Origin of the sequence: Pseudarthrobacter humi (assembly GCF_024294965.1) — a bacterium.
In the GTDB taxonomy this organism is placed as follows: Bacteria; Actinomycetota; Actinomycetes; order Actinomycetales; family Micrococcaceae; genus Arthrobacter; species Arthrobacter humi.
The window spans coordinates 55,278-112,287 of the sequence record NZ_JANCLV010000010.1 but is presented as its reverse complement, the minus strand read 5'-3'; the positions used below and the strand labels follow the sequence as shown (position 1 = coordinate 112,287).

Genomic DNA, 57,010 nt, shown 5'->3' with positions numbered 1-57,010 from the left:
CAAGATCTTCATCATCGATGAGGCCCACATGGTCACCTCGGCCGGGTTCAACGCCCTGCTGAAGATCGTTGAAGAGCCACCGGAGCACATCAAGTTCATCTTCGCCACCACGGAGCCGGACAAGGTCATCGGCACCATCCGCTCCCGCACCCACCACTACCCTTTCCGGCTTGTCCCGCCGGAGCCGCTGATGGCGTACCTGGAGCTGCTCTGCAAGCAGGAAAACGTTCCCGTGGCTCCCGGCGTCCTGTCGCTGGTGGTCCGGGCCGGCGGCGGCTCCGTCCGCGATTCCCTGTCCGTGCTGGACCAGCTGATGGCCGGCGCCGGACCCAACGGCCTCGACTACGAACTGGCGGTGGCCCTCCTCGGCTACACCCACGCATCGTTGCTGGATGACGTGGTGGAAGCTGTGGCCGCCTCAGATGCCGCCACCGTTTTCCGGGCTGTGGACCGCGTGGTGCAGACCGGCCACGATCCCCGCCGCTTCGTCGAGGACCTGCTGGAACGCTTCCGCGACCTCATCATCGTCCAGGCCATGCCCGAAAGCGCCCAGGTCATCCTCCGCGGCATGCCTGCGGACCAGATCGCCCGGCTCCAGAACCAGGCGCACAATCTCGGGGCTTCCGAACTCTCCCGCGCCGCTGACGTCACCAATACTGCGCTGACCGAGATGACCGGCGCCACGTCTCCGCGCCTGCATCTTGAGCTTCTCTGCGCCCGCATCCTGCTCCCCAGTTCGGAACAGACGGAACGCGGCATCGCTGCGCGGATCGACCGCGTGGAGCGGCGCCTGAATTACGCCGGGAACGACGTCGGCGCTCCCGCTCCGTCTGGTGCTGCGGTTTCGGCTGGACCCGCTGCGGTTTCCGCGGTGCCGGCAGCGGCAACGCCGGCTCCTGCTGCACCTGTTTCCGTACCAGCAGCTTCCTCGCCAGCTCCTGCTGCACCCGTTTCCGTACAACCAGTTTCTGCACCAGCCGTTTCTGCGGCGCCCGCTGCGGCACTTCCGAATGCTGCGGTTCCGGCCGCAGCACAGCAAGTTGCTGCGGCGCCGGTTGCTGCGCAGCAGCCTTCAGGGCCAGCGGATGCAGGTCCCGGGTCGGCCCGGCCAGCGGCATCCGGAGCCGAACAGACCAGGCCGTCGCTGACGCCGCCCAGGGTCAGCACCCACGACTGGCCGGTTGACGAGTCCACAGGCCAGGGGCCCGCTCCCACACCGCAGGCATCCGGTCAGACCAGCCGACCGTCCGGGGCAGACGCCCCCCGCGCAGTTTCCCCGGCCACCCCGCCGGCAAGCACTGGGGCCGCCGGGACAGGCGACGTCGAAGTCCTGCGCCGTGCCTGGCCGGAAGTTCTGCAGACACTCTCCAAGATCAAGCGCAGCACGTGGGCCCTGGTTGAGCCGAACGCCCAGGTGGGTGCCTTTGACGGCCAGGTCCTGACACTGTCGTTCAGCACCACCGGGTTGGCCGGCGCCTTCGGCCGGGCTGATCACGCTGAAAACCTGCGGCAGGCGATCCACAAAACAGTGGGCATCGACTGCCAGATCACCGCAGTCGCCGGTGGCGCCAACAGGGCAGCGAGCGCTGAGCCAAACCCAAAAGCTCCCGCTAGTCCGGAAGCCAGCCCGGACGCTCCGGCCAGTTCAGCCGATGTCGCGTGGGGCCTGGCCCCTGCCAGCACCGTTTCCACACCTGCGGTCCTGGCCACCGCGCCGGCAGCTTCGCCAGCCCCCTCCCCCGCGACGCGTGCGCCCGAACCGGCCGTGCCTCCTGCCACTGCTGCACCTGCACCGACTGCAGGCGCGGCAGCTATTGCAGAAACTGTCCACACCGGCGACGTCAGCGCGCCGGCAACCACTGAGGCCGCCGAGCTACCAACCGCCCAGCTACCAACCGCCCAGGGACAGCCGGTACCAGCTGAGCCGGATGCCACCGCCGGTTCGTATGCCTACTCCGATGACGACTGGGGTCCCCCGCGCGACGAAGATGCTCCGCCGCTGGACGAGGAACCACCCATGGACTGGGATCCCTCGGCTGCGGCTACCCCACGCCTGTCGCATTCACAGCCTGAGCCTTCAGCGGCCACACCCGCCAAGCGGCCTGCTCGAGGTGCTTCAAAGGCTGCAGCAGCAAAGACCTCCCCAGCTAGCGGGTCCTCCGGTGCGGCATCGGCCGCTCCTTCACAACCCGATCCGGCACTGGATCCGTGGGGCCGGGCCGTCGAGCAGGCGCCGGGCGTATGGGTGGTTGGCACCGAGCCCAATGTTGGCAAAAGCCTGAACACGTCCGTCCCGGAAGAGGACACGGAAACCGCTCCTGCGCCCAGCTACGAGCCCGCCACCGCCCAGGTCCCCAAGACGTCAGCTGTCGTGACCCAGTCCGATGCCGACGCCAGCTGGGGCTTGCCGCCCGTAGCCCCCACCGCAACCACCGAAATCCCCGCACGATATGCAGCTGCACAACATTCAGCTGCACCGCAGAGCCCCGCGCCGGAGACCCCCGCACTACAAGGCCCCGCACCAGAAACCGCGGAGCCCCACAACCCGGCGCCGGGCAGCCAAGCCCCGGCAACTCCGGGGGCCCCTGCAGTCCCGCCGGGGGAAGCCGCGGTTCCCGAACCGGCTGAAGTCCGTGAGTACGCTATGGCATCGACTGCTCCGGCTGCCGCACCCCTACAGCCGGCACCGGCTACGTCCGAGTCCGCTGCTGCCGCCAGGCAGAGTCTTTACCAGCGCCTGTCCAACAGCCCCGAGGCCGAAGCCGGGCGTGCCAAGGCGCCGGCCAGGGCTGCCGCCGCCACTTATGTCCAGGACATACCGAGCGCGGACGATGAAACCATCGAGGAATCCGGCGTCTTTGGACGCGCCGCCGTCGAGCGTATTCTGGGCGGGAAGCTGATCGAGGAGCGGTCCCCGGACGGAAGCCCCATCGTTGCGACGCTCTAGGCACCTGGCGCACGTACTCCCGCAACTCCATTCACCATCCAAGCCAAGCCAAGCCAAAAGAGGAAAACGTGTACGAAGGTGCAGTCCAGGAGCTGATTGACGAGCTCGGACGGCTTCCCGGTGTCGGTCCCAAATCCGCCCAGCGGCTTGCCTTCCACATCCTCGAAGCGGACCCGCAGGACATGAAGCGACTCGTGGAAGCCATCACCATGGTGAAGGAACGCGTGAAGTTCTGCACGGTATGCGGCAACGTCACCGAGCAGGAATTGTGCAACATCTGCCGCGATCCCCGGCGCGACCCGTCAGTCATTTGTGTGGTGGAGGAGTCCAAGGACGTCCTCGCCGTGGAGCGCACCCGGTCCTTCCGCGGCCGCTATCACGTGCTGGGCGGAGCCATCAACCCCATCGCCGGCGTTGGGCCCGAGCAGCTGCGGATCCGGGAACTCCTGACCCGGCTGAACGACGGCGCCATCCAGGAGGTCATCATCGCCACCGACCCCAACCTCGAAGGCGAAGCAACGGCCACGTACCTGGCCAGGATGCTGAAGACAATCGGCATCGTGGTAACCAGGCTGGCCTCCGGCCTGCCCGTGGGCGGTGACCTTGAGTACGCGGACGAGGTCACGCTCGGGCGTGCTTTCGAAGGCCGCCGCAACGCCCTGACCTGAGCGGACCCGCCCCTGACTGGTCAGGCCGACAGGCCGTCGGCGGGCACACCGGCTTAGGCGATGCGGGTTCCGCGTGCCAGCCTGTGTGCCGGAGTGCGCAGCGAACGCCAGCCCAGCCACATCAGCAGCCCGGCAAGCAGCAGCTGCAGGCCGAGCCCCAGCGGCCACAAGGGAGTGGACTGTGCCAGGTACTGCGGCTTGGCCTCCCCGTTGGCGCAGGGGTAGGTGCCCTCCGGACCGGCCATGGCGTAGCGTGCACCCTGGCTGATGGATTCGATGGCCCCCACCGGTGACGACATTCCAGGGCCACTGTTGACGCGGACCGTGTAGGGGATGGCATCGGCCACCACCACATAAGGGTTCATGGCCAGCATCCACGCCACCCTTTCGGTGCGAACCGCTGGCTGGGCGCGCAGCAGTCCAGAGCAGGTGTACTCCGGTTCCTGCGGCGCTGTTTGGTCGGGTACCGGCAGCAGCGGTTCGTAGTTGCGGTACTGCGCCTGGTTGGCCATGATGGTGCCCTGCGAGAGCCCGGCGCCCAGGCCGAAGGCAATCAGGGAACCGAAAACCAGCCCGGCCACGGCAAGGTACGTGACGACAATCGAGAACAGCGGGCGCCCTGCCAGCGCGGAAATTCCGACGCCGATGGCACAGACCACACCCACCTCAACCGCGAGCATCAGCATGGCCACAATGACATGGCCCGGCGTCATGCCGCCGAGGGCCACTCCGATGACCAGGAACGGCGTACTGGCAATCAGGAAGGCCAGGGCGGCGGCCCACGCGGCGAAGAACTTGCCCCACAGGATCTGTCCGGGACGGAGCAGGGTCACCTGAAGGATGGCCAGGGTCCCGCCGGCGCGGTCGCCGTTGACGGCATTGGCAGACAGTGCGGGCGCCACCAACAATGCGAAGAGGAGGACAAAAGCCAGGACCACTTCGAAGATCATGGACCCCGGCCCGGAATCGGGCGGCAAAAAGTTGGAATAGGCCCGTTGGGCTTCGCGTTGGGCGTTCCAGCTGGCCCACGTCAGCCAGGTCACCAGGCCCGTCAGGATGAACCAGATGGCCAGCATGATGTACCAGCCGCGGGACCGGAGACGCTGCTTGATTTCCAGGACCACCACATCCCGGATGCCCGCAAGGTAGCTGGCACCAAAGCCGGAAGCCGGCGGGCGCTGCGTTGGTTCTGTCAGCTGGCTCATCGCCGCTCCCCCTCAAGGTTCATGTAAGTCTCTTCCAGGGCACCCGAGGCGGGGGCAAAGGAGCTGACCCCGACGCCGGCCAGCACCAGGTCGCGCAGGAGGCGGGCGGCGTCGTCGTCGTTCAGCAACACCAGGCTGACGGCCGGCCGTCGGCCGTCCTCAACCCGGAACGCCAGGCCCAAGTCCGTGAGTTTGGCGGCGAGCGCTGCGTCGTCGGTTGCCGAGATGGCGTAACGCCTGCCGGAGGCGGCAGCCGCGTCCGTGGTCTGGTGCCGGACCGTCTTCCCTCGGTTGACGAACACCGCTGCGTCCGCAATTTCGTCCAGCTCGCTGAGCACGTGGGAGGAGACAACAACGGACCTCCCCTCCGCCGCAAGCTGCCGCAGCATCACCCGCAGCTCCACCCGCGATCCCGGGTCCAGGCCCGACGCCGGCTCATCGAGCAGCAGCACGGACGGGTCGTGGATCAGTGCGCGGGCCAGGCTGAGGCGCTGCTGCTGCCCCCGGGACAGGACACGGGCCGGCTGGTCTGCAAGGCCGCTCAGGCGGACCCGGTCCAGCATCTCGGTGACGCGCTGCGGGATTCCGGCCTTGGGCAGCCGGTAGAAACGGGCTATCTGGGTGAGGATCTCACGGGCGGTCAGGGACTCCCACACGCCCAGGGTGTCCGGCATCCAGCCAATCCTTTTGCGCACTTCCGCGCGGTGGTGCTGCGGATCCAGCCCATCCACGGTGACAGTGCCGGAATCCGGCGCCAGCAGTGAAGCCAGCATGAGCAACAGCGTGGTTTTTCCGGCCCCGTTGGGACCGATCAGCGCGGTGACTTTTCCCGCCGGAGCATGGAAATCCATGTGCTCGACGGCGTGCACCTGCCCGAAGCTGCGGCTCACGGCGGTGGCGCTGATGCCGTCCTTATGCGGGCTTTCCGGCTGGGCCGGAATGCCTATTCTGTCCCAGTTTTCTGTCATTTCCCGAGCACCTGTCCCCCAAGCCGTTCATGCATACTGACTATATGAGCGTACGCCTGAGCCGACGGGCGCAGTATCCGCCGGAAGGCTGAGATTTGGACACAATTCCGCGTCCGGCCACAGGCGGCGATAAACTGGGCTGACACGTCACGCCGTCCAGCCGCAAGGCCGTGCCTGACCTCCAGAACTCCGATTGATCCAGTGAAGGTACGCGCATGAGTACGCCCACTTCCGAAGTGCACACGGCAACGCAGCCACAGGAGCTGCCCGAAGGCGCTGCGGTGACCAAACAGCTGATTGTGCAGAAGTTCGGCGGCTCCTCCGTGTCGGATGCCGAGGGCGTCAAGCGCGTCGCCAAGCGCGTGGTCGACGCGCAGCGGGCCGGCAACGAAGTGGTGGTGGTCGTGTCGGCCATGGGCGACACCACCGACGAACTGCTGGACCTCGCCGCCCAGGTGACAGACTCCGCCCCCGCCCGCGAGATGGACATGCTCCTCTCCGCCGGTGAGAGGATCTCCATGGCCCTGCTGGCCATGGCCATCAACAAGTTCGGCGCCTCGGCGCAGTCCTTCACCGGCTCCCAGGCCGGCATGATCACGGACGGCATCCACGGCAAGGCGCGCATTATCGACGTCGATCCGCACCGCATCCGCACGGCCCTGGACAAGGGGCACATCGCGATCGTCGCCGGCTTCCAGGGCATGAGCCGTAGCACCAACGAGATCACCACCCTGGGCCGCGGCGGCTCGGACACCACCGCCGTCGCGCTTGCGGCCGCACTCGACGCCGATGTCTGCGAGATCTACACGGACGTTGACGGCATCTATACCGCGGACCCCCGCGTGGTGCCTTCCGCCCAGAAAATCGACACCATCTCCAGCGAGGAAATGCTGGAACTCGCGGCGTCCGGTGCGAAGATCCTGCACCTGCGCTGCGTTGAATACGCGCGCCGGTTCGGCGTGCCGTTGCATGTCCGGTCCTCATTCAGCCAGAACGAAGGCACCTGGGTCATCCCCAGCGCCGAAGACAAGATCACCACTCAAGAGGGAGTTGCCTTGGAGCAGCCAATCATCTCCGGCGTTGCACACGACCGTTCCGAAGCCAAGGTCACTGTGGTGGGTGTACCGGACATCCCCGGCAAGGCGGCCGCGATCTTCCAGGTCATTGCCGACGCCCACTCGAACATCGACATGATCGTGCAGAACGTTTCCACGCACGGCACTGGCCGGACGGATATTTCCTTCACGCTCCCCATCGTCGAAGGCGCGGAGGCCCTGGCGGCGCTCAAGGCCGCGCAGCCGGATATCGGGTTCGAGAACATCGAATACAACGAACAGATCGGCAAACTGTCCCTGATCGGGGCCGGCATGCGGTCACACCCGGGCGTCTCAGCGACGTTCTTCAAGGCCCTGTCCGACGCCGGGATCAACATAAACATGATCTCCACCTCGGAAATCCGGATCTCCGTGGTGACGCACGCTGATCTCCTCGATGACGCCGTCCGGGCAATCCATAAGGCCTTCGACCTGGACAGCGAAGACGAGGCAACTGTCTACGGCGGCACCGGGCGCTAGCCCAAGCCGCCCCCTACAAGCAACGCGGGGTCACTTCCGGCCCGATAAACGAAGGTTATTCGGCCGGAAGTGACCCCGCGTTGCTTTTGTTTCAGCCCTGTTTGTCCAGTTCTTCGCGGCGCACGGCGTAGTGATGACCTTCGGAATCGGTTTCCACCACGAAGTGGGAAAGATCCTCGTCAGAGGCCTGCTCGAACTCATCATGCTTGTGGACCACGGGCGAATCCGTGTCCAGGCGCGTTGCCGGCCCGAAGACAAAGCGGAGCCTGTCAGTCGCGTGCATAAAACCGGTGAGCGCATGTCCCATTGTTTCCACCCCCTTCCCGCGTTGCGGGCGAAAGAGCCACCGCCTCCTTGTGGAGTCAGTGCCCTTATTTTACGCCCGCCGCGCGAAAATTGGTCTGGTGAGGTTGGGCATGGTGGAGAGGCCGGGGAGGGTCAGCGGAGGGACTGGTCGTCCGGGTTCCTGGGCACAACATAGGTGCTGCCGTCCGGGCGGGTGACCGTTTCCCATTGCTGGGTTTCCCGCTCGCGCTGAACCAGGAGTGCCCGGTTCTCTTCGGTCATGTCATGCACCAGGGAACTGCGGTTGGCCGGGCCGAAAATCGCCCTGAGCTTGCCGGTTGCGCGCATGAACCGCTGGGATGCGTTGCCCTTGTCGGCTGACTTGCCTTTGCCCATGAAAGTGACCCCTTCGATAGAACCCAATTACCCGCTCCAGTGTACGCTAACAATTAGTGCACTAACTATTGGAGGAAATCTTATGACGGTACGGGCCGGCGCTGCGCGGCAGCAGGACGATGACCTCCTATTGGAGCAACAGCTCTGTTTTGCCCTCACTGTGGCATCCAGAAGCGTGGTGGGCGCCTACAAGCCCGTCCTGGAAAAGCTCGGACTCACCCACCCGCAGTACCTTGTGATGCTGTGCCTGTGGGAATCAGCACCCCGCACACTGCGCAGCATCAGTGAAGCCCTGGCGCAGGCCCCGGCCACCATCTCACCGCTACTTCGGCGGCTGGAGGAGGCCGGCTTTGTCACCCGCCAGCGGGCGGACGGAAACGAACGCACCCTTGCCGTGGGCCTGACCCCGGCCGGCGCCGCGCTGCGTCAGCAGGCTGTTGCCGTCCCGGGCACCATGATGGAACGCCTGGGGCTGACCCGTGAGCAGGTGGGCGCGCTGCACAAATCCATGATGGGGCTCATCGCCGCCACCGCCGGATCCAGCGGGCAACCCGTCGGGGAGTAAATGCGGCAAGGCGTAAAATGGCAGCAACCTAGGAGGGTCCATGCGTTTGCGAACAGTACGGCCATTGTTGGCGGTCCTCGTCATTGCCGGGCTCGCCGCCTGTACGGGCACGCCTGACGGGACCGGGACTCCATCCGCCAGCCCTACAACCAGTTCTTCGGCCAGCCCGGGCACCTCCGGGTCTCCCGCTCCGGACACCGAGACCACCGTCCCTGCGCCGTCACCTTCCGCACCCCCGGCCCCGACGGCAGGCCCCGGCGCCGGCAACGCCGAGCTTGCCATTATGGTCAGGCCTTCTCCCACCGAAGCTGCAGTGAACTACACGCTGGTCTGCCGCGGCGGCCTCCCCACAGCTGAGAGCAAGCACCCCAGGCCGGAGGCTGCGTGCGCTGCCCTCAAGAACAACGCTGCGCTCCTCAGCCCGGCCCCCAAGAGCAAGGACGTGGCCTGCACCGAACAATACGGCGGCCCGCAGACCGCCAAGGTCACCGGGATTGTGGACGATACTCCCGTGGATGCCACCTTCGCGCGCACCAACGGCTGCGAAATCGGTGCCTGGAACGCAGCCCAGGACGTCCTGGGTGCCAGCGGTGGAGCAACGTAGCCTGCTGACGGCCGATGTCTGGCGTGCCCGCGAAGAAGCGCACGCCCAACGCGTCCGCCGTTACTCGGATCCCTACCTTGCGCGCCGCTCGGCAGGTCGGAAGCACCCGGTGGAGGACTTTCTTTTCACTTACTACACCCAGAAGCCAGGCCAGCTGCTGCGCTGGCACCCGGGAGCCGGCGTCGTACTGACCGCTGAAGCGGCGTCCGCCCGCATGGGCTGGAAGCACTACAAAACGCTCGACGACGGCGAACTCGCCTCCCTGGGGCTGCCGCCGGGAACCCCGGCCGTGACTTTTGACCGCGCCCGGTTCCTGGCCGACCGGCACGAGGCGGTGGCCTTCGCGGACATCATCCTTCGCGGCACCGCTGCCCGGCCTGCGCAGTTCGGCTGCTTCGGGCTGCACGAATGGGCAATGGTCTACCGACAGGACAAATTCGACCTGCGCCATGAATACCTGCAGCTGAGGCTGGGTTCGGCCGGCACGGACAAAGTGGTGGAGGACAACCGGATCCGGTGCTCACACTTCGACGCCTTCCGCTTTTACACGCCCGACGCTACTGCACTGAACGAACTGGCGCCCAGCCGCGAAAACCAGCGGCACATGGAACAGCCGGGCTGCCTGCACGCCAACATGGACCTCTACAAGTGGGCGTACAAACTGCTGCCCGCGCTTCCCAGCGAACTGGTGATGGATTGCTTCGAACTGTCCTGGCGGATCCGGGCCATGGACATGCAGGCCTCCCCCTACGACCTCGCGGAGTGGGGTTACCCGCCGATTGAGATCGAAACCGCGGAAGGCAAAGCGGCCTACGTTGGGCATCAGCGCGCCTTCGCCGGTGAGGCTGCTGCGCTCCGCGGGCGCCTGGCGCAGGCCCTGGCACCGCTTCGAATTGCGGGGACGGTATGAAGGACCTCGAGCTGACCATCAGGGTCACGGAACACCCCGGCTCCCCCGAGTACGAGTTCCGGCTGATAGTCCGCGATGGCTTCCCTGCTGACAGTTGCACCGTGCCCGATCCCGCAGCAGCGTTGTCAGCGATGGAACGCTTCGGTGAGGACATCTTCTTTCCCAAACCGGGCCCCCCGAAACTCTGCACGCAGCAATACGGCGGGCCGCAGGTGGCCGTTGTGACCGGCTCCATCAACGGCCGCCCCGTCAGTGTGACTTTCCGGCGAACCGATGGCTGTGAAATCTCCCGCTGGCGCGCCATGGCTCCCCTGTTCGGCGGGACAACTGGTTCCCGCGGCGAAACCTGACCATAGGCGGCAGCCTCCGCAAAACGGGAACGCCGCCGGAACCAAGCGGTCCGGCGGCGTTCCCATCCTGTTGCTGAAGGGCTAGAGATCCATGTTGCGGTTTCCGGAGAACTCCGGGACCTCCTGTTTCTTCTTTTCCTTTTTGACCCTGTCCTTCTGGTCGTTGGCAGGGTCACCGGCAGTTTCATCCGCAGGGACCACCAAAGCACTGCCTGGTGTGACCACCACAGAGACGAAGGTGGGCGCGCTGGAACCGGCGAACGTCACCCGGCCGATATACGAGCCTTCAGCGAGATCCTTCCACTGGAGCTTCAGAATGCCCGACTGGCCGTTCCCGAGCCGCAGCGGATTGGGGGTCACCGTGGCATTTCCCACGTTGGCTCCCAGCACCGCAGCGTCCACGGACGCCTTCGTGGGCTGCCCATTGGGGCTTGCGTAGAGGTTCACAAAAATCGTGTACACGCCCGGAGCCGGGTTCGGAACCGAAATTGATTCACTGGCAGAGGCCGTCTGGGCCAGCAGGGCCTGGCCCGCCGGGTTGAAGACCACCATGTCGAAGTCGGCGGCCTCGTCCGAGGAAAAGACGGAGAACTTTGCCAACGGCGATCCTGCCGGAACGGTGACCTCCTTGGCGAAGTTGGACGCGTCCGTTTCCAGGGCCAGCGGCCCTGGCACCAGTTCGATGGCCGAGGAGTCAGCCTTGGACAGGCCGTCCAAAGTAATCTTCACGGGCGCGTTGGTGCCCGAAACCACCGGAATGTCGCCCTGCCCCTGGCCCCCTTCCGAGGCAAACGCCAGATTTGCCGGTGCCACCACCGACTGCGGGCGGACGGCCACCGGCGATGCCACGTTCTTGCCGGCACCCTGCCAGACGAGGTTGCCCATGGCAAACTGCCCCAAGGCAGCGCTGGTGTTCTCAAACTTGACCTGGAAGGTGCGTTTCTCGCCAGCCGCGTTGAAGCTAAGGATCGACGGCGTGACCGTCACCTTGACGCCAGGAACGCTGGCCTTGGCCCGGTAAACGCCTGGGGTCAGCGCGGTGACAGTCCGCGTGACCTCTGTCTTGCCGGTGAGTGCCCCCAGCGCGAACGAGGCAACATTCATATCCCGCGGTGCGGTTGTTCCGAGACCCGGGATGCCCAGGTCCAGGCCCGTTCCCTGGATGAACTTCAGGTAGTCGTCCTCGGAGTTGTCGTAGACCAGGCCGGGATCCAGAACCCGCGCAATGTCCACCTGGCCGGCGCCGGTGGCGAACACATCGCCGTTCCGGCTGCCGTCTGCGTTCTTGATATCAGCGGCCGTGGTCATCATGGCTGACTTGACGGTGGCCGGAGACCATGTGGGGTTCTTGGCCAGAATCAAGGCTCCAAATCCGGCCACGTGCGGCGCGGCCATTGACGTCCCGGACATCATGCCGAACTGGTCGCCGCCGGAACCGATGGGCGACACGCCTGCCAGCACAGCCACACCCGGGGCCGCCACGTCAGGCTTGAGCAGGTCCGAGCCGGTCGCGAGCAGCGGGCCCCGGGAAGAGAAGCCGGCGATCTGCGGCTGCGGCGCGGGCGGAAGTCCCGTGGTGTCCGTGTTCACCAGGGAGACCTTGATGTCGGGGTTGGCGATGATCTTGTCCTTGATCTGCTGCGTGGCCGGCGGGTTCACGTGCACTGTCGGGACTGCGTGGCGGTCAAGGTCCTCGGAGGAGGTGGTTATGTTGACCAGGATCATGCCGATGCCGCCGGCGCGCTGCACCTCGGCGCTCTTGGCTACGCGGTCCACCACCCCGCGGTCGCAGACAACAATCTTCCCTGTTACCTTGGCCGGATCCAGAGCATTGGGTGCGCACAGCTCCGGGTTTGCTGCGCCGGCGGCTGCGGCAGTTGCCGCCAGCACAACGTTGCTCGCAGGAACGGGAGCGGACATAAGACTGGCGCCGCGGTACTTGCTGCCGTCCTCAAATTCGACGGTTCCCTGCAATTCCGTGGAAAAGGAGCTCGCGGCCACCGTGGTCAGCCACGGAGCGCCGTGGTTCACGGTGCTTGCCGCGGGGCCGGAGTTTCCGGCGGATGCGGCAACAAAGATTCCGGCGGACGCCGCGGAAAGGAAAGCCAGGGAAACCGGGTCCGTGGTGGTTGACGTGCTGCCGGAGATGGAGTAGTTCAGCACATCCACACCGTCCAGGATTGCTTGATTGATCGCGGCCACGGAGGCGGAGCTGTAGCACCCGCCCGTGGCCGGGTTGTCGTCCTCCCAGCACACCTTGTAGACGGAGATCTTTGCCGCCGGCGCCACGCCGCCGGTGATGCCCATATCGGTTGCACCAAGGTTGGCCCGGACGTTCGCGTTGCCCGCGGCTGTGCTGGCAGTGTGCGTCCCGTGGCTTCCCACATCCACAGGCGAAATCAGTTCTTCGGGCGCGCGGCTCTCCGGCGGCACGTACGCCATGTAGTCGTCAGCGAAGTAGCGGGCACTCAGGACTTTGGAGTTGCAGGCACTGCCGTCAAACGCCGCCCCGGTTCCCTGGCCCCTCTGGCACTCTCCGACGAAGGTGTCGCCGTCGGACTTGAGCATGGCGATGTTGCCGTCCGCAGTGCGGTACGGGGCGCCCACCTGGGCCTGGCCGGCGAGTGGTTGCACGGCTTCCCCGGCGAAGAACGGGTTGGAGGGGGTGTAGCCGGAGTCAATAACGCCAACTACGACGCCTTTGCCGGCATTCTCCTGCCCGCCGAAGGCAGTCTTCCAGAGGCCGTTTTCACCGCTGAGCCCAAGGAAGTCTGTGGTGGAGTAATCCGGCGCGTTCTCCGTGTCCGGCGCCACGATGAGGACGGCCGGGTCCTTGGCGAGCCTAGCGGCCTGGTCGGCGGTCAAATCGGCCGAGAACCCGTTGATGGCAGCCGTGTACTGGCGCTTGATCCGGACGCTTTCGGACCCGGCCACAGCGTTCTGCCTGCCCTCAAGGTGCGCCTGGTACTGCTGGACTTCGGGCCGGTCGGCGTCGAGCTTGCGGCCGTTCTGGGGTTTCGTCGCTGCGAGTCCGGGAGTCCCGCCGTCGTAGGTGGCCGCCGGCTTCTCGGCCAGGACCACAATATAGCGGCCGGCGGGGTAGTCGCCGGGGTTGATCTTCTTTGAGGCAACTGCCGTTTTTGCTTCAGCGGACGCCGCGGTAGCGGGGCTCATCGCCATCGAAGAAAGGAGCAGCGGCAAGGCCACGGCCAATGCCGCTGCTTTCCGGAGTCCCCCGCCCCGAATGGGGCTATTTCCAGTTGATTTCACGAGCGACTACACCTTTCACGAGGAACGGCCGGCCACGTTGCCGGTCTGGAACAGCTGGGAACGGCACACGACATTACAGATTTTGTAATGCTATGACCAGCTGTTACAAACAGTACAGACTGAGAGCTGAATATGACATAGGACACATCAGGTGCATACGTCAATCATGCAGCTACCATGCGGGGCCGGGAAGGCACAAAGGAAAGACCCCACGCGGGCCGGACTCTGGAAAAGTCCAGTCCGCGCGGAGGTCTTCTTTGGTGCTAGGAAATCACCTGGCTCAACCCTTGGGCGTCACCTGCAGGCGGTCGAAGGAGACCTGCTTGCCGTCCTTGTCCAGCACCACCACGTCGTCGCGGCCGCTCTGTACGCCTGAGGGCAGGATGAACTCCACCGTGTTGTCCGTGGTGGGGAAAATCCAACCGATCCGGTAGCTCTTCTTGTTCAGGTACACGTAGTACCACTGGCCGTAGTCGAGACCCTTCAGGGTCACCTTCTGGCCGTTGCGGTACTTGTCCTGCGTGCCGAGGTCGAACGGAGCCGCCTGTTCCTCGAGGTCCTGGACGGCGAGGACGGGGACAGCCTCGGGCTGCGACGGCTGGAGAGCCAGCACCAGCGCGCCGCCGGTCACCGTGGCGGTGACTTCCTTGGCGCCGTTGGTGGCAGTTGCCGCGACCGAGACCGCGTCGAGCCGGCCCGCCGCGATGTCGGCTGCGGTCAGGACGTGCTCGCGCGTTGCCGTCACGGTCCCGCCCACGGCCAGGGCGTCCTGGCTGATGGAGGCGTCCGGGGCACTGAGCCCGGTCAGTGCGACATTGCCGGCGTTGCCTAGGGTGTAGGCGTATGAGACGGTATCGCCTTCGCTGGCGAAACGGTCACCGTCGGCGTCGCTCCACTCAGCCGAAACGGTGCCTTCCAGCTTGGCGTCCCGGACCTTCAGGTCCACTTCGCCGCCGTCGACCGCATAGACCTTGCTGCTCTGGCCTGCGGAACTGACTTCCCAGGTGGTCTTCGGAACGAAGTAGCCCTGCTCCGCCTCGGCAGCGGTCACGGTGTGGCGCGGCGTGGCGCAGGTGTAGCCCTGGCCGGCGGGCAGCACGCCGTAGCGGCAGTTGCCCGGGCCTTCGGGAACGAACGGGCTGAAGTTACCGGCGGTGGGGACCACTTTTTCAACGAGCGGGCCCGTGTTGTTCACGCTGAAGGTGTACGGAAAAGCATCGCCGGCGGCGTACGGTGCGGTGGCGAGGTCACGGCCGGAATCCGCACGGGCGCCGGTGATGCTGGCGGAAACCAGACCATCGCGCAGTGCCACCGCGGCGCCGGTGAACGGAACCGTCTTGGTGAGCGACGGCGTCGCGCTGGCCGTGACGGAGAAGCTCGCCTCGGGGACGAAATAGCCGCGGGCAATGTCCTCGGCCGTCAGCGTGTGCTTGGCCGTGGTGCAGCTGTAGTTTGCACCCGCGGCCAGGTTGTTGAACCGGCAGTTCGGAACACTGGGCGCGCCGGGGGCCGGCGGCAGGAAGCCGGTCTCAAAGTTGCCGGATGTGGGCACTGAATTCGCCGTGACGTTGGCGGTGCTCTTGACGTTGAACGTGTAGCCCAGAACGTCACCAGCCTGGTAGGGGCTGGCGATGACGTCGCGGGCCGGGACCGTTCCGGTGATGGTGAGGCCCACCTGCTGAGCTGCCGGGACGGTGGCAGTGAACGTGGACTGCGAAACCCGGCCATCCGCCGTCGTGAACGCGGCGTTGAGGTTCTGCGGACCGTTGGCGTTCGCCGGTGCGGTCAGGTCCACGCTAACGGTCACCGAGGCGCCGGGCGCGACGTCGGGCACGGGCACCGTGGTGGCGGTCCAGCCGTCGGGGGTGTAGACCGTGGCGTTGGCGCCGGAAAGTGTGGTGGCCTCCTGGTTGGTCACGGTGACCGCTACCTGCTTGGTGGCGCCGGCGGTTGTGGTGAGTGCCGGTACGGACAGCGGGGCGCAGGCGTAGTTCAGCCACGCGTCGTCGAACTTCGCGAACTGGATGTTGTCCGTGTAGTTGCCTTCGTACAGGACACCGAACGTGCCGTCCTTGAGCCGGGACACGGTGGAGTAGGCGGAGAAACCGGAGCGGATGGTGCGTACCCCGGGCCAGGTGGCGCCGTCGTCGCAGGAGATACGGGCAGAGACGTTCTCGCGGCCGGTCTTGGAGTTGGAATTGGTGAAGATGAGCTTCTTGGCGTCCGCTGAGCCCTGAGCCGCGGCCGGGAACATGCGGGCGATGGAACCGTTGTTTGCCGGGTCCGGCAGTTCGGTGTCCTGGGTGACCGGACCATAGGTGGCGCCGCCGTCAGTGGAGATGGCCACCTTGCGGTAGCCCTGGTTGGCGTTGTCGCGCGAGTTCAGCAGTACGCGGCCGTCGGAAAGTTCCACGGTCTTGTTCTCGTCCATGCGGTCGCCCACGTTGGCGCCCTTGTGCCAGCTCACGCCGTGATCGTCCGAGTAGACGCTGTAGGCCTGGACCTTGTTGGTGCCGTCGGCCTGGCGCACATCGCCGGCGTACTGCTGGATCAGGCGGCCCTTGTACTGGCCGTACTTGAGCTGGATGCCTTCGCCGGAGGACGCGAAGTTGGAGCGGATATCGCCGGCCACCGGACTGGTCTTGCTGGTGCCCGGCTTGGTGACGCTGGTGATGAGCCTTGGCTGCGTCCACGTGACGCCGCCGTCGGAGGATTCGATCACGGCGGAGGAAATCACGCTGCGGTCGGCGTCGTCGTTGCCGAACTGGCTGCCGAAGAAGCCCTGGTCCTTGGAGTACACGAACAGCGCGAAGACCTTGCCGGCCTCGGCGTCGTGGATGTAGGACGGGTCGCTGTAGCCGTACTTCGGAGCGGTGGCGTCGCCCACGTGGCCGGCGGCGATGACCTGAACGGGTCCCCAGGTCTGGCCGCCGTCGGTGCTGCGGCGCTGCACGATCGAGTTGGGGTTCGGAGCGTCCGCGGCGCTGCCGGGGCGGCCGTCCCACGAGGCGAGCACCACGTTGTTGCCCAGGTAGGTCAGGGCCGGAATCCGGTAGAAGAAGTTCGCCGCAGTCCGGTCGGCGCCGATGTTGGCCTCCGCGAACGAGCCGGGAGGAGCGGTGGGGTTGTTCGGGGGGATCGGTGCCGCCTGCGCGGCGATTCCGGATCCGGCCAGCAGCGCCAGCGCTACCAGCCCGGCTCCTGCGGTCCGGCCAATACTTCGGTGCCTGTTCCGCTTAGTAGAAATTCGCAAATCCATATCCTTTCAAGGCGCCGCGGGGCGGCGGATCGGGAGAATTCGGCCGTGAGGGCGGTCTCGGCATCCGATGGGATACCACCTGCCACATACGACGTCCTACGACCATAGTGTGTAGAACGTCACGTGGCTAGGAGTTTCCGGAAGTCGCTTGGGAGAGGCCCGGGACAGGGCGTTTGGGATCAGTACATTTTCAGCAGGGCAACCGGCGCAGGGGCACGTGGGGCGGGGCACAAAAACGGGCGCCCCCGTTCAGGGACGCCCGGTTGAGGTTTGGGCAAAGACTTGAGGCCTGGATAAGGAGTGGGCGTCGCCTACTGCCTGGGCGTCCGAACCACGTCACTGATCCACTGGCGGGTCTTTTCGTCCACGGGGCCGGCCACGCGCGTTTCCCGGGCAGCCCGGTCCGCCTTGATCTTCTGCATAACCATCCGGCCCAACCCGGCAAAAACGGCCACGGCCATCATCGGCAACAGCAGAGATTTCGATTTTTCAGCCATGCGGTAATCCTAGTGACGCTTGCTCCGCGAGGCCATAGCCGCCGTCGTCCTCTACCTCCCGAAAGCCCGCCCCGCCGCGATGACTGTGGCCGATCCCACCGAATACAGGGTGCGGCGCTCGGCCCGGTAGAATGGCCTAGCAAGCTCGCGGAGCGCCCGTCCACACTGTTCGAAAAAGAACGTCCCCAGCATCCCGGAACGGCGTAAGACGGCGTGACTCCGCTGCGCCCTTACCCAATGCTCACGCACAGGAGTTGCCGGATGCCCCGGATCGTTGTTGACGTCATGCCCAAGCCCGAGATTCTGGACCCGCAGGGGAAGGCCATCGTGGGTGCACTCCCCCGTCTGGGCTTCACCAGCTTTAGCTCTGTCCGCCAGGGCAAGCGCTTTGAACTGACGGTTGAGGGCGAGGTGACCGACGCAATCCTGGCCCAGGCCCGCGAAGCCGCCGAGACCCTGCTGTCCAACCCCGTGATCGAAGACGTCGTCAACGTCGAGGTCGTCGAGGCCTGAGATGACTGAACTTCCCTTGATTGGCGAGGCAGTCGCCGTCGCCGCCGACGCTCCTGGTGCTCGCAGGCTCGCGGGGGCACGGATCGGTGTTGTCACCTTCCCAGGCACCCTTGACGACCGCGACGCCGCCCGGGCAGTCCGGCTCGCCGGCGGCACCGCAGTGCCGCTCTGGCACGCAGACACCACCTTGGGTGACGTGGACGCCGTCGTGATTCCCGGTGGCTTCTCCTACGGTGATTACCTCCGCGCCGGCGCCATTGCCCGCTTCGCGCCGCTGATGTCCAAAATCATCGACGCCGCCAACTCCGATGCCAAGCTGCCCGTGCTGGGCATCTGCAACGGCTTCCAGATCCTTACCGAGTCGCACCTGCTGCCCGGCTCCATGATCAAGAACGACCACCTGAAGTTCATGTGCCGCGACCAGGTCCTGCGTGTGGAAAACAGCAACACCGCCTGGACCCTGGACTACGAGGCCGGCCAGGAAATCACGGTTCCGCTGAAGAACCAGGACGGCCAGTACATCGCCGACGAAAAGGTCCTGGACGCGCTCGAAGCTGAAGGACGCGTGGTGTTCCGCTACGTGGGCTTCAACCCCAACGGCTCCCGCCGCGACATCGCCGGCATCTCCAACGCCGCCGGCAACGTGGTGGGACTTATGCCCCACCCCGAGCACGCGGTGGAAGTTGGCTTCGGCCCCGAATCCCTGGACGGGATCGGCGGGTCCGACACCGACGGACTGGGTTTCTTCACCTCCGTACTGAACAAGATTGTGGGAGGCAACAAATGACCGAGATCAATTCGGTGGTCGAGCCTGTCGAGACCAAGAAGTTCAATATCGACACCGTCGAGAACGCTGCCAAAACGCCCGACACCGAACTGCCGTGGGCCGAACTGGGCCTGAAGCAGAACGAGTTCGATGAGGTAGTGAAGGTCCTGGGCCGCCGCCCCACCGGCGCCGAGCTGGCCATGTACTCCGTGATGTGGAGTGAGCACTGCTCCTACAAGTCCTCGAAGAACCACCTGCGCCAGTTCGGCGACAAGGTCACCGACGAGATGAAGAAGGACATGCTGGTGGGCATCGGCGAGAACGCCGGCGTGACCAACCTGGGCGACGGCTGGGCCGTGACGTTCAAGATCGAGTCCCACAACTCGCCGTCGTTCGTGGAGCCGTACCAGGGCGCTGCCACCGGCATCGGCGGTATCGTCCGCGACATCATCTCCATGGGCGCCCGCCCGGTTGCCGTGATGGACCCGCTGCGTTTCGGCGCCATCGACCACCCGGACACCGCCCGCGTCATGCACGGTGCCGTTGCCGGCATCGGCGGCTACGGCAACTCGCTGGGCCTGCCGAACATCGGCGGCGAAATGGTGTTCGATTCTGTTTACCAGGGCAACCCGCTGGTTAACGCGCTGGCTGTCGGCGTGATGCGCCACGAGGACATCCGCCTCGCCAACGCGTCCGGCAAGGGCAACAAGGTGGTCCTGTTCGGTGCACGCACCGGCGGCGACGGCATCGGCGGCGCCTCGGTGCTGGCCTCCGAGTCCTTCGACGACACCAAGCCGTCCAAGCGCCCCGCCGTCCAGGTGGGCGACCCCTTCGCTGAAAAGGTCCTGATCGAGTGCTGCCTGGAGCTCTTCAAGGGTTCCCTCGTTGAGGGCATCCAGGACCTCGGCGCCGCAGGCATCTCCTGCGCCACGTCCGAGCTCGCCTCCAACGGCGACGGCGGCATGGAAGTCGAACTGACCTCCGTCCTGCTGCGCGACCCCACGCTGACCCCGGGCGAAATCCTGATGTCCGAGTCGCAGGAACGCATGATGGCCGTGGTCACCCCGGAGAACATCGCCGCCTTCGAAGCTGTCATGGACAAGTGGGCCGTGGAGTACTCCTGGCTCGGCGAGGTCACCGACACCGGCCGACTGATCATCACCTGGGACGGCGTAGTCATCGTGGACGTCGACCCGCGCACGGTGGCCCACGACGGTCCGGTCTACGACCGCCCGTACGCCCGCCCCGAGTGGCAGGATTCCGTACAGGCCGATTCCTTCACTGGCTCAGTGCAGGACACCGGCCGCCCCTCCGCCCCCGCGGAACTGGCTGCCGCCGTCACCGAGCTCGTGGCTTCGCCGAACATGTGCAGCAAGGACTGGATCACCAACCAGTACGACCGGTACGTGGGCGGCAACACCGCCCTGGCGTTCCCGGACGACGCCGGCGTGGTCCGCGTGGACGAGGAAACCGGCCTGGGCGTCGCCCTGGCCACGGACGCCAACGGCCGCTACACCTACCTCGATCCGTACCACGGCGCACAGCTGGCGCTGGCCGAGGCCTACCGCAACGTGGCCACTTCCGGCGCCGTTCCGATGGCCGTCAGCGACTGCCTGAACTTCGGCTCCCCCGAGGACCCGGACGTGATGTGGCAGCTCGCGGAGGCCATCCGCGGCCTGTCCGATGCCTGCATGGTGCTGGGCATCCCGGTCACCGGCGGCAACGTCTCGCTCTACAACCAGACGGGCACCACACCCATCCACCCCTCCCCCGTGGTGGCAGTGCTGGGCAAGCTCGACGACGTCGCCCGCCGCACGCCGTCGGGCTGGAAGGAAGATGGCCAGGCCATCTACCTGCTGGGTACGACGGCGGCTGAACTGGACGGCTCCGAATGGGCCAACATGCGCGGTCACCTCGGCGGACTGCCGCCCAAGGTTGACCTCGCCGCCGAGCGCGCACTGGGTGAAATCCTGATCAACGCTTCCCGCGACGGCATGGTCGATTCGGCTCACGACCTCTCCGAAGGCGGCCTCGCGGCAGCCCTGGTGGAGTCCTCACTGCGCTACGGCGTGGGCGCCCGGATCGCCCTGCAGGACGTTCTGGACCGCGACGGCGTAGACCTGTTCACGGCGCTGTTCTCCGAGTCCCAGGGCCGCGCGGTTGTCGGTGTGCCCCGCTCGGAAGAGGTCCGGTTCAAGGACATGTGCACGGCCCGCGGCTTTGCCCACACCCGCATCGGCGTGGTGGACGCAGCCAGCGGCAACCTGGAGATCAACGGCGTGGACACCATGTCCCTGGCCGCCCTCCGCGAAGCCCACGAGGCGACCCTGCCGAAGTACTTCGGCTAGTCCTTCCTTAAAACCAACGCGGGGTCACTTTCCGCCCAATAATCCCCTTGGGATGGGCGAGAAGTGACCCCGCGTTGGTTTAATCGTCGCTGCGGAGCTCCCGCTGGCGGGCGCTGAGGAGTTCGAGTTCGGGACGGTAAGCCACAAAGCGTTCGACGGCGGTGAGCACCTCCACGACGTGCGCCCGGTCCGCTGCCACCAGGCCGGCGCCCACCTGCGAGCGCCGGTACTGGTCGTGGTCCCCTACCTCCGCGACGGACACGTCGAAGCGGCGCTTGAGCTCGGCCAGCAGCGGCCTGATGACGGAGCGTTTCTCCTTCAGGCTCTGGACGTCGCCGAGGAGGATGTCGAATTCAATCCAGCCGATCCACATGCAGTAATCGTATCGACTGCTCCGACCGGGTCAGATGGTGAGTTCGCCCATCCGGTCCCAGCCGTCGCCGTCGAGCTGGCGGCTGATGATGCGTGGCGTTTCGGCCAGGGCCTGCGGCATGTCCGCCATGGCCTGCGTGAAGTGGGTGCTGTTGACGTGGTCCCCGGCGGCGTCGTCCTTGAAGGCTTCCACCAGCACGAACTCGTTGGGGTCATCCACACTGCGGGACCAGTCGAACCAGAGGTTGCCAGGCTCCGCGCGTGTGGCTTGGGTAAACGCGTCCACGAGGCCGAGCCAGCGCTCGGACCAGTCGGGTTTGACCTTGAATTTCACGACGATGAAGATCATGCGGTATTCCTTCCGTTGCAGGGGTGTGGGTTGTTCAGCCTTGCGGCCAGGGCAAGGTCACAGGCCTCCTCGTCGCGGCCCTGCAGGCCAATGGCCCGGCCAAGCTGCGTGGCGAGTTCGGCCTTTTCGTCAGTGTCGTAGGTCGGGTCCGCAAGGGGCGTCCCGGCAGCGCTGTTCGGACAGCTCGGGATCCCCAAAGTTCCATAGGCGGTCAAGGTTCGATTGGTCCAGCATCTACCTTCTCCTGATCAGCTTTCACCTGCGGCGAGTTGGCGTGCCCCTCCAACGTATCGCGAAGTGATGTGCCGCTGCGCCGCCCGGGCCAGCAGGCCTCCCGCCTGGTAGAACCAGTTCGCGTGCCTGCTGAAGGCGGTGATCTTCAGGAACACCCGCCCGTCAGCGCCGATCTCAACTTCGAAGGCTTCCTCGCCGCGTTCAGGATGGCCGGGCAGCGTGCCGTAGCCGAAGCCCGCTGACTGGGGGCCGTCTCCCGGTGCCGGATGCCGCACCCAGACCACCTCACACGGGGCATTAATGCGGAAGTGCCCGACGCCGAACCCGCTCACCACGCGCGCGCCGGGGATCACGACGTCGGACTCGGTCCGGACGCGCAGTCCGGACCGGCGCTGCAGTTCCCAGGTAAGGATTCCGTGCGCCACCCGGCGGTAGAGCGCCAACCCCTCACCCAGATACTCCCGCGATACGAAGCACGCGTAGCCTTCCGGCGCACGGCCGTGTTCGGTGAAGCCGATGCCCGGATAGTTGAGGCCGCCGTCAGCCAGGCGCTTCCCCGTCATCGGGGCCCGCCCGAAGAACCGGACAGCCGCGCCCACCCCAGCTGCTCCTGCTGCTTGCGGCTCAGGGAGGCCACCACCAGGTCGTAGGAGTCCTCCACCATGTCCCGGACCATGGCATCGGGCAGGTTTCCGTCGAGACGCACGCCGTTCCAATGGGTCTTGTTCATGTGCCACGCGCCGGTGATTTCCGGGTGGGCGGCGCGGAGCTGCTCAGCCAGGGCGGGTTCGCATTTCAGGCTCACGGACCAGTCGTCGGGGTTCATGGCGGACGCGGCAAACATCTTGGCTTCATGCCGCGCGCCACCCGCCACGGCGGCCCGGACCTTGAACACGGAGGTCTCCGGTCCGAAGGGAAAATCCTCGAAGGCACCGGGAAATGACAGGCATATTGCCTTGAGTTTGGCTGCGTCCATGGACCGAGCCTACAAAGCCCTTCCCGGCGGTGCTAGTCTGCGAAGATGTCACCCGATCAGGCCACCATCCCCGTTCTGGACATGAGCGCCGCACGCCAGCCGTACGGCTCCTTCAGCCCCGAATTCATCGACCAGCTGCGGGACGCTGCCCACAACGTGGGCTTCTTCCAAATCACCGGCTACGGTGCCGCCCCCGGCCAGGCCGAGGAGCTGCTGGCCATCATCAAACGCTTCTTCGATCTGCCCCTCGAGGAGCGGATGAAGCTGGACAACAGGATTTCCCCGCACTTCCGCGGCTACACCCGAATGGGCACCGAAATCACGCAGGGACGGGCGGACGCCCGCGAGCAGATCGACTACTCCCCCGAGCGCGAGCCCGTCCACAACTACCCGGCCGACCAGCCGTACTGGCTCCTCCAGGGGCCCAATATGTGGCCCGATGAGGCGTTGCCGGAGCTCAAACCGGCGGCCATGGCCTGGGCCGACCTGATGTCCAGTGTGGGCATGGAGCTGCTGCGGGGCATCTCGGTTTCCCTGGGACTGCCGGAGGACCACTTCGACGAGCCCTTCGGCAACGAACCCGCGTGGATGGGCAAGCTGGTGCATTACGTCGGCGGCGTGGTGGAAGCGGCCGGGAACCAGGGCGTGGGCTCCCACGCCGACTACGGTTTTGTCACCCTCCTCCTCCAGGATGAGGTGGGCGGCCTCGAAGTGCTGCCGCCCGGGACAACTGAATGGGTGCCGGTTGAGCCTCTTCCCGGGGCACTCGTGGTGAACTTGGGCGAAATGCTGGAGGTCGCCACAGGAGGTTTCCTTGCCGCCACGATCCACCGGGTCAAGGCGCCGCCACCCGGCGTGGACCGCTACTCCGTCCCGTTCTTCTGGTCGCCGCGGCTGGACGCCGTCATCGATCCGGTGCCCCTGCCTCCCGAGCTCAAAGCCCAGGCACGTGGCATCTCCGACGATCCGTCCAACCCGATGCTTGCGTCCTTTGGCCTGAACATGCTTAAGGGCCGCATGCGCGCCCATCCCGATGTGACCGAACGCCACTACCCGGAGCTCATGCAGCGCTGATCAGAGGTTGTACTTCCACGCCTGCTGCGCGGGGCAAACGTTCATCACCACGTCCAGGCCGGCTGCCTTGGCACGGTCCACTGCCGCTTCGTCGATAACACCCAGCTGCAGCCACACGGCTTTGGCGCCCACAGCAATTGCCTGGTCCACCACCGCCCCGACCTTCTGCGAGTTCACAAAGCAGTCGACGACGTCGAGGGGTTGCTTTTCAGGGGGAATCTCGCCCAGTGTGCGGTACCCGGTTTCGCCGTGGACAGGGTCGCCGGGAAGGTTGACGGGGATGATCTCCATCCCGAGCCGGTCGCGGATAAACAGCGACGTGTCATAGGCGGCACGCCACTCGTTCGTGGTCAGGCCCACGATGGCCCACCGCCCTTTGTTTCGCATCAGGCGCTCAATAACGGCAGGATCGTTGACGTGGACCATGATGCAAGCGTACATCGTTCCCTGAGTTGCCCCTGATCGAATATTTGAATGAACAAATGTGGCGATGGACCGTTGCGTGAAGGTCGAGCATGCCCGGTTCCCTGGCGGGCTGCACCTGGCGCCGGCTACGACACCGGCGTGATCTTCGCCAGGCGGCAGCTGTTTTCCTGACGGAAGGCGCTCACTAAAGCAAACCTGATCAGCGGGTGAACTTCTTCAGCCAGATTGAACCGGGTCCGGCAATGCCGGCCCCGGCTTTTTCTGTCATTGCCGGCGGGACGATGGCTGACGTCAGGGACTCCCCCGCCGCGGCGGCATCGGCCGTTGTAGCGGCAACCAGCTTTCCGGCCTTGTCGAGTTCGGCAGCGGCGCCACGGGTGACGCCCCCAGCGTTCCCCGGCGCGCCGCCGTCGTCCGTCTTTGACTTACCGGACGGCGTATCGGTTCCGCGGCCGACCGGCTCCGCGCCCGCGATCTGGCCTGCGTTTTCCGGACCGTTCGCTGGCGGGGCAGTCTCCCGTTCAACAGATTGAGGGTGTGCCGGCACTGCGTCGTTGCGGGTTGCCGGCTCCCCGGGCACCTGCGCCTCCGCCGGATTTTCGGCGGTCCCGCTGGCGGCGGGAGCCCCTGCGATGGACCAGCCGGGAGCCCAGCCCTGCACCAACTGCTGGACGGAACTGCTGGCCTGCGCGTCCGGAGCAGTGCCGGTGGCGGCCACCCCGGTGACGCCCAGCCCCATCCCCGCGATGACGGCAAGGCCCACAACACTTGTCCGGTGCTTGCGGAGGAGCCGGTGCCGGGCGAGCTGGTGGGTCTCGCCAGACAGGAGTGCCGCCAGTTCATGGCCGGGCTCGGGTGCGGGCAGGGAGCCTAGGGAGCCCACCGCGAGAAGGGTTTCGCGGAGGCCACCGGAATCGTTCCCACCGGCGTCAAGGAGCATTTCATCAATGGTCCGCATCAGGGAACTGGAGGTCATGACGCCAGGTACTCCTTCACTGCGGACTGCTCGCGCAGCCGGATCAATGCACGGCGCTGGAGTTGTTTGACGGCACCGGCACTCCTGCCCATCACAGCGGCCACCTGATCCACCGTGAGGCCCGCGACGAGGCGTAACGACAGCACTTCCCGCTGTTCATCCGGCAGCTCGTTCAGGAGATGCGCGACTTCCTGCGGCGAGATCCGCTGCAGCACCTCAGCCTCGGCCGAGGACTCCTCGCGTCCGTCAAGGTCCGCTTCGAACGGGAGTTTACTGGGGGTGCGCTGCTGTCTCCGGTGATCGTCCACCATCCTGGCGTGCGCCACGGAGAAGACAAACGTGCGCAGCCCGGGCACGCCGCCGGTAACCTGCTGCAGCCGTGGCAGGACGGCGATGAAGACTTCCTGCATAACCGCCTCCGGATCTTCCACCCCGCGGGCTGTGAGGTAGCCCAGGACCTGTGACGCGTAGGTTCGGTACACGATGCTGAAGAGCTCCGGGTCGCGGGCGCGCGCACGCAGAACGTCGTCTGTCAGTGCATCGGTCACGGACACAGGGCCTTCGGTGGAGGGGACTGGGCTTGCGCGGTGCAGGGCCCGCACGTCATCCGCGGAATGCCCTCGCCAGCCAACTTTACCCTCCGGTAACAAAAAGAGCCGGGCTGGAACATGATGGGGGACAAGTTCCAGACCGGCGCTTCACAGGGGTAATCGCTCCAGGCACCGCGGGGGTTACGCCGTTGGACAAAAACTTTCCGGGACCGTGGCGTCGGAGGATTCCTGCGCTGCCTACAAGCGCGTGGCTCAGGTCCAGCGCGGCGCAGTCACCCTCCGGCGCGGCGTCTTGGCAATAACAAACGTGTGGGGCCTGGTGGCGGGAATGCGCTGGTCCCCACAGTCCGGCTGGAGTTGGGCGGGGACCACCACAGCGGGCGCTGGGGCCGGCAGTGCAACCCTGGCGGCGGGGCTGAGATCGGTGACCAGCCCTGTCCCGGCGCATTCGCGGACGGCGGCAATCCCGGCAGCCACGGCGGACTTATCCTCGAAGGCCCCGGACACGGCCACCACAGTGCCATCCGGTGCCTTGAGGCGGAACCTGAACCGTGAATCCGAATCCAAGAAAACTTCAAACTTCCCGGCCATGGTAAATCCTTCCGGTCTGCGGGTCCCGTCCGGGCGGCATCGTCGCCAGGGGCAGTCCCGGAAGCATCGCTGCAACCGGCACCTACGGGTCTGGTGGAACGATCGGTTGATCAGTTCAGGGTGTGCTTAAGAGTCTGTCCGGCCCGCGTGCACCCTCACAAGACCGGTTGCGTTAAGCCTGTGTAAATTGCGTACAACCCTCAGGCAGAACAAAGGCGGGCCACCTTTCCAGGTGACCCGCCCGACGTCGTGCCTTACAGGCTGTTAGTCGTTGATCAGATCGTGGACCACGATGGTCTGGTCGCGGTCCGGGCCGACGCCGATCGCGGAGAAACGCGTGCCGGAGAGCTTTTCGAGGGCCAGCACGTAGTTGCGGGCGTTCTCGGGGAGATCCTCCAGGGTGCGGGCACCGGTGATGTCCTCGGTCCAGCCGTCGAAGTACTCAAAGATGGGCACTGCGTGGTGGAACTCGGTCTGGGTCATGGGCATTTCGTCATGCCGCACGCCGTCGACGTCGTAGGCAACGCAGACCGGGATCTGCTCGATGCCGGTGAGGACGTCCAGCTTGGTGACGAAGTAGTCCGTGAAGCCGTTCACGCGGGAAGCGTGGCGGGCCAGGACGGCGTCGTACCAGCCGCAGCGGCGCGGGCGGCCGGTGTTGACGCCGAACTCGCCACCGGTCTTCTGCAGGTACATGCCCATCTCGTCGAACAGTTCGGTGGGGAACGGTCCGGCGCCAACACGGGTGGTGTAGGCCTTGATGATGCCGATGGAGCGGGAAATCCGGGTGGGACCGATGCCCGAGCCAACGGACGCGCCGCCGGCGGTCGGGTTGGAGGAGGTCACGAACGGGTACGTGCCATGGTCCACATCCAGGAACGTGGCCTGGCCGCCTTCCATAAGCACAACCTTGCCCTCGTCCAGGGCGTTGTTGAGGACCAGGGTGCTGTCGATGACCAGCGGGCGCAGGCGCTCCGCGAAGGCCAGGAAGTAGTCCACGATCTCGTCCACCACAATGTCCCGGCGGTTGTAGACCTTGACCAGGAGTTCGTTCTTCTGGCGCAGGGATCCTTCCACCTTCTGGCGGAGGATGGACTCGTCAAAGACGTCCTGGACGCGGATGCCCAGGCGGGCCACCTTGTCCATGTAGGCGGGGCCGATGCCGCGGCCGGTGGTGCCGATGGCGCGGCTGCCGAGAAAACGCTCGGTGACCTTGTCCAGGACCTGGTGGTAGGGCGCCACGAGGTGCGCGTTGGCGGAGATGCGCAGCTTGGACGTGTCCGCGCCACGGGCCTGCAGGCCTTCGATCTCCTGGAACAGTGCCTCGAGGTTCACCACACAGCCGTTGCCGATGATCGGAATCGCGTTGGGGCTCAAAATGCCGGCCGGAAGGAGTTTGAGCTCATACTTCTCACCGCCTACGACGACGGTGTGCCCGGCATTGTTGCCGCCGTTGGGCTTTACGACGTAGTCAACGCGGCCGCCCAGAAGATCGGTGGCCTTGCCTTTTCCTTCGTCGCCCCACTGGGCTCCTACGATCACGATTGCTGGCATGGGATCCTCCCCCATTCGTTCGGGCCGCACAGGTCCGTCCACCGAAATGGCCGTCCTGCGTAGCGCCGTTCATGAGAATGCCCCGAAGGCCATAGCCTGGCCGGACCGCTACGGCGGCCAGCCACGCAAGAGTCCGGGGCTCTTACCACCCAAGTTTAGCCGATCACGGACTTTGTCCACTCAATAGGGTGCCCGTGGCCCCTCGCACGCGGCAAAGGACCACGGGCAGACTTCCCGCGGTCTTACTACTCGTCGTCAGCTTCCTCTCCGGGACGGGACGCCTGGGTGTCCAGGCTGTCCCAGAAGGACGTGTCGGCGTCGGCAATCGAACCGTCAGCGATGGCCGCCGCAGTGGCCGTCAGCGTGGTCACAGTCTGCTGGATCAGGTAACCGTTGCTGCGGAGCCCGAGGGCGTAGCCGTCCAGATAGTGATCAGACATGCCACGCATTTCGAAGAGCAGGGTAGCGATCCCGTACTCCACTGCGATGCCGTTGCGGCTGATGGTCTCGGCGCTGCCGCCCACATACTTCCCCAAGTGGCCCCAACCGGTGGAGTCGACGTTGTTGAAGACCACGGCGCCCAGCTGCTTGGACTTTTCCACAACAACCGGATCGGCACTGGGCGTGGTGGGGTACAGGATGGACCCCGAGACCAGCTTTCCGTCGCGTTCACTCCGGGTGCCCTGGTGATGCAGGTCGATCATGTAGTCAATGTTGTACTTGCGCATGACGTTGTTGTGGAGCGCCTGCGTTTCGGGCTGGATTTTGGCTACGTGGTCACGGTTCAGGTCCACCTCCTCGGCGTTGTACCGCGTCATGTGGCGGTCACCTTTGGCCAGGTAGTCATCCAGCGGGAAGTTCACATCTCCCATCGCGCCATCGGCGTTGAGCATGGGAACGATGAGGATGTTCACTCCGTCCAGGATGTCCCCCGTTTTCCCGGTCCCCAGGTGTTTCACGAATGCCATGGCACCCTCGGTGGTCAGCTGCTCATTTCCGTGCTGCTGGGTCAGGTACAGGATGGTGGGCTTGGCCGGGTCCGAAATGTACTTCACCAGGTGGATGTCCCGGCCCTTGACAGTCTGGCCGATCACTTCCAGTTCCATGGCTGGCTGGCGGGTGTCCTGATCCTTCAGGAAGGAAACCAACTCGTCATAGGTCGCCAGTTTCGAGGTGGTGATCTGGCCGTTGCCGTCATAGTTGGGGCCTTCGCCCACGGCATGGGCCAATGGTGCCGGCGCGGCGAGTGCCGCCAGAACCAGGGCTCCGGATACGGCCGCGGTCCTCATAGTTGCCAGGGTTTTGTTCACGGTACGTTACCTCTTTCGAGTGCATGGAGGGTGCGACCAGCCGCAACGTCCTTATTGCGGGCTGTCACAGAAGCCAATCAAGCTAAACGAAAGCTGTCAATTCACTTGACAAGGACTGATCGCCCTGTGCCTTCCATCACGGAAGGTTAGGGCCGGGCCGCGCATTTCGCGGGGCTTGCTAAACTGATAGAGATCGACCAGGAATCGGTCCACACCACATTTCAAACCACGCCGGACGGGCGCGCCCATCACGCGCCCATTTTCCGGATTGGCAGCATCGCCGAGCCCCGCAGGAGACATTGCACTATATGACAGCCCTGGCCCCAGAATCCCTCCGTGAACAGCTCCTGAGCCGCCGCTACGAGCCCAACGTTGCCGCCGTCAACGAGCTGTGCGATTCCCTGCAGAGCGTCAAGCCCCACACCGAAGTCCCGTACGTCGACCCCATGCACGACGTGGACGAGTGCCGCATCATCAGCCTTTACTCCAACATCGGCGAGGCTGACCCGTCCGGTTTCATCACCGCCGGCGACGAAGACGCCGCCACCCGCATGCTCGGCATCCAGTGGAAGCTGGGCCTGCGCCCCGAGTTCGTGATGCCGTGGAACGTGCACCCGTGGCATACCCCGGGCGAGGTCAACGGCAAGTTCACGCCGGACCAGATTTCCGCCGGCCTCAAGCCGCTGCTCAAGTTCCTCGCCGTGGTCCCCCGCGCCTCCGTGATCGTGGCCCACGGCACCGAAGCCAACCGCCTGGCCAACCTGCTGCTGAAGACCGAAGTTCCGCTGCTCTGGCGCCGCGGACTGAAGACCTACAAGGTCCGCTCCCTCAGTGGCCGCGCCTTCGCCGGGACGCCCGCGCGGCAGGAACAGTACCTCGAGGAAATGCGCGTCGTCTACACCGACGCCATGGCCCGCACGGGACTCGCGAAAGTCTAGCCACCGCCCGGCGCTCAACCACCATACGACGGCGGGCGGCCACCTTTTCTTCTCAAGGTGACCGCCCGCCGTCGTTCGTTAACAAGCAACGCGGGGTCACTTTCTGCCCAAAGACGGTGGTCTATTGGGCAGGAAGTGACCCCGCGTTGCTCTTGCGCTACTTGCCCTCGATGGCTGCCTTGGCTGCCGGGTCCGAGTCGTTAAGGAACTTCTCGATGCGTTCCGGTTCCTCGGCTTCGCCGATGGCCGCGGACGCGCGGCCCAGCGAGTAGAGCGCCCGCAGGAAGCCGCGGTTGGGTTCGTGCTCCCACGGGATGGGGCCCACGCCGCGCCAGCCGTTGCGGCGCAGAGAGTCCAGCCCGCGGTGGTAGCCAACGCGCGAGTAGGCGTAGGAATCGATGGTGCGGCCCTCGGCCCACGCCTCCTCCGCCAGGACAGCCCACAACAGCGACGATGTGGGGTGCTTTTCAACCAGGTCCAGCGCTTCGGCGCCGGCGTCCAACTGAGCGTAGACGTCGGTCTCGGCAGGCAGGAGCGTTGGCTCCGGGCCCATGAGGTTCTTGCGGAACTCGTCGGACATTCCTAGAAGGTCTTTCCAGCGGAACCCAGCTGCTTGGTTGCCTCGACGACGCGGGCAGCCAGGCCCGCCTCGGCGGAGGCACCCCAGACGCGCGGATCGTAGAGCTTCTTGTTGCCCACTTCGCCGTCAACCTTAAGCACGCCGTCGTAGTTCTTGAACATGTGGTCCACAACGGGACGCGTGTACGCGTACTGGGTGTCGGTGTCGATGTTCATCTTGATCACACCATAGGAGACGGCGTCGGCGATCTCCTGGTCGGAGGAACCGGAGCCGCCGTGGAACACGAGGTCGAACGGGCTGTTCTTGCCAAGTTTGGCTCCCACCTGGGCCTGGATGTCCTTGAGGATCTCCGGGCGCAGCTTCACACCACCGGGCTTGTACACACCGTGCACGTTGCCGAAGGTCAGGGCCGTGATGTAGCGGCCGTTCTCGCCGGCGCCGAGGGCTTCAATGGTGGCCAGGGCGTCCTCCACCGTGGTGTACAGCTTGTCGTTGATGGCGTTTTCCACGCCGTCTTCCTCGCCGCCCACGATGCCGATTTCAACTTCGAGGATCATCTTCGCAGCGGCGGTGCGCTCCAGCAGTTCGCGCGCGGTGCTGAGGTTCTCGTTGAGCGGCTCGTGCGAACCGTCCCACATGTGCGAGTTGAAGATCGGGTTGCGGCCGGCCTTGACCTCGGCCTCCGAAGCTGCGAGCAGCGGCAGGACAAAGCCGTCCAGCTTGTCCTTGGGGCAGTGGTCGGTGTGGAGGGCGATGTTGACGCCGTAGTTCTTGGCCACTTCGCGGGCGAACGCGGCGAAGCCGAGCGAACCGGCCACCATGTCCTTGGTGGCCGCGCCGGACCAGTAGGCGGCACCGCCGGTGGACACCTGGACGATGCCGTCGGACTCAGCCTCGGCGAAGCCGCGCAGTGCGGCGTTCAGCGTCTGCGAGGACGTGACGTTGACGGCCGGGAATGCATAGCCTCCGGCCTTGGCACGGTCGATCATCTCGGAGTAGATCTCTGGGGTTGCAATGGGCATGGTGACTCCTATGCTGAGTTTTCGTCTATGGGTTGTGACCCTGGAGAGTAGACCTCTTACGGCTAGCCACCATCCTAGCCATTTCTGTGCAGGGGCAGTGTTTCGGGTCACGCGGGCCGGTAACACTTACGCGCACACGCCGCAGAAGTAGCGCGGAGTCAGACGGGCTGGCTGAAAACGTGCCGGCGGATCCAGGCGTGCATGGCGATCGCGGCGGCGGAGGCGGCGTTAATGGAGCGGGTGGAGCCGAACTGCTCGATGGACAGGGTGGCCAGGGCCGCCTCGTGGACCTCCGGCGTCAGCCCGGGCCCTTCCTGGCCGAACACCAGGACGCAGTCCTTGGGCAGCTCGTACGTCTCCAGGGGCACGGAATCGGGGAAGATGTCGATCCCGATGATCGCGAGCCCCTCCCCCTGCGCCCACACCACAAAGTCCTCCACGGTGGGGTGGTGGCGGACGTGCTGGTAACGGTCGGTGACCATCGCCCCGCGCCTGTTCCACCGGCGTCGTCCGATGATGTGGACTTCCTTGGCGAGGAACGCATTGGCGGTGCGCACCACGGTGCCGATGTTGAGGTCGTGCTGCCAGTTTTCGATGGCGATGTGGAAGTTATGCCGTTTGGAATCGAGGTCCGCCACGATCGCGTCATGCTTCCAGTAGCGGTACTGGTCCACCACGTTGCGGCGGTCGCCGTCGGCGAGCAATTCCGGATCCCAATGGTCACCAGCGGGCAGTTCGCCGTCCCAGGGCCCGACGCCGACCTCCGCCTTTGGCTCCGGCGCCTCCTGGGGCGCTGGCTCCTCCGCTGGAATCGGATGAGGTTCGACTGGGTCTCCGGGCGTTTGTTTCACCCCTCAACACTAGACTGGACCACTGGAGCATTCATCACCGGCGGAGGTAAACGTGGCAGAAGCAGACCAGGTACAGGGTTCACCGGCGGTTTACCGCAGCGGCCAGGAGATCGAATGCTGGCTGACAGACATGGATGGCGTACTCGTCCACGAAAACCAGGCCGTCCCCGGGGCCGCCGAACTGATCCAGCGCTGGGTGGACACGTCCAAACGGTTCCTGGTATTGACGAACAACTCGATCTTCACGCCCCGCGACCTGGCCGCCAGGCTGCGTGCCTCCGGGCTGGAGATCCCCGAGGAGAACATCTGGACGTCCGCGCTGGCCACCGCCACCTTCCTGAAGGACCAGGTGCGGGGTTCCGGTTCCGGGAACCGCGCCTACACCATCGGCGAGGCGGGGCTGACGACGGCGCTGCACGAGGCAGGCTTCATCCTCACCGACCAGGACCCGGACTATGTGGTGCTCGGCGAAACCCGTACGTACTCCTTTGAGGCCATCACCATGGCCATCCGCCTGATCCTGGCCGGGGCCCGCTTCATTGCCACCAACCCGGACGCCACCGGCCCGTCCAAGGACGGCCCGATGCCCGCGACGGGCGCCATCGCAGCGCTCATCACGAAGGCCACCGGCCGGGAACCGTACATTGTGGGCAAGCCGAATCCCATGATGTTCCGGTCCGCCATGAACCAGATCGATGCGCACTCCGAGACCACGGCCATGATCGGGGACCGGATGGACACCGACATCATCGCCGGCATGGAGGCAGGCCTGCACACGGTCCTGGTCCTCAGCGGCATTACGCAGCGCGAGGACATTGCCGCCTACCCGTTCCGGCCCAACCAGGTGCTGGACTCCGTGGCCGACCTGAAGAACCAGATCTAAAAGACCGTCACCTTCGAGCCGCCGCGGGGCAGCGGGAAAAAGTCGTCCATGAGCCGCTCCACGATGGGCCGGTAGATGAGCGGATTCCAGCCAGGGCTCGCGTGCGCCGGCAGGGCCCCGTCCGTCTGCAGGTCCATGGAGACCATGTGGGGTGCGAACGCTGCCGACCACGCGTCCTTGGCCGTCTGGTACCGGACCGTGCGGTCTTTCGGGTTGCCGATGTACGCCATCCGCGTGGCGCCGAGCTTGTCCACAAACCGGTTTCCATCGAAGTGGTAGATGTACGCCGACTCGGACTGGATGAGCACACTGGACGGGGCGATCGGGGACAGCTGCTCCATGGTCTGGTCCAGGATCTGCCGCCAGGTCCGCTCGTCCTTGTGGATGACGCGCTCCCCCAGTTCGTAGCTGCCACGGACCACGGACGGGACCCGGAAGCCGCTCTCGTACAGGAACACCACGCCGTCGAACCAGCTCTCGTCCAGCACGTCGCTCCGGCTGTAGGGGCTGGAGTCCAGCAGGATGAAGTCAACCTCCACGCCGTGGAATTCCCTGAGCCGCGCGGCCACCTGGGTGGCCACCATGCCGCCGAAACTGTGGCCGTAGAAGAAAAGCTTGGTCAGCTTTTTCGCCCGGACATGTTCGATGACGGCGATCACCACCTCGTCGATGTCCAGCCCTAGGTTGGAATAGCCGACGGCGGCCAGCTGGCCGCGCTTGTTCAGCGCACCACGCATCGCGTTCAGGATCCAGAGCGCCTCTTCCCAGCTGGTCTTGTAGCCGGGGAAGAGGAACCAGCTGGCGTTCGGGTAGTAGGCGTCGGCGAAGTCGTCCGCGACCTGCAGTATGCGGTTGACCTGCCGCTCCGCCTGGACCCGGCGGGTGACCAGCATGTCCGCTGCCAGCAGGGCCGAGGCTCCCGTGCCGGCCAGGAACCCGCGGCGCGAAAACCGCTTGAGTGCGGCGGCATTGGCCAGCAGCCGGGCCTGATGGGCTCCTGGCTGTTCCTGCGGATCTGCTTCCCCCCTGTACGGCACACCTCTACCGTAGCCACAGTGGAAGCCGCCGCCGCAACCCCGGCCTTGGGGACCCCTGGCGCGAACCTGTTAGGAGAGGCCCAGCTCGTCCTTGCCGAAGGCGAACAGGTACGGCACGCCGGTCTCGGCTTCGATTCTTTCCTTGGAGCCGGTGTCCCGGTCCACGATGACGGCCACGGCAACCACGTTGCCGCCGGCCTTCCGGACACCCTCAACGGCGGTGAGGGCGGAGCCGCCCGTGGTGGACGTGTCCTCCAGCACCAGGACCTTGCGGCCCTCTACGGAGGGACCCTCAACCTGGCGGCCCATGCCGTAGGACTTCTGGGCCTTGCGGACCACAAACGCGTCCACGGTGCGGCCGGCGTCCACCGCGGCGTGCATCACAGCGGTGCCCACGGGGTCAGCACCCATGGTCAGGCCACCGGCGCACTCAAAGTCGATCCCGGCGTCGTCCGTCAGTGCCAGCATGACCTGGCCCACCAGCTTGGAGGCCTCGTGGTGCAGCGTGATGCGGCGCAGGTCGATGTAGTAGTCGGCCTCGGCGCCGCTGGAGAGGATCACCTTGCCGCGGACCACGGCAAGTTCCTTGATCAGTTCCAGCAGGCGGGCACGGGCAGCGGCAGCGTCAAGAGGGGAAGTCATGGTCTCCAGTTTAGCGGCGGGCGAACCCTGGCGCGTGCTCCGGCAGCGGCCCGAAAGCGACAAGCCGCGGCATCAGCCTCCGCACCACCGGGGCATGCCGCAGGACAAACAGGAGAGCCGGCGGAGGCCCGGGCGTCCGCCCGGCGAACAACGGAACAAACACAACCCGGTGCAGGATGCGCTGGACGGTCTGGACAACCACGGTGGGCATCCGGCGCCGCCGTTCCACCGCGGCCAGATCCTTCACGCCCACCTGCCGCCGGAGGAGTGCCGGCGCCAGGCGGGTTGCTGCCGCCACCGCGTCCTGGATGGCGAGGTTGATGCCCACGCCGCCCACCGGGGACATGGCATGGGCAGCGTCTCCGATACACAAAAGCCCGTCCACGTACCAGCGCGGCAGCCGGTCCAGCCGCACATCCAGCCAGTGCAGGTCCTCCAGGGACCGGATCGAATCCACCCGGTCAGCCAGGTCAGGACGCAGTCCGGAAACGCGCTCCCTGAACCGTTCCACGCCCTCGGCCCGGATCCGTGCGTCCGCTCCCTTGGGGGCGAGGTAACCCATTTGGTAGTAGTCGTCGCGGAAAAGCGCGATCATCGCTTCCCGGTCTCGGAATGCCGGGACGATGCCCGCCACGGCGCCCTTCTCCGACGCATGGCGCGGAAGCCTGAACCACCACGTGTCGAAGGGGACGGGGTAGTTCGTTGGCTTCAGCCCGGCGGCCCGGCGCAGCACGGAGTGGCGCCCGTCCGTGGCCACCACGAGGTCCGCATGGAGTGCTCCTTCACGGCCGTCGTGTGTGCGGTAGCGGACGCCGGCGACACGTCCGCCGTCGAACATTAACGACGTTGCTTCGTGTTTCATCAGCAGCGTGAAGGTGGGTTCGCGCGCGGCCTCCGTGGCCAGGAAGTTCAGGAAGTCCCACTGCGGCATCATGGCAATGTAGTTGTATGGGGGCTTCAGGGACGCGAAATCCCCGAACGTGACCAAGCCGGCGCCCGGGATGGGGATGGCAACGTTGTTCAGCCTGCTCTGCGGAAGCTGACGGAAGCTGTCGCCCAGGCCCAGCTCGTCAATCAGCCTGATGGTGGCGGCATGTACGGTGTCGCCGCGGAAGTCCCGCAGGAAGTCGCCGTGCTTTTCGAGGACCGTGACCTCCACACCTGCCCGGGCCAGGAGCAGCCCCAGCATCATCCCCGCCGGACCCCCGCCGACAATGGCGCACCCCGTTCGATCCATGCACTAACGGTACGCCGCACGTGTCATGGCCGCACTCGCCTGGATTGGGACGCGGAAATGGCCCTGTGACGCAGAAATGGAACGGCGCTACGCGTATCCGCGTAGCGCCATTCCATCTGCGAGTCGTCAGCCTAAAACCGCAGCGTTAACCCTAGAGCCGGGTGTCGAAGGAATCGCAGAACACGTTCTCGTTGAACGTCCCCTGGAACTCAGAGTTGCCCATGATCTTCCCGATCGTGGCGCGGATGGCCTCCACGGTTCCCGCATGCGCGTGGATCGCGGTCTTGACCATTGGCACGTCGATGAGGTGGTTGGGCTGGTTCAGCGACACAAATACCGTGGGAACCTCGGTGACGTACCAGGGGATTTCCGCTGCCATCGGGGTGGACCACTTGATCCGGATGGCCGCCTCCTGGGCGAAGCCCTTGACGTTGGCGAAGACAAACGCGGCGTCATACTTGTCCGCGTAGTCGCCGGTGGCTTCCTCGGAGATGATGGACATGAAGTTCACGCCAGTCTCCCCCGCGGCTTCGCGCTGAGCGGCGGTTTTGAACAGGTGCACCTCGAATCCGGCTTTTTCCAGTTCGTCCTTGACGGTGTCCAGATAGGCCAGCGGGTCCGCCATGGTGAAGTCCGGGCCGCCGGAGATGCCGTACAGGCGGATCCGTTGGTGCGTTTCCGGCCGGATGGGCAGGTTGTGCGCCGTGTCCTTGACCAGGGCGACGGTCTTGTCCGCGATCTCCGCGGCGATGGCCCGGTGGGCGTCGCTGCCGATCACGGCCAGTGCCTCGACCGGAGGAACCAGTTCGTTGCGGTCCTTGAGGTGCAGCCCCAGCGAGGCCTTGAGGGCCAGGATGCGGCGCAGGGCGTCATGCAGGCGCTGCTCCGTGATGACGCCGGACTTGTAGCCGTCCAGCATGTACTGGAAGTCTTCGTCGGCGTTGCGGAAGAACAGGAACATGTCGCAGCCAGCGGCAATGGTCGCAGGAACCAGGTCCTTGCGCCTCATGGCCTGGGTGAGCCCGATCATCTGCGAGGCATCCGTCAGGATGAGCCCGTTGAAGCCGAGTTCGCCGCGCAGCAGGTCCTGGAGCAGCTCCGGGGCCAGCGTTGCGGGACGGATGTCCTTGTCCGCCAGGCCCGGGCGGAAGTGCCGGGAAAGTTCCGGCGCGCCGATGTGCCCGATCATGATGGACTGCACGCCGTGCCCGATCATTTCGCGGTACACGTGGCCGTACGTCTTGTTCCAGTCGTCGTAGCCGAGGGTGTTGTGGGACGTGACCACGTGCTGGTCGCGCTCGTCCATGCCGTCGCCCGGGAAGTGCTTCATGGCACAGGCAGTGGGTGATTCACTGATCCCGTCGAAGTACTCCTTGGCCCGTTCCACCACGATCTCCGGAGTGTTGCCGAAGGCCCGGGTGGAGATGACCGTGTTCCGCCAGTTGTAATGGATGTCCACGATCGGCGCGAAGGCCCAGTTGCAGCCAAGTGCCGCGGTTTCCACGCCGGCAACCTGCCCCATCCGGCGCGCGATCGACTTGTCCGGGTGCGAACCTGCCTGCAGATGCGTGGCCACAAACGTGCCGTCGTCGCAGCTGCCTGCGCCACCCATTTCCGGGTTGGACGCCACCAGCAGCGGCACCTTGGACTTCGACTGCGCGTACCGGATGTGTTCCTGGACGGCAGCGGAGGGGCCCGGGCGGTACCGCATGCCGCCCACATGGAAGTTCTCCAGCACACCGTCGAGGTACTCCGGGGAGTAGTCGTTGTTGTGGTTGATGAACAGCTGGCCGATCTTTTCCTCAAGCGTCATCGATTCCAGGGTGGTGTTCACCCAGGTGACCGCTGCGTCATCGAGGTTGAACGGCGCGGCCAGGAGGTCGACGTCGAACTGGCGCCCTGGGGTGCCAATGGCACCACGGGCGGGGCTTCCGACGGCGGCAGTCACCGCAGCTGCGATCCCCGCCAGCGCGTCGGCCACCACCTGGTTCACCGGACCGGCGATGTCCACCACAATGCCCGCCTCATCGGCTTCCAGTGCTTCGAGGGTTGCCAGCTGGGATTCCAGCAGTGCGGGCGGCATAAAGTGTCCGGAGCGGCCTTCAGTCCGCGCCCTCAGAACCTCTTTGCTGCCGTGCAGGTGCAGGAACACCGTGTCCGGCGCCTGGGCGCGGATGGCGTCGCGGTAGCTGCGGCGAAGAGCCGAGCAGGCCAGGACCAGGCCGCCTGTGGCAGCTGCCAGTTCGGAGCCCACCGTGGCGAGCCACGGCCAGCGGTCCTCGTCGGTCAGCGGAGTGCCAGCCGCCATCTTGGCGACGTTCTCCACCGGGTGGAGGGAATCGCCGTCGAGGAACTGGACGCCCAGCTCGCGGGCCACCAGGTCACCGATGGTGGTCTTGCCGCAGCCGGAGACGCCCATCACGATGACGCGGGGACCCGTAGCTCCTCCTGCTGGGGCGGGCGATGTCGCGGCGGTCACCAGTCGTGCACCGTTCCGTCTACAAGGCGGTTGTACGGCAGGTAAGCCTGCTGGTACGGGTACGCTGCTGCGGCTTCCTCGTTGAATTCGACGCCGATGCCGGGCTTGTCGCCCGGGTGCAGGTAGCCGTCCTTGAAGGTCATGGACTGCTCGAAGACCTCGTTGGTCTTGTCCGAGTGCTGCATGTATTCCTGGATGCCGTAGTTGTGGATGGCCAGGCCCACGTGCAGCTGGGCGGCGAAGCCCACCGGGGAAATGTCCGTGGGGCCGTGGAAGCCGGACTTGATCTGGTACTGGGCGGCGAAGTCCATGACCTTCTTCAGCGGGGAGATGCCGCCGAAGTGGGTGGAGGCTGCGCGGACGTAGTCGATCAGCTGTTCCTTGATGAGGGTCTGGTAGTCCCACACGGTGTTGAAGATTTCACCGATGGCCAGCGGGGTGGTGGTGTGCTGGCGGACCAGGCGCAGGCCCTCCTGGTTTTCGGCCGGGGTGCAGTCCTCAAGCCAGAAGAGGTCATACGGTTCCAGGGCTTTGCCGAGCTTGGCGGCCTGGATAGGGGTCATGCGGTGGTGGCCGTCGTGCAGCAGCGGGATTTCCGGGCCGAACTCGTTTCGCACGGCTTCAAAGACGGTGGGCAGGTGGCGCAGGTAGGCGCGGGTGTCCCAGTCCTCTTCCTGCGGGAACGCGCCGCGGCCGGCAGGCTCGTAGTCGTAGCGTTCGCCCGAGGCCTGCGCCTGCGCGGCCACACCGTAGACGGCCTTGATGCCAGGGACAGCGGTCTGGATGCGGATGGACTTGTAACCGAGTTCCAGGTGCTCTCGGACTGAATCGAACAGCGACTCAAGGTCAGCGCCGGAAGCGTGGCCGTAAGCGCGCAGGCCGTTGCGTGACGCGCCGCCCAGGAGCTGGTAGACCGGCATGTTCGCCATCTTGCCCTTGATGTCCCACAGGGCCATGTCCACGGCGGCGATTGCGGCCATGGTCACCGGGCCGCGGCGCCAGTACGAGCTGCGGTACAGGAACTGCCAGGTGTCCTCGATCTTGTGCGGATCCTTGCCGATCAGCAGCTGGGCCACGTGCTCTTTGAGGTACGCGGCAACAGCCAGTTCGCGGCCGTTCAGGGTGGCGTCACCGATGCCGGTGACCCCGTCGTCCGTAGTGATGCGCAGGGTCACGAAGTTACGTGACGGGCTTGTCACGAAGACTTCAGCGGCAATGATTTTCACGGCAGATCCTTTCGGGGACTTCTGGTCAGATGGTGGTGCTAAAAGTTAGTGGCCGGCAGTTTTGCCGGCGCCAACAGGCGAGCTGGCATCGGCGGTGGTGCCGGCATCGGCGGTGGTGCCGGCGTCAGCGGCGGTGGCGTCAGCAGCTTCGCCGGCGCCCACCGTTTTGGTCCGGCGTTCCTGGATCTCCTTGAGGATTTCCGCGTGCTTGGCGTCGGTCAGTGTGTACTTGGTCATAACCAATACCGCAAGGATAGTCAGTACGGCGGGGATTGCGCCCGCGGCCAGCTGGATGCCGAACAGTGCGTCCGCTGTCTGGGCTGCCCCGGACTTGTAACCGCCCAGTGCCAGGGCGTAAGCCGCCAGGGCGCCGCCCACGGCCTGGCCGGATTTGCGGGTGAAGGAGAACAGGGCGTAGGTGATTCCCTCGGTGCGGACACCGGTCCGCCATTCGCCGTACTCCACGGTGTCGGCTTCCAGGGCCCACACCACGATGTTGACGGCAAGGACACCCACCAGGCTGATCACGAGGCCGGTAAAGCCGAGCCAGACCTGGCCGGCCGGGGCGAAGAAGATGATCGCACCGCCGAGGACAGTGACCAGCGAAGAGTAGATGTAGACGCTCTTCTTGCCGACGTTACGGACCAGCTTGGGCATAAAGACGGCCAGGAAGAACGTGAGCGCCAGCTGGATGATGGACAGTACCGGATACAGGTCCAGGCGGCCCAGGACGTCGCGCAGGTAGTACAGCTGCACGGAGGTCAGGGCGAGGTAGCCGGAGAGGAAGAAGAAGGAGCTCAGGCACAGCATCAGGAGGGGCTTGTTGCCCTTGAGGGTGTCCACGCTCTGCTTGAACGTCACCTTGGGGACGGCGCGGTGCACGCGTTCCTTGGCGGTCAATGCGGTGAAGAAGTACAGTGCCGCCCCGATGACCACAAACACGAGGGTGATGGTGGTGAACATCGACTGGAGATCGGCACCGGGCTTGATCAGCGGCGCAACGAAGATGCCCAGCGAAGAGCCCACCAGCAGGGCGCCCACCATGCGGGCCGAACCCAGCTTGGCGCGCTCTCCCGGATCCTGCGTCATGGCGCCGGCCAGCGAGCCGTACGGAATGTTCACGAGGCTGTAGGCAAGGCCGAGGGCCGCATAGGTGACGTAGGCATACAGGAGTGTGCCGGATTCGCCCAGCTGCGGAACGGAGAAGGTTGCCACGCTCAGGAGGAGCAGCGGGATGGAGCCGAACATGATGAAGGGACGGAACTTGCCGAAGCGCTTGCTGTAGGTCCGGTCAACGATCCGGCCGGCGAAGACGTCAGCGAATGCGTCAAAGAGCCTGACCACCAGCAGCAGGGTTCCGGCAGCCGCTGCGGAGATGCCGGCAACATCCGTGTAGTACACCAGCAGGAACATGGTTGCGGTGGTGAAGGCAAGGTTGTTGGCTGCATCCCCGGCACCATAGCCGATGATGCTGAGCTTGTTTAGCTTTTTCATGAATTGGGCTCCTTTACCCTTGCCGCCTTGTTGGCCAGCGAAAATTATTGAAATGCCATGAAGCAGTAAGTCTTTGGTGATGCCGGATTCCGCAGAATCCGCATCCGGCGGGCGTACCGCCGAGTGTTTCCCGTAGCTGTAATCTTAGTCACTTGGCAATAAAATGGCAAGCGGTTGCCATATGTTTCTGTTGAAGCTTCACAAAAACTGCATGTCATCGAAACAGCACTGCCCGGTCCAGGAGCCTGGACTGGGCAGTGCTGATTTTCATGAAGCAGAGATGCTAGGGCGTGGCGTTTAGGAGCCCGCTGGGAATGTGCCGAGCAGGCTGGAAACGAGGTCCACGACGGCGTCGTCCGCTGCGACGGCAGGATCCACCAGCGCCAGGACCGCCCGCACGCGCTCTGCGCCTTCCAGTTGGTTGGCCGCGGCCACTTCAGTTGCCAGCGGATCGTGGAACGTCTCGGCCGCTGCACTGAAGTCAATCCAGGCTGCGATCATCAGTGCCGCGGCGGCACCGGACCTGCCCTGGGCCCGTTCCGCCAGTAGGACGGGCACGGCCCGCATGCGCAGCTTGGTGCTCCCGTCCATGGCGATCTGGGCCAGGTGGTGGGCGATGCGCGCATTGCTGAAGCGGGCCAGCAGGGCAGCGCGGTACGCAGGGATCTGCAGGTCTGCGCCGCCGGCCGCGGCACCGGACAGGTTCGCCTCGGCTTCATCCCAGAAGCTTTCGACGGCTGTCAAGCACCGCGGGTCCGCGAGGGCCTGCGCCACCGTGGTGTGTCCACGGAGCTGGCCAGCGTAGGCCAGCAGGGAATGCGCGCCGTTCAGGAGCCACAGCTTGCGGTTCTCGTAAGGCTCGATGTGGTCAACGAAGACCGCGCCGGCATCCTCCCAGCGTGGACGGCCTGCGGGGAAGTCGCCGCTGAGCACCCAGTTGGTGAACGGCTCAGCCACGACGGGCGAGTTGTCGCGGTAGCCGCAGGCGGCCTCGACGGCGGCGATGTCCGCTTCCGTGGTGCGCGGGGTGATGCGGTCCACGGACGTGCTGACAAAGCTGGCGTTTTCCTCGACCCAGGCCGCGAGTTCCGCGTCCCAGGCCTGCGCCAGACCCGCCACGGCGTTGCGGGCCACCGTGCCGTTGTTGGCGAGGTTGTCGCAGCACACAACGGCGAGCGGCCCGGCGCCGGCAGCACGGCGCGCGGCGAGGGCGAAGACAAGCCGGCCCAGCGGCGTCGACGGGTTTCCGCTGCCGGAAGCCAGCAGCGCAAGGTCGCTGGCGACGTCGGACGCTGTAGTGTCCAGCTGTCCGTCGGCACCGATCCGGTACGCCGCTTCGGTGACCGTCAGGGTGACCATGGCGGTGGCAGGTGCCGAAACGAGCTCTGCGAGCCGCTCCACGTCCGCGCCGTCAACCGCTTCCACGATGCTGCCGACGACGGCAAACGAGTCGCCGCTGTCCGCGCGCTCCACGAGCGTGAAGAGGCCGTCCTGCTCGGCAAGTGCCAGGGCAGCGTCCGGGCGCCGGCCGGTAAAAGCCGCAATACCCCAGTCGGCGGCGTCGCCGGCCTGGCTGGTGTACCAGGCCTGGTGCGACCGGTGGAAGGCGCCGAGTCCGAGGTGGACAATCCGCACCGGAGGTTTGGCGGCAGGGTGGACGGTCCGGTTCAACTGCGGCAGGGATTCCGCAGCCTTGCCTGTGGTGTCGGCCTGTTCGATGCTCACAGTTTGAAAACCCTTCGCGGGGAGGAATCGACGGTGTCCACGATGATTTCGTGGGCGCGGTCTTCACTGACGCGGTGCTCGGCCACGAGGCGGGCCAGGAAGGAGGCCTCGACCCGGCGGGACGCGTCGTGGCGGGCGGGGATGGAGCAGAAGGCCCTGGTGTCGTCGATGAAACCGGAAGAGCGGGAGAAGCCAGCCGTTTCGGTCACGGCCGAGCGGAACCGGAGCATGGCATCCGGGGCGTCCAGGAACCACCAGGGTGCGCCGAGGTAGACGGAAGGGTAGAAACCGGCCAGCGGCGCGAGCTCCCGGGAAAACACGGTCTCGTCCAGAGTGAACAGCACAAGGTGGAAGTCCTTGGCCGTGCCGAAGTCCTGCAGCAGCGGCCGGATGGCCTCGGTGTAGTTGGTGGCGATCGGGATGTCGTGGCCCGTATCGGCGCCGAAGGCCTCGAACGTGGGCGTGTGGTGGTTCCGGAAGGAGCCCGGGTGGATGGTCATGACCAGGCCGTCCTCCACCGACATGCGGCCCATCTGGTACATCATGTGGGCTTCAAACGCGTTGCGGTCCTCGGCCGTGGCCTTGCCGGCGCGGGCGAGTTCAAAGATCCGCTCGGCCTCCGCGCGGTCCAGCTTGAGCGTTGCCGGAGTGGCCACACCGTGGTCCGCCGAGACCGCGCCGTGCTCCACGAAGTAGCGGCGGCGGTTTTCCAGGGCCGCGATGTAGCCTGCGTAGCCGTTGGCGCCGTCACCGGCGGTTTCAACCAGGCGGTCAACGTTGGCGCCCCAGGTGGGGTGCGCGATATTGAGGTAGGCGTCCGGGCGGAACGTCGGCAGGACACGGCCGTCGAACGTGGGGTCCTCGGCGATGGCCTTGTGGCTGGCGAGGTTGTCCAGGGGATCGTCCGTGGTGGCCAGGACCTCGATATTGAAGTCCTTGAAAAGCTGGCGGGGACGGAAGCCGGGCTCCACGAGCTTCGCGGCGATGGCGTCATAGCTGGCATCGGCGGACATCTCGCCCAGGTCTGCGCCCAGCTTGAAGACGCTGTCGAACTGATTGCGCAGCCAGTAGCCGGAGGCCGTGCCCTCGAAGAGCGGCCAGGCATCCACGAAGGTGCGCCAGATTTCGCGTGACTCGGGCGTGGTGGCACCGCCGGCGCGCAGCTTGTCCAAGGGGGCGCCGTTGGCGTGGATCAGGCGGGTGACGTAGTGGTCCGGGCTGACGAGCAGCGCTGCCGGGTCCGGGAACGGCGTGTTGTGCTCGATGACGGCGGCGTCAACGTGGCCATGCGGGGAGATGATGGGGAGGTCCTGTATGCGCGCCAGGAGGTCCCGCGCGATGCTGCGCGTTCCTGGGTCGGCGGGCAGGAGCCTGTCTGGGTTGGCAGCAATCGACTGTGACATAGATCAATAATCTGCCCGGCACCCTACTTTGTCAACCGGTTGCCATAATTTGCCAAATGCTGGATTCGGCCAGCCGGGACTCACTTCGCGGGCAGGATCCTACCGCTGGACCCACGCAGCACCAGCTCAGTCTCCACGCTCAAAGTACCGGCCTGTTCCCCGCTCCCGTGAAGCAGGTCCAGCAGGCGTGTGGCGGCCGCCTCGCCGCACTCCCCCAGCGGCGAACGCACGGTGGTGAGCGGCGGCGTTGTGAAGTCCGCGCCGAAAATGTCGTCAAAGCCGATGATGCTGATGTGGTCGGGCACCACGATGCCGGCGGCCTGGAGCTCCTGCATAAGCCCGATGGCCAGCAGGTCGTTGTAGGTCATGACCGCGGTGGCACCGCTGGCGCGGACATCCCGCGCAGTCTTCCGGCCGCCGTCGACCGTTGGTTTGCTGGATTCAAGCCGCACGGCCTCGAGCCGGGACCAGTCGCAAGCCGCCTGCACACCCTCCCACCGGCGTTCGGACATCCAGGACTGAGGCGGCCCCGCTACGTAGGCGATCCGCTGGTGTCCGTTGGCGGCCATGCTCCGGACCGCCTCGCTGATTCCCTTGTTGACGTCCGGGACCACGCACGGCACGCCGTCGACTTCGCGGTTGATGACCACCACGGGTTTGTCCTGGGCGAGGGCGCGGATGTTGTCATCATCCATGCGCGGGCTCGCCAGAATAAGGCCGTCCACGGTGGCCATGAGCCGCCGGGCGGCAGTCAGTTCTGTTGCCGGGGACTCGGCCGACTCGGCAAGCACCAGGGTGTAGTCCCGGCTGGTTGCAGTAGTTTCGGCGCCACGGATGATGTCAAAGAAGGTGGGGTTGGTGATGTCCGCGACGATGAGGCCGAACGTGTTGGTCTTGCCCGTGGGAAGGGCGCGCGCGAACGGATTGACCTGGTAGTTCAGCTGGGCGGCCGCATCCTCGATGAGCTTTTGTGTTTTGGAGCTGACCCTGCCCGGCTTGCTGAGTGCACGGGAAACGGTGGACGCGTTGACGCCGGCCATCTTGGCGATGTCGTAGATGGTCGCGTTGGATTTGCCGTCACGGCCGTGCTTTTTGACCGAACCCGCTGGTTGGGCGGTGTCCGGCGTTTGGGGTTCAGTCACCGCCCCATCCTAACGAGGAAACCACACAAGCAGGTCGCAGCTGTGGCCGTTTTGATGGTCCAAAACGGCCACAGCTGCTGCTCAGCTTCGCTACTGACCCGGGAGGTTACGTGCGCTGCGGGAACTTGCCCTCTTCGGCGATGCGCTTATTGAGCTCGGCGAGGAACTCGTTCTCGTCGAAGTCCAGTCCAACTTCCTTACCGGTCCAGGCGGAGAGGTGGATGGCGTTGGCCAGGCGGACTCCGTTGATGCCGTCCGAGCCCGGAGCCAGCAGCGGTGTGCCGTCCAGGATGTTGGCGGCGAAGTTCTCCAGGACACCGGCGTGCTGCCCACCCCAGACGGACTCAAATTCGATGACCTCGGTGGTGTAGTACTGCTCCGGGTTCAGCTCGCCCATAAAGAGCTTTCGGACATCGTCCATGCCCATGCCGTCGCTGAGTTCGCGCTCCGGCTTGTGCAGGCGCGTCACGGTGGCGGTCTTGCTGCCCTCGACGACGATCTTGCCCTGGTCGCCCAGGATCTCGAAGCGGTCAGTCCCCGTCAGATCGTGCGTGGCGGTGACAAATACGCCGGTGACGCCGTCTCCGTAATCAACTACTGCGGTGACTTCATCTTCGACGGCGATGTCGCGGCGGAAGCCGAAGGAAACCTTGGAGTAGACGGACTTCGGCACGCCGCAGATCCACTGCCACAGGTCCAGCTGGTGCGGAGCCTGGTTGACCAGGACGCCGCCACCTTCGCCGCCCCACGTTGCGCGCCACTCGCTGGAGTTGTAGTAGCCCTGGGGGCGCCACCAGTTAGTGATGATCCAGTTGCTGCGGCGGATCTTGCCGATCTCGCCGTTTTCCACAATCTCTTTGAGCTTCTTGTACAGCGGGTTGTTGCGCTGGTTGAACATAATTCCGAAGGAGAGTTCCGGCTTGGAGGCCGCGAATTCGTTGAGCTCCTTGACCTGCTTGGTGTAGACGCCTGCCGGCTTCTCCACCAGCGCGTGGATGTTGCGCTTGAGAGTCTCGATGCCCATTTCCGGGTGCAGGAAGTGCGGCACGCAGGTCACGACGGCGTCAACGTCTCCGCTTTCCAGCATGGCGATGTAGTCGTCATAAAAGGGAGCGTCCGGGTACGTGGCGGAGGCGAGTTCCTTCTTGGCCGGATCGGTGTCGCAGATGGCCCCGATCACCATGTTGGGGACCATGCCGTCCGTGATGAACTTGGCGTAGGCGCCGCCCTGCTGGCCCAGGCCGATGATGCCGAGGCGTACTTTCTTGCTCACAGTTATTTATCCTTCTTTGTTGGTTGAGCTTGTGTTCCGTTGGTTGAGCTTGTCGAAACCAGAAGCGGTCTGGTTAGAAGAGTTCGGACTGGCCCATGGCAACCAGGTTGTCGTAGGAGGTCTGCAGCGCTTCCCAGACCGTGCGGCCGTAGAGTTCGTCCTGCTCCACCAGCAGGTACTGCGCGCCGGCGGCCTGCGCGGCCGGCATGATGGAGGCGAAGTCGAGGTTGCCTTCCCCAACTTCGGCGAACTGGACGACGTTCTTGAACTCCGCCATGAATCCGGCGACGTCCCCTGAGTCCAGCAACCCGAAGGCCGACTCGGGCAGTTCGCCGATGCGGTAGTCCTTGAGGTGGACCATGGCCGTGCGGCCGGCGTACTTCTCGAGGGTACGGACTGGGTCCAGGCCGCCGCGCTGTACCCAGTGCACATCGATTTCCATGCCCATGGCCGGGGAGTTCTCGGCGATGATGTCCAGCATGTACTTGCCGTCGAACTTCGCGAACTCGATGTGGTGGTTGTGGTAATACAGCCCCAGGCCCTGCTCCTGCAGCCGCTCGGCGTATTCGTTGGCCTGCTTGGCGAAGTCAACCACGGCGCCGATCGACTTCATCGCGGGGAACGGCAGCATGCCGATCCGCAGCAGTTTCGAATCCAGCCGCTTGGCATCGTCCACAATCTTGTCGAAGTGCTCTGCCAGGGAGTCGCCGGGCCGGCCTTTGGGGGTTTCCATGGCCACGGACAGGGCCGCGATGTCCATGCCCAGCTCGCTGCGGGAGCGGTCCAGCTCGGCGACGTTTTCCGGCGTCATCGGGATCTGGGAGATCTCGACGGCGTTGTAGCCGATCCCGCTGACCTTGCGGAGCGTTTCGAACGCCCCGATTTCGGTGAAGCTGTCCTTCAGCATCATTGCCTGTACGCCAATTTTGGCCACTTTTTCCTCCATGGTTTTCGCTGTTGTATAAAGTCTGATTCTCGGCCTCAGGCGGGGACGCCAGCCGGGGGTTTCAACCGTTGCCCTGAGGAGTTCAGGAAACCTTCGCCGCCGCGTCCGGGTAGCTCTGGCGGTAAATTTCCTTGACGATCCTCAGGGATTTTTCCGCTTCTTCAGGATCGATCCAGAACCGGCCCGCGTCACCGAGCCGGGCGTAGAAGTCATTGATGAGCAGTTCGTGCGAGACGCCCCAGTAGGCTCGCCCGCCGGACTCCACCACACGCTCGGGAACCACTTCAACCCGGCCGTCCGCATAAGTGACCGTCAAGTCCCCACGAAGGCTGAGAGTCGCTCTTTCCGTGACGATGTCCAAAGTAACCGGCGCATTCACGGCGTTGGCCAGCGTGGCATAAAAGGCGCTGCGCGCGCCGTTGGCATGCTCGGCAACAAACTCAGCGGTGTCCTCCACCTCGATGGTTTCCCCCAGGAACCTGGTGGCCGCATTGCCGGACAACGAAACGACGTCACCCACCAGCCACTGCAGCAGGTCGACGGTGTGGATGGCCTGGTTCATCATGAGCCCGCCACCGCCACCCTCCCAGGTGCCGCGCCACGGCCGGCTGCGGTAATAGTCGGCGTCGCGGTGCCACAGCACCGTAGCTGAAGCCCCTGCTACCGCGCCCAGCTCGCCGGAGGAAAGCAGTGCGTGCATGGCCTGCGAGGTGGCGTTGTAGCGGTTCTGGAAGCAGACGGCAATCTTGGCAGTGCTCGCTTTCGCAGCTTCCACGAGCCTGCGGCCCTCCTCGAGCGTATGCGCGAGCGGCTTTTCCACAATCACGTTCACGCCGCGCGCGAGACAGTCCGCAGCGATGGAGGCATGCATATTGTGCGGCGTCGTAACGTGCACAACATCCGGTCCGATGGCCTCGATCAGGCTGTGGTGATCGGGGAAACCCGGGACACCATAGGCTGCCGCAGCTGCCGCAAGGCGGCCCGGATCCGAGTCGCAGACCCCGGCCAGCCGCGCGCTGTCGAGCTTTGCGACGGCTTCGAAGTGAACCGCCGAAACGTCACCGCAGCCTATTACTGCGGCTTTAAGGCCGGTCACGAAAGTTCGATTCCGTTCTTGGCAGCCAGGACCGCGAACGCGCGCGCGGCCATCCCGAAAGCAACCGGACCGGAGAAGCCACCCAGTTTGTGGTGGCTGGCGAGGTGGGGTTCGAGTGAGGCGAAGCCTGAGTAGCCGTCCGCCTTCAGGGCAGCAATGGTGGCGTCCAGTTCGCCGTCGCCATGGCCGGAAGGCACAACCTCACCCGTGGCCATGATGGCGTCCTTGACCTGGAGGTATTCGAGGTAGGGCCGGAGCATGGCGTAGCCGTCTGTGTAGGGGCGGACGCCAACCTGGACGAAGTTGGCGTTGTCCCAGGCGACGCGCAGTGCGGGAGAGTCCACCGACTCCATGATGTCCAGAACGCGCTGCGGCGTATCGCCGTAGATGCCCTTTTCGTTCTCGTGCAGGAGTACGACGCCGGCGCTTTCAGCTTCGGCGGCCAGCGCCCTCATGCGCGTGAGGACGTCGTCGCGGATTTCCTCCGGCGTCTGCGCCTCACCCCGAAAGAAGGAGAAGATCCGGATGTAATGCGTATCCAAGCCCTTGGCCACGGAGATGATCTGGCGAAGGCGCTCCACCTCGTGCTCCACGGGCAGGCTGATGTCCACCTTGCCGATGGGGCTCGCGACAGCTGAGACCTTCAGGCCCTTGGCGTCCAGGATTTCCTTGAGCTCGGACACCTGTTCCGGCGTCAGTTCGGAGACATTGACACCCCAGGCGCTGCGTACTTCGATGTAGCTCGCGCCCAATGCCAGCAGGACAGCGGCCTGGACGGCGGGGTCCGGATCCACTTCATCGCCGAATCCTGAGAGCGGCCAGACGGCGGTTGTTGCTTCGCTTGGTGTTGCGGTCACGGGAATCTCCTTAGGTATGCCCGCGACGGGACAGCCTTGGTGCCGCTCCGGCGCGCGGGTGACTCAGTTCACAAACAGTGCTGCTCCAAGTCTAGACACGTCAACTGTCAATGACAACCGATTGCCAAAGATTGCACGCTGTGGCAATCTAGGTGCTACGGGGCTGTGGCAATCGTCACAACCCCTGTCATCCCGTTCAGTGAGGAGCGCGCCATGGCGATGCAAGCAGCCGGAACAGACCGCCCGGCCACCATCCATGACATCGCCGCGATCTGCGGCGTGGCCGCATCCACTGTGTCCCGCGCACTTTCCACTCCGGACCGCGTCAACATCCGTACCCGTGCGCGGATCCAAGCGGCCGCGGCCGAGCTGAACTACACGCCGAACAGCCAGGCGAAGGCACTGAGCTCCGGCCGCACCGGCGCCGTCGGCGTCCTGGTGCCGGACATCACCAACCCCTTCTACTTTGACCTCATCCGTGGCACCCAGCTGCAGCTCAAGGCAGCCGGCTACACCCAACTGCTGGTGGACACGGAAGAGTCCGACGAGGTGGAGGCCTCCGCCGTGGAGCAGTTGCGCAAGAGCGCTGACGGCATCATCGTCGCCGCGTCAAGGCTCAGCGATGAGGCACTCCTGGCCGCGGCCGCCAAGATTCCCATGGTGGCCGTCAACCGCGACGTCCCCGGCGTTCCCGCCGTCGTCATTGACACGCCGTCCGCCACCAGCCAGGCACTGGACCATCTGATTTCCCTCGGCCACCTCCGGATCGCCTACATGGCGGGTCCACTCACGTCCCAGTCCAGCACCCTCCGCTGGACAGCCCTGGCGGCCGCCGCCGAGGACCGCGGCGTTGAGGTGCGCAGGCTGGGCCCTTTCGCCCCCAAGACACAATCGGGTGCCGCCGCCGCAGATGCGGCCGTGCACTCCGGCGTGACCGCGTGCATTGCCTTCAACGACCTCATCGCCATCGGCATGCTCCAGCGGCTGCGCGAACGCGGCATCCGGGTCCCGGAGGACATGAGTGTGGTGGGCTGCGACGACATCTTCGGCGCGGACTTCTGCAATCCCCCACTGACCACCATGACGTCCCCGATCGAACAGGCCGGCCGCGTGGCAGTGTCCATGCTCCTGGCCCAGCTCAACCCGCTGGCGGGCGGTGGCAGCCGCAGCCGTTCCCTGATGCCCACGCATCTCACGGTCCGCGGTTCAACGGGAGCGGCACCCGCGGCGCTGTAGCGCCGGGGCCGGAAGTGTCCGTTCGCGCCCGGCTGTGCGTGGATCGCGTGGACACGTGTCTGGTTCGGGTGGACACAGTTGAGCGTTGTTGACAGAGCTGACTAGGCTGGATCACATGCGCGAACTCCAGTCCACCATCATCGAAGAAATGGGCGTGCAGCCCCGGATCGACCCCCTCGGGGAGGTACGCAAGCGGGTGGATTTCCTGAAGGATTACCTCCGGGCAACCCACACCAAGGGCTTTGTCCTGGGCATCTCGGGCGGGCTGGACTCCTCCCTCGCCGGCAGGCTGGCCCAGCTGGCCGTGGAGGAGCTGGAGGCCGAAGGCGTGGAGGCCAACTTCGTAGCGGTCCGACTGCCGTACGGCGTCCAGCACGACGAGGACGACGCCCGGGCCGCCCTGGACTTCATCCGGGCCAAGACGGAATGGACCTTCAACATCTCGGCCGCCGTGGATGGCTTCGAGGACGAATTCGAGAAGACGGTGGGGAACGGCATCTCCGATTTCCACAAGGGAAACACCAAGGCACGCACCCGGATGATCGCGCAGTACGCGCTGGCCGGCGAGCACAACTACCTGGTGATCGGCACCGACCACGGCGCAGAGTCCGTGACCGGGTTCTTCACCAAATTCGGCGACGGCGGCGCGGACATCCTGCCCCTGTTCGGCCTCAACAAACGCCAGAACCGCGAACTGCTGGCCGAACTGGGCGCCCCTGCGCGCGTCTGGGAAAAAGTACCCACTGCGGACCTCTTGGACGGCAGGCCCGGACGCACCGACGAGGACGAACTGGGAATCACGTACGACCAAATCGATGATTACCTCGAAGGCCGGGAGATCCCCGAAGCGGCGGCCGAGCTGATCGAAGAGAAATACCTCCGCACGCGCCACAAGCGCACGGTGCCGGTCACCATCTTCGATACGTGGTGGAAATAGGCTGAGCCGACGGAGGCCCGGATCAGGCTGTCCGCCGAACCGGGGCACTTTGAACCCTGTCCGGACCGATCCCGCCCGGAATACGGCGTGTCCGTGTCAAAGTGCCCCACCACGGGTCAGCCACACGACGCCGAGCAGTGCCGAGCAGTTCAGGCGGCGCCCGGCGAACGGGTCAGCAGCGACGTGATCCGGTGGGCTTCCTCCATCAGCAGTTTGCCGAGGAACTCCTGCCGTTCCGGGCGGAACCGGGGTTCGATGCCGGTCAGTGAAAGCGCGCCCACGGGCCTGCCCAACTGGTCGAACACGGCCGTCCCCATTCCCCAGCTGCCCTCCAGCACCAGGCCGGGATTCACTGCGAATCCATGCAGCCGGGTCCGTTCCAGGTTCCTGCGCACCACCTCTATGCTGTGGCCTGCCGCGAAGCTGCCGGCGTGCTGGTCCCAGCCGGACAGGATGGCCTCCTGTTCCTCGTCCGGGAGGAACGCCATGATGGCGGTCCCGGCCGAGGCCACACCCAGTGGAAAGCGGACTCCCTCGTGCAGCACGAAGGACCGTACCGGGAAGCTGCCCTCTTCCCGCAGCACGCAGACCGTCTCCTGGCCCCTGCGGATGGAATAGAAGGCGCTCTCACCGGTCTCCTCCGCCAGGCGGCGCAGACTTGGCCGCGCCAGGTCCTCAAACGGGAAGCGGGCCGCCGCTACCGATCCCAGCAGGAAGATCTCAGGGCCCAGGATCCAGTTTCCGCTGCGGGCGTCGTGGTCCAGGAGGCCCTCGGCGGCAAGGGAGGCCAGGAGCCGGTGGACGGTGGGGCGGGTCAGCCCGGACTCCCGGACCAGCCCGGATATTGAGCTGCCCTCCGGCTTCCGGCCCACCAGCCGCAGCAGCGACGCCACGCGGCCCACCACCTGCGCCCCTTGGACTGGATTTGTCATTCAGTTCACCAACTCTCAAGAAATCCTCCACAATGTGGACACCTCCAAGCCTAGCGTCCACGCTGTGAAATATCTGCCTTCCTGGCATGGTTGCGTCGTTGACCAGCTTCAGGGACCGCCCTAGGCTCCTTTCCTAGGCCACATGTCCACAAAGTGGATAACCCGAAATGGCTCTGCATGCTCGATGACGAGGAGACGGAATGTCCAAACTGAAATCCCACGCCGCCGCTGCCCTGGCGGAAGTGCTGCAGGACGGCATGACGCTCGCCGTCGGCGGTTTCGGCCTGAGCGGCATCCCGGCGGACCTCATCGAGGCCGTGCGTGATTCCGGCGTGCGCGATCTGACCGTGGTGTCCAACAACATGGGTGTGGACGGGAAAGGCCTGGGCGTGCTGATCGAGGCCGGCCAGGTCCGCAAGGTCATCGCCTCGTATGTGGGCGAGAACAAGCTCTTCGCCGAGCAGTACCTCGCGGGCCTGCTCGAGGTGGAATTCACGCCGCAGGGCACGCTGGCCGAGCGCCTCCGCGCCGGCGGTGCCGGCATCCCCGCCTTCTACACCAAGACCGGCGTCGGAACCCTGGTCGCGGAAGGCAAGCCGCTGGCAGAGTTCGACGGCGAGACGTACGTCCAGGAGCGCGCCATCCGGGCCGACGTCGCGCTGGTCCACGCGCACACCGCGGACACGGACGGCAACCTGATCTACCGCTACACGGCCCGGAACTTCAACCCCGTGGTGGCCACCGCCGGCCTGGTGACCATCGCCGAAGCCGAAGTCATCGTGGAGCCCGGCGCACTGGATCCCAACCACATCGTCACCCCGGGCGTGTATGTCCAGCACCTGGTCCAGGCGAGCGGCCGGATTAAGGACATTGAACAGCGCACCGTCCGCTCCCGGGAAGCGGCACCGGTCCCCGCCTGAATGCCGGTACCCGTCAAACCCGGCACGCCCCACTAGCAGCGCGAACGAACACTTAAGCCCTACAAACTTTGAACCCCAAGGAGAAACCCATGGCCTGGACCAGGGATGAAATGGCTGCCATCGCGGCCGAGGAACTGAACGACGGCGACTACGTCAACCTGGGCATCGGCATCCCCACGCTGGTGGCCAACAACCTGCCCGACGGCGTCCGCGTGGTCCTGCAGAGCGAAAACGGCCTGCTCGGCATGGGCCCGTTCCCTTATGAGGGCGACGAAGACGCGGACCTCATCAACGCCGGCAAGCAGACCGTCACGGTCCTGCCCGGCGGCAGCATCTTCGACTCCGCCACATCGTTCGGCATGATCCGCGGCGGCCACGTCAAGGTGGCCATCCTGGGCGCCATGCAGGTCTCCGGCAACGGCGACCTCGCCAACTGGACGATTCCCGGCAAGATGGTCAAGGGCATGGGCGGTGCCATGGACCTCGTGGCCGGCACGCCGCGCGTGGTGGTTCTGACCGAGCACAACGCCAAGGACGGCACGGCCAAGATCGTCACCGAGTGCACCCTGCCGCTCACCGGCCTGCGTTGCGTGGACCGGATCATCAGTGATCTCGCGGTTTTTGACCTTAAAAAAGCGGACGACGACGGCGGGCGGCAGCTCACGCTGACCCGCCTTGCGCCGGGGGTCACCGTGGAGGAAATTCGCGAAAAGACCGAAGCCGCATTCGACGTCCAGCTTGAAACCGCAGGAGTGGCAGCATGAGCCTCAAGGAACAGTTCGGCAAGGATGTCCTGCTCACCGGATGGGGCCACAGCCGGTTCGGCAAACTCACGGACGAAACCCTTGAGTCCCTGATCGTCCAAGTGGCCACCGAGGCAATCATCAACGCCGGGATCGAGCCAGGCCAGATCGATGAGATCTACCTGGGCCAGTTCAACTCCGGCATGATGCCGCTGGCGTTCCCGTCCTCGCTGGCCTTGCAGGTCTCGGACCAGCTGGCCAACGTCGCCGCCACGCGTGTGGAGAACGCCTGCGCCTCCGGGTCGGCCGCGTTCCAGCAGGGCACCAAGTCGCTGCTGGCCGGCACCGCGAAGACCGTGCTGGTGATCGGCGCCGAGAAGATGACCCACGCCGGCGCTGACGTTGTGGGCGCAGCCCTGCTGGGCGCCGACTACGACATGGCCGGCCAGACGTCCACCACCGGCTTCACTGGCCTGTTCGCGGACGTCGCCAAGCACTACGAAAAGCGCTACGGTCACGGCGACGGACAGCTGGGCGACGTGCTGGGCTCCATCGCGGCCAAGAACCACCGCAACGGCGTGGACAACCCCTACGCCCAGCTCCGCAAGGATCTCGGCGAGGACTTCTGCCGCACCGTCTCGGACAAGAACCCCATGGTGGCCGATCCGCTGCGCCGCACCGACTGCTCCCCCGTGTCCGACGGCGCCGCTGCCGTTGTGCTCAGCACGTCGCCAACCGGCGGGGCCACTGCGCCGGTAAGGCTCGCCGGCTTTGGCCAGGCGAACGACTTCTTCCCGGCCGATCGCCGGGACCCCACCGCCTTCGCCGCCACGCGCATGTCCTGGCAGCGCGCGCTGGGGATGGCCGGCGTCGGGCTTGAAGACCTGGACTTCGCTGAGGTCCACGATTGCTTCACCATCGCCGAGCTGCTGATGTACGAGGCCATGGGACTGACCGAACCGGGCCAGGGCGCCCGCGCCGTGCAGGAAGGCTGGGTCTTCAAGGACGGGAAGCTGCCCATCAACGTCTCCGGCGGACTCAAGGCCAAAGGCCACCCCGTGGGTGCAACCGGCGTATCCCAGCACGTCATCGCCGCCATGCAGCTCACTGGGACCGCCGGCGACATGCAGCTCGCCAACCCGAGCCGCGCCGCCGTCCAGAACATGGGCGGTGTAGGCATCGCCAACTACGTCAGCGTCCTCGAGACCACCTAAGAACCAACGCGGGGTCACATTCCGCCCGTGCAGGTGGATTATCGGGCCGTATCTGACCCCGCGTTGGATCTACGGGGCTAGTGTGCCCGGATCAGGTTGGCGATCTCCACGAAACCCAGCCGTTCGGCGTTTTCCAGGGCGGTCCGGCCCTGGGGATCCCGGATGTTGGGGTCCCCGCCGGCGTCGAGGAGCTGCCGGACCACTTCCTGCTGCCTGGGGCCGCCGTTGTTGAGCAGGATGGCCTCCTGCATGGCGGTCCACCCCAGGTTGTTCACATGGTTCACGGGCACTCCAGCGGCCAGGAGGATGCGGACCGTCTCCACGTGGCCGTGCTCGCTGGCGGGAATCAGCGCCGTCCCGCCGTACCGGTTGGTGCTGGCAACGTCCGCGCCGGCCGCCAGCGTCAGCCGGAGCACCTCGTTGAATCCCTCGGCCCCGGCATAGAGGAACGCGGAATCCTGGATGGCGTCCTTGGCGTTCACGTTGCCGCCTCGGCCGATGAGTTCACCCACGAGCGCCACGTTGTTCGCCTTCGCGGCGACGACCAGTTCCTGGTCAAGCAGTGCCTGGGCCTCCCCGTGCAGCGCGGGCGGCGTGGTGGCTGCCGGCGCGGACGGTCCGGACGGTTGCTGGCTGCCGGGGCTGACCAGGACGGACGA

53 protein-coding genes and 1 pseudogene (2 of these 54 only partly in view) are annotated in these 57,010 nt (G+C 65.5%); 19 read left to right on the top strand and 35 right to left on the bottom strand.

The annotated features are described in order from the left end of the window. Positions 1–2,947, top strand: partial view of a DNA polymerase III subunit gamma and tau gene (locus NFC73_RS14795; protein WP_254751380.1) — the 3' portion only. 371 nt of this gene lie to the left of the window's left edge; 2,947 of the gene's 3,318 nt are visible here — the last part of the coding sequence; its start codon lies beyond the left edge, outside the window; the stop codon is at positions 2,945–2,947. Positions 2,948–3,015: 68 nt separating this feature from the next. Further along, positions 3,016–3,615 (top strand): recombination mediator RecR, encoded by a 600-nt coding sequence (recR, locus tag NFC73_RS14790; RefSeq protein WP_056348564.1) that lies wholly within the window; start codon positions 3,016–3,018, stop codon positions 3,613–3,615. Positions 3,616–3,668: 53 nt separating this feature from the next. Here recR and NFC73_RS14785 read toward each other — a convergent pair whose 3' ends face one another. Continuing rightward, on the bottom strand, positions 3,669–4,820 hold the full coding sequence (locus tag NFC73_RS14785) for an ABC transporter permease (RefSeq protein ID WP_254751378.1): 1,152 nt from the start codon (positions 4,818–4,820) through the stop codon (positions 3,669–3,671). Next, a complete protein-coding gene (locus NFC73_RS14780) occupies positions 4,817–5,788 on the bottom strand; it encodes an ABC transporter ATP-binding protein (protein WP_254751377.1) in 972 nt (323 codons plus the stop codon). The genes NFC73_RS14785 and NFC73_RS14780 overlap by 4 nt, the downstream gene beginning before the upstream one ends. 215 nt (positions 5,789–6,003) lie before the next feature. Here NFC73_RS14780 and NFC73_RS14775 point away from each other — a divergent pair, with 215 nt between their 5' ends. Continuing rightward, positions 6,004–7,362, top strand: a complete 1,359-nt coding sequence (locus tag NFC73_RS14775; protein WP_254751375.1) for an aspartate kinase — start codon at positions 6,004–6,006, stop codon at positions 7,360–7,362. A gap of 91 nt (positions 7,363–7,453) precedes the next feature. Here the strand turns inward: NFC73_RS14775 and NFC73_RS14770 are convergent, their stop codons facing one another. Both NFC73_RS14770 and NFC73_RS14765 read right to left on the bottom strand, forming a co-directional pair. Then, positions 7,454–7,669, bottom strand: coding sequence for a hypothetical protein (locus NFC73_RS14770; protein WP_252602242.1), 216 nt, complete (start codon positions 7,667–7,669; stop codon positions 7,454–7,456). Between the two features lie 131 nt (positions 7,670–7,800). After that, complete coding sequence (locus NFC73_RS14765; protein WP_058930165.1) at positions 7,801–8,043, bottom strand: hypothetical protein; 243 nt, start codon at positions 8,041–8,043, stop codon at positions 7,801–7,803. Between the two features lie 82 nt (positions 8,044–8,125). Here NFC73_RS14765 and NFC73_RS14760 point away from each other — a divergent pair, with 82 nt between their 5' ends. The 4 genes from NFC73_RS14760 to NFC73_RS14745 are packed head-to-tail and all read left to right on the top strand — an operon-like array spanning position 8,126 to position 10,472. After that, positions 8,126–8,608 (top strand): MarR family winged helix-turn-helix transcriptional regulator, encoded by a 483-nt coding sequence (locus NFC73_RS14760; RefSeq protein ID WP_254751374.1) that lies wholly within the window; start codon positions 8,126–8,128, stop codon positions 8,606–8,608. A 40-nt stretch (positions 8,609–8,648) separates the two neighbouring features. Then, positions 8,649–9,212, top strand: a complete 564-nt coding sequence (locus NFC73_RS14755; protein WP_254751373.1) for an SSI family serine proteinase inhibitor — start codon at positions 8,649–8,651, stop codon at positions 9,210–9,212. After that, positions 9,190–10,122, top strand: coding sequence for a 3-methyladenine DNA glycosylase (locus NFC73_RS14750; RefSeq protein ID WP_372494669.1), 933 nt, complete (start codon positions 9,190–9,192; stop codon positions 10,120–10,122). The genes NFC73_RS14755 and NFC73_RS14750 overlap by 23 nt, the downstream gene beginning before the upstream one ends. Continuing rightward, positions 10,119–10,472 carry a serine protease inhibitor gene (locus NFC73_RS14745; protein WP_254751369.1) on the top strand — a complete coding sequence of 118 codons (354 nt, stop codon included), beginning with the start codon at positions 10,119–10,121 and terminating at the stop codon, positions 10,470–10,472. Before NFC73_RS14750 ends, NFC73_RS14745 begins: the two co-directional genes overlap by 4 nt. An 81-nt stretch (positions 10,473–10,553) precedes the next feature. On the opposite strand, the gene NFC73_RS14740 is transcribed toward NFC73_RS14745, so the two are convergent. From NFC73_RS14740 to NFC73_RS14730, 3 genes are all read right to left on the bottom strand, one after another. Then, the gene (locus tag NFC73_RS14740; protein WP_443703143.1) at positions 10,554–13,718 is read right to left on the bottom strand and encodes a S8 family peptidase; all 3,165 of its coding nucleotides are present in this window, start codon (positions 13,716–13,718) and stop codon (positions 10,554–10,556) included. A gap of 304 nt (positions 13,719–14,022) precedes the next feature. Further along, complete coding sequence (locus NFC73_RS14735; protein ID WP_254751367.1) at positions 14,023–16,995, bottom strand: exo-alpha-sialidase; 2,973 nt, start codon at positions 16,993–16,995, stop codon at positions 14,023–14,025. 317 nt (positions 16,996–17,312) lie between these two features. Beyond that, positions 17,313–17,498: a hypothetical protein gene (locus tag NFC73_RS14730; protein ID WP_252566883.1), complete on the bottom strand. Its 186-nt coding sequence runs from the start codon at positions 17,496–17,498 to the stop codon at positions 17,313–17,315. Between the two features lie 261 nt (positions 17,499–17,759). On the opposite strand from NFC73_RS14730, the gene purS reads away from it, so the two are divergent. From purS to purL, 3 genes are read left to right on the top strand one after another with little or no spacing between them, the layout of a single operon-like run. Continuing rightward, on the top strand, positions 17,760–18,011 hold the full coding sequence (purS, locus tag NFC73_RS14725) for a phosphoribosylformylglycinamidine synthase subunit PurS (RefSeq protein ID WP_056348600.1): 252 nt from the start codon (positions 17,760–17,762) through the stop codon (positions 18,009–18,011). Between the two features lies 1 nt (position 18,012). Next, complete coding sequence (purQ, locus tag NFC73_RS14720; RefSeq protein ID WP_254751366.1) at positions 18,013–18,798, top strand: phosphoribosylformylglycinamidine synthase subunit PurQ; 786 nt, start codon at positions 18,013–18,015, stop codon at positions 18,796–18,798. Next, on the top strand, positions 18,795–21,125 hold the full coding sequence (gene purL, locus NFC73_RS14715) for a phosphoribosylformylglycinamidine synthase subunit PurL (RefSeq protein ID WP_254751364.1): 2,331 nt from the start codon (positions 18,795–18,797) through the stop codon (positions 21,123–21,125). The genes purQ and purL overlap by 4 nt, the downstream gene beginning before the upstream one ends. 79 nt (positions 21,126–21,204) lie before the next feature. On the opposite strand, the gene NFC73_RS14710 is transcribed toward purL, so the two are convergent. From NFC73_RS14710 to NFC73_RS14695, 4 genes are all read right to left on the bottom strand, one after another. After that, positions 21,205–21,498 (bottom strand): DUF503 domain-containing protein, encoded by a 294-nt coding sequence (locus NFC73_RS14710; protein WP_254751363.1) that lies wholly within the window; start codon positions 21,496–21,498, stop codon positions 21,205–21,207. 30 nt (positions 21,499–21,528) lie between these two features. Next, on the bottom strand, positions 21,529–21,846 hold the full coding sequence (locus NFC73_RS14705; protein ID WP_254751361.1) for a putative quinol monooxygenase: 318 nt from the start codon (positions 21,844–21,846) through the stop codon (positions 21,529–21,531). A 248-nt stretch (positions 21,847–22,094) separates the two neighbouring features. Further along, on the bottom strand, positions 22,095–22,643 hold the full coding sequence (locus NFC73_RS14700) for a DUF1990 domain-containing protein (protein WP_254751360.1): 549 nt from the start codon (positions 22,641–22,643) through the stop codon (positions 22,095–22,097). Then, the gene (locus tag NFC73_RS14695; RefSeq protein ID WP_254751358.1) at positions 22,640–23,056 is read right to left on the bottom strand and encodes an MmcQ/YjbR family DNA-binding protein; all 417 of its coding nucleotides are present in this window, start codon (positions 23,054–23,056) and stop codon (positions 22,640–22,642) included. The genes NFC73_RS14700 and NFC73_RS14695 overlap by 4 nt, the downstream gene beginning before the upstream one ends. Before the next feature lie 45 nt (positions 23,057–23,101). Between NFC73_RS14695 and NFC73_RS14690 the strand changes: the two genes are divergently transcribed. Beyond that, entirely contained in the window at positions 23,102–24,130 is a 1,029-nt protein-coding gene (locus NFC73_RS14690; protein ID WP_254751357.1) for an isopenicillin N synthase family dioxygenase, read from the top strand. On the opposite strand, the gene NFC73_RS14685 is transcribed toward NFC73_RS14690, so the two are convergent. Beyond that, the gene (locus NFC73_RS14685) at positions 24,131–24,556 is read right to left on the bottom strand and encodes a CoA-binding protein (protein WP_254751355.1); all 426 of its coding nucleotides are present in this window, start codon (positions 24,554–24,556) and stop codon (positions 24,131–24,133) included. A 55-nt stretch (positions 24,557–24,611) separates the two neighbouring features. Between NFC73_RS14685 and NFC73_RS14680 the strand changes: the two are divergent. Next, positions 24,612–24,727, top strand: a pseudogene (locus NFC73_RS14680) (CoA-binding protein); the annotation flags it as partial. A 28-nt stretch (positions 24,728–24,755) separates the two neighbouring features. Here the strand turns inward: NFC73_RS14680 and NFC73_RS14675 are convergent. The 5 genes from NFC73_RS14675 to NFC73_RS14655 all read right to left on the bottom strand — a co-directional run bounded on the left by NFC73_RS14675 (position 24,756) and on the right by NFC73_RS14655 (position 29,517). Then, a complete protein-coding gene (locus tag NFC73_RS14675; RefSeq protein ID WP_254751353.1) occupies positions 24,756–25,532 on the bottom strand; it encodes a hypothetical protein in 777 nt (258 codons plus the stop codon). Then, the gene (locus NFC73_RS14670) at positions 25,529–26,080 is read right to left on the bottom strand and encodes an RNA polymerase sigma factor (protein WP_254751351.1); all 552 of its coding nucleotides are present in this window, start codon (positions 26,078–26,080) and stop codon (positions 25,529–25,531) included. Before NFC73_RS14670 ends, NFC73_RS14675 begins: the two co-directional genes overlap by 4 nt. 255 nt (positions 26,081–26,335) lie before the next feature. Further along, positions 26,336–26,674 (bottom strand): YegP family protein, encoded by a 339-nt coding sequence (locus tag NFC73_RS14665; protein WP_254751349.1) that lies wholly within the window; start codon positions 26,672–26,674, stop codon positions 26,336–26,338. 264 nt (positions 26,675–26,938) lie between these two features. Continuing rightward, entirely contained in the window at positions 26,939–28,228 is a 1,290-nt protein-coding gene (locus tag NFC73_RS14660) for an adenylosuccinate synthase (protein ID WP_056348633.1), read from the bottom strand. Between the two features lie 245 nt (positions 28,229–28,473). Next, positions 28,474–29,517, bottom strand: a complete 1,044-nt coding sequence (locus NFC73_RS14655; protein WP_254751432.1) for a M14 family zinc carboxypeptidase — start codon at positions 29,515–29,517, stop codon at positions 28,474–28,476. Between the two features lie 329 nt (positions 29,518–29,846). Between NFC73_RS14655 and NFC73_RS14650 the strand changes: the two genes are divergently transcribed. Continuing rightward, positions 29,847–30,476 carry a uracil-DNA glycosylase family protein gene (locus NFC73_RS14650; RefSeq protein WP_056348638.1) on the top strand — a complete coding sequence of 210 codons (630 nt, stop codon included), beginning with the start codon at positions 29,847–29,849 and terminating at the stop codon, positions 30,474–30,476. Between the two features lie 157 nt (positions 30,477–30,633). On the opposite strand, the gene NFC73_RS14645 is transcribed toward NFC73_RS14650, so the two are convergent. The 3 genes from NFC73_RS14645 to NFC73_RS14635 all read right to left on the bottom strand — a co-directional run bounded on the left by NFC73_RS14645 (position 30,634) and on the right by NFC73_RS14635 (position 32,929). Then, positions 30,634–31,056 (bottom strand): DUF3151 domain-containing protein, encoded by a 423-nt coding sequence (locus tag NFC73_RS14645; RefSeq protein ID WP_252602174.1) that lies wholly within the window; start codon positions 31,054–31,056, stop codon positions 30,634–30,636. Positions 31,057–31,058: 2 nt separating this feature from the next. Next, positions 31,059–32,078: a class II fructose-bisphosphate aldolase gene (gene fbaA, locus NFC73_RS14640; RefSeq protein ID WP_254751347.1), complete on the bottom strand. Its 1,020-nt coding sequence runs from the start codon at positions 32,076–32,078 to the stop codon at positions 31,059–31,061. A 158-nt stretch (positions 32,079–32,236) separates the two neighbouring features. Beyond that, entirely contained in the window at positions 32,237–32,929 is a 693-nt protein-coding gene (locus NFC73_RS14635; RefSeq protein ID WP_372494666.1) for a TrmH family RNA methyltransferase, read from the bottom strand. A gap of 52 nt (positions 32,930–32,981) precedes the next feature. Between NFC73_RS14635 and NFC73_RS14630 the strand changes: the two genes are divergently transcribed. Beyond that, the gene (locus NFC73_RS14630) at positions 32,982–33,812 is read left to right on the top strand and encodes an HAD-IIA family hydrolase (protein WP_200950813.1); all 831 of its coding nucleotides are present in this window, start codon (positions 32,982–32,984) and stop codon (positions 33,810–33,812) included. Here the strand turns inward: NFC73_RS14630 and NFC73_RS14625 are convergent. The 13 genes from NFC73_RS14625 to NFC73_RS14565 form a co-directional block, all read right to left on the bottom strand. Further along, positions 33,809–34,849 (bottom strand): alpha/beta fold hydrolase, encoded by a 1,041-nt coding sequence (locus NFC73_RS14625; RefSeq protein ID WP_254751346.1) that lies wholly within the window; start codon positions 34,847–34,849, stop codon positions 33,809–33,811. The genes NFC73_RS14630 and NFC73_RS14625 overlap by 4 nt on opposite strands. 69 nt (positions 34,850–34,918) lie before the next feature. Next, positions 34,919–35,491, bottom strand: coding sequence for an orotate phosphoribosyltransferase (pyrE, locus tag NFC73_RS14620; protein ID WP_056348661.1), 573 nt, complete (start codon positions 35,489–35,491; stop codon positions 34,919–34,921). A gap of 10 nt (positions 35,492–35,501) precedes the next feature. After that, entirely contained in the window at positions 35,502–36,728 is a 1,227-nt protein-coding gene (locus tag NFC73_RS14615) for an FAD-dependent oxidoreductase (RefSeq protein ID WP_254751344.1), read from the bottom strand. Positions 36,729–36,879: 151 nt separating this feature from the next. Then, a complete protein-coding gene (locus NFC73_RS14610; RefSeq protein WP_254751429.1) occupies positions 36,880–39,147 on the bottom strand; it encodes a gluconokinase, GntK/IdnK-type in 2,268 nt (755 codons plus the stop codon). Between the two features lie 56 nt (positions 39,148–39,203). Beyond that, positions 39,204–40,433: a D-mannonate dehydratase ManD gene (gene manD / locus NFC73_RS14605; RefSeq protein WP_056348669.1), complete on the bottom strand. Its 1,230-nt coding sequence runs from the start codon at positions 40,431–40,433 to the stop codon at positions 39,204–39,206. 45 nt (positions 40,434–40,478) lie between these two features. Then, positions 40,479–41,927 (bottom strand): glucuronide transporter, encoded by a 1,449-nt coding sequence (gene uidB / locus NFC73_RS14600; protein ID WP_254751343.1) that lies wholly within the window; start codon positions 41,925–41,927, stop codon positions 40,479–40,481. A gap of 297 nt (positions 41,928–42,224) precedes the next feature. Next, positions 42,225–43,652: a mannitol dehydrogenase family protein gene (locus NFC73_RS14595; RefSeq protein WP_254751342.1), complete on the bottom strand. Its 1,428-nt coding sequence runs from the start codon at positions 43,650–43,652 to the stop codon at positions 42,225–42,227. Further along, a complete protein-coding gene (gene uxaC, locus NFC73_RS14590) occupies positions 43,649–45,055 on the bottom strand; it encodes a glucuronate isomerase (protein WP_254751340.1) in 1,407 nt (468 codons plus the stop codon). Before uxaC ends, NFC73_RS14595 begins: the two co-directional genes overlap by 4 nt. Before the next feature lie 80 nt (positions 45,056–45,135). Next, positions 45,136–46,197, bottom strand: coding sequence for a LacI family DNA-binding transcriptional regulator (locus NFC73_RS14585; RefSeq protein ID WP_254751338.1), 1,062 nt, complete (start codon positions 46,195–46,197; stop codon positions 45,136–45,138). Positions 46,198–46,303: 106 nt separating this feature from the next. Then, positions 46,304–47,470 carry a Gfo/Idh/MocA family protein gene (locus NFC73_RS14580; RefSeq protein ID WP_141139314.1) on the bottom strand — a complete coding sequence of 389 codons (1,167 nt, stop codon included), beginning with the start codon at positions 47,468–47,470 and terminating at the stop codon, positions 46,304–46,306. 73 nt (positions 47,471–47,543) lie between these two features. Beyond that, a complete protein-coding gene (locus NFC73_RS14575) occupies positions 47,544–48,404 on the bottom strand; it encodes a sugar phosphate isomerase/epimerase family protein (RefSeq protein ID WP_254751337.1) in 861 nt (286 codons plus the stop codon). Between the two features lie 94 nt (positions 48,405–48,498). Then, the gene (locus tag NFC73_RS14570) at positions 48,499–49,512 is read right to left on the bottom strand and encodes a Gfo/Idh/MocA family protein (protein WP_254751335.1); all 1,014 of its coding nucleotides are present in this window, start codon (positions 49,510–49,512) and stop codon (positions 48,499–48,501) included. Then, the gene (locus tag NFC73_RS14565) at positions 49,509–50,369 is read right to left on the bottom strand and encodes a sugar phosphate isomerase/epimerase family protein (protein WP_254751334.1); all 861 of its coding nucleotides are present in this window, start codon (positions 50,367–50,369) and stop codon (positions 49,509–49,511) included. Before NFC73_RS14565 ends, NFC73_RS14570 begins: the two co-directional genes overlap by 4 nt. A 219-nt stretch (positions 50,370–50,588) precedes the next feature. On the opposite strand from NFC73_RS14565, the gene NFC73_RS14560 reads away from it, so the two are divergent. Further along, complete coding sequence (locus NFC73_RS14560; protein WP_254751428.1) at positions 50,589–51,605, top strand: LacI family DNA-binding transcriptional regulator; 1,017 nt, start codon at positions 50,589–50,591, stop codon at positions 51,603–51,605. A gap of 115 nt (positions 51,606–51,720) precedes the next feature. Then, positions 51,721–52,542, top strand: a complete 822-nt coding sequence (gene nadE / locus NFC73_RS14555; RefSeq protein WP_254751333.1) for an NAD(+) synthase — start codon at positions 51,721–51,723, stop codon at positions 52,540–52,542. Positions 52,543–52,691: 149 nt separating this feature from the next. On the opposite strand, the gene NFC73_RS14550 is transcribed toward nadE, so the two are convergent. Further along, positions 52,692–53,474: an IclR family transcriptional regulator gene (locus NFC73_RS14550; RefSeq protein WP_254751331.1), complete on the bottom strand. Its 783-nt coding sequence runs from the start codon at positions 53,472–53,474 to the stop codon at positions 52,692–52,694. Positions 53,475–53,674: 200 nt separating this feature from the next. Between NFC73_RS14550 and NFC73_RS14545 the strand changes: the two genes are divergently transcribed. From NFC73_RS14545 to NFC73_RS14535, 3 genes are all read left to right on the top strand, one after another. Further along, positions 53,675–54,394, top strand: a complete 720-nt coding sequence (locus NFC73_RS14545; protein WP_254751330.1) for a CoA transferase subunit A — start codon at positions 53,675–53,677, stop codon at positions 54,392–54,394. Positions 54,395–54,483: 89 nt separating this feature from the next. After that, entirely contained in the window at positions 54,484–55,158 is a 675-nt protein-coding gene (locus tag NFC73_RS14540; RefSeq protein ID WP_254751328.1) for a CoA transferase subunit B, read from the top strand. Next, on the top strand, positions 55,155–56,351 hold the full coding sequence (locus NFC73_RS14535) for an acetyl-CoA acetyltransferase (RefSeq protein WP_254751327.1): 1,197 nt from the start codon (positions 55,155–55,157) through the stop codon (positions 56,349–56,351). Before NFC73_RS14540 ends, NFC73_RS14535 begins: the two co-directional genes overlap by 4 nt. 77 nt (positions 56,352–56,428) lie before the next feature. Here NFC73_RS14535 and NFC73_RS14530 read toward each other — a convergent pair whose 3' ends face one another. Further along, positions 56,429–57,010: the 3' portion of an ankyrin repeat domain-containing protein gene (locus NFC73_RS14530; protein ID WP_254751325.1), read on the bottom strand. It continues 132 nt past the right edge of the window; the window shows 582 of its 714 coding nt (coding positions 133–714); its start codon lies off the right edge, out of view — the gene reads right to left on this strand; it ends in the stop codon at positions 56,429–56,431.

Excerpts from the sequence above, each read along its gene's own strand:
- NFC73_RS14730 (WP_252566883.1), bottom strand. The coding sequence starts at position 17,498 with ATGGCTGAAAAATCGAAATCTCTGCTGTTGCCGATGATGGCCGTGGCC.
- NFC73_RS14545 (WP_254751330.1), top strand. The coding sequence starts at position 53,675 with ATGTCCAAACTGAAATCCCACGCCGCCGCTGCCCTGGCGGAAGTGCTG.
- NFC73_RS14775 (WP_254751375.1), top strand. The coding sequence starts at position 6,004 with ATGAGTACGCCCACTTCCGAAGTGCACACGGCAACGCAGCCACAGGAG.
- NFC73_RS14690 (WP_254751357.1), top strand. The coding sequence starts at position 23,102 with ATGTCACCCGATCAGGCCACCATCCCCGTTCTGGACATGAGCGCCGCA.
- NFC73_RS14645 (WP_252602174.1), bottom strand. The coding sequence starts at position 31,056 with ATGTCCGACGAGTTCCGCAAGAACCTCATGGGCCCGGAGCCAACGCTC.
- NFC73_RS14780 (WP_254751377.1), bottom strand. The coding sequence starts at position 5,788 with ATGACAGAAAACTGGGACAGAATAGGCATTCCGGCCCAGCCGGAAAGC.
- NFC73_RS14785 (WP_254751378.1), bottom strand. The coding sequence starts at position 4,820 with ATGAGCCAGCTGACAGAACCAACGCAGCGCCCGCCGGCTTCCGGCTTT.
- uxaC (WP_254751340.1), bottom strand. The coding sequence starts at position 45,055 with ATGTCACAGTCGATTGCTGCCAACCCAGACAGGCTCCTGCCCGCCGAC.
- fbaA (WP_254751347.1), bottom strand. The coding sequence starts at position 32,078 with ATGCCCATTGCAACCCCAGAGATCTACTCCGAGATGATCGACCGTGCC.
- NFC73_RS14705 (WP_254751361.1), bottom strand. The coding sequence starts at position 21,846 with ATGATCTTCATCGTCGTGAAATTCAAGGTCAAACCCGACTGGTCCGAG.
- NFC73_RS14685 (WP_254751355.1), bottom strand. The coding sequence starts at position 24,556 with ATGGTCCACGTCAACGATCCTGCCGTTATTGAGCGCCTGATGCGAAAC.
- NFC73_RS14540 (WP_254751328.1), top strand. The coding sequence starts at position 54,484 with ATGGCCTGGACCAGGGATGAAATGGCTGCCATCGCGGCCGAGGAACTG.
- NFC73_RS14560 (WP_254751428.1), top strand. The coding sequence starts at position 50,589 with ATGCAAGCAGCCGGAACAGACCGCCCGGCCACCATCCATGACATCGCC.
- nadE (WP_254751333.1), top strand. The coding sequence starts at position 51,721 with ATGCGCGAACTCCAGTCCACCATCATCGAAGAAATGGGCGTGCAGCCC.
- NFC73_RS14700 (WP_254751360.1), bottom strand. The coding sequence starts at position 22,643 with ATGACGGGGAAGCGCCTGGCTGACGGCGGCCTCAACTATCCGGGCATC.
- NFC73_RS14665 (WP_254751349.1), bottom strand. The coding sequence starts at position 26,674 with ATGGCCGGGAAGTTTGAAGTTTTCTTGGATTCGGATTCACGGTTCAGG.
- NFC73_RS14610 (WP_254751429.1), bottom strand. The coding sequence starts at position 39,147 with ATGGGCGTCTCCGGCTGCGGCAAGACCACCATCGGTGACCTGGTGGCC.
- purL (WP_254751364.1), top strand. The coding sequence starts at position 18,795 with ATGACCGAGATCAATTCGGTGGTCGAGCCTGTCGAGACCAAGAAGTTC.
- NFC73_RS14615 (WP_254751344.1), bottom strand. The coding sequence starts at position 36,728 with ATGGATCGAACGGGGTGCGCCATTGTCGGCGGGGGTCCGGCGGGGATG.
- NFC73_RS14755 (WP_254751373.1), top strand. The coding sequence starts at position 8,649 with ATGCGTTTGCGAACAGTACGGCCATTGTTGGCGGTCCTCGTCATTGCC.
- NFC73_RS14770 (WP_252602242.1), bottom strand. The coding sequence starts at position 7,669 with ATGGGACATGCGCTCACCGGTTTTATGCACGCGACTGACAGGCTCCGC.
- NFC73_RS14650 (WP_056348638.1), top strand. The coding sequence starts at position 29,847 with ATGACAGCCCTGGCCCCAGAATCCCTCCGTGAACAGCTCCTGAGCCGC.
- purS (WP_056348600.1), top strand. The coding sequence starts at position 17,760 with ATGCCCCGGATCGTTGTTGACGTCATGCCCAAGCCCGAGATTCTGGAC.
- NFC73_RS14655 (WP_254751432.1), bottom strand. The coding sequence starts at position 29,517 with ATGAGGACCGCGGCCGTATCCGGAGCCCTGGTTCTGGCGGCACTCGCC.
- NFC73_RS14760 (WP_254751374.1), top strand. The coding sequence starts at position 8,126 with ATGACGGTACGGGCCGGCGCTGCGCGGCAGCAGGACGATGACCTCCTA.
- NFC73_RS14675 (WP_254751353.1), bottom strand. The coding sequence starts at position 25,532 with ATGACCTCCAGTTCCCTGATGCGGACCATTGATGAAATGCTCCTTGAC.
- NFC73_RS14695 (WP_254751358.1), bottom strand. The coding sequence starts at position 23,056 with ATGGACGCAGCCAAACTCAAGGCAATATGCCTGTCATTTCCCGGTGCC.
- NFC73_RS14535 (WP_254751327.1), top strand. The coding sequence starts at position 55,155 with ATGAGCCTCAAGGAACAGTTCGGCAAGGATGTCCTGCTCACCGGATGG.
- purQ (WP_254751366.1), top strand. The coding sequence starts at position 18,013 with ATGACTGAACTTCCCTTGATTGGCGAGGCAGTCGCCGTCGCCGCCGAC.
- pyrE (WP_056348661.1), bottom strand. The coding sequence starts at position 35,491 with ATGACTTCCCCTCTTGACGCTGCCGCTGCCCGTGCCCGCCTGCTGGAA.
- NFC73_RS14710 (WP_254751363.1), bottom strand. The coding sequence starts at position 21,498 with ATGTGGATCGGCTGGATTGAATTCGACATCCTCCTCGGCGACGTCCAG.
- NFC73_RS14660 (WP_056348633.1), bottom strand. The coding sequence starts at position 28,228 with ATGCCAGCAATCGTGATCGTAGGAGCCCAGTGGGGCGACGAAGGAAAA.
- NFC73_RS14550 (WP_254751331.1), bottom strand. The coding sequence starts at position 53,474 with ATGACAAATCCAGTCCAAGGGGCGCAGGTGGTGGGCCGCGTGGCGTCG.
- NFC73_RS14765 (WP_058930165.1), bottom strand. The coding sequence starts at position 8,043 with ATGGGCAAAGGCAAGTCAGCCGACAAGGGCAACGCATCCCAGCGGTTC.
- NFC73_RS14745 (WP_254751369.1), top strand. The coding sequence starts at position 10,119 with ATGAAGGACCTCGAGCTGACCATCAGGGTCACGGAACACCCCGGCTCC.
- uidB (WP_254751343.1), bottom strand. The coding sequence starts at position 41,927 with ATGAAAAAGCTAAACAAGCTCAGCATCATCGGCTATGGTGCCGGGGAT.